Genomic DNA, 57,671 nt, shown 5'->3' on the forward strand with positions numbered 1-57,671 from the left:
TAAGGGATTTTTATGTGAGGCTGTTGACATTTTTAAGGATCTTCAATTTCTTGATTTTGTTTTTAAATGTTAAATGATCTTCATTTTTTATTCCTAATTTTTTTTACTAAAATAATTAACTCATTGTTTAACTTATTCTAAACCTGTTTGGTCAATCAGAATGATTTTACAGTTGGTTGTTGAATGACAACATGATTAATAAGAAGATACTGAAAAATACGTGACAATTCTAAAAAATGCTGAACTGCCTAAGCACACTTGATTTTCACTCATTGGTCGAACATGACTGTGATTATGGTTTTGTACGGTGATCCATTCAGGATGAGTCTGGACATCCCGATGAGCCAAGTGATTCTTCAGATTGTGGTTCTCATTATGGTAGGTCTATTCAGATAATCATTCTGATGGCAACATAAAATTAACGATATTCCAAATAATAAAGTGAAAAATCAGTAACATCTCCATATTAAGAATATAAGCACTGATGTAAGGTGGAGCATGCATGGCAGCCATAATCGCAAGACCAAATTGAATCAATAAAATGACACTACAGCCTGCGTAAGACCAAAACGGGGCATTTCTATTTTGGAGTTGCACCTGTTATGCGAAAAAACAACTGTGCAATAAAGTAAAAAGTAAACCATGTACAGGTCATGCTTACACCATCGGTTGGATAAGAGAAATGATCCGATACTCTTGCATAAGGATAAGTATTAGGTTGAAAACCTTGATAAATGATATGTAAACATCCGAGTATCCAGATCAGAATGAGAGTTGTGTTGCTGGGTGCATAAGAGGGTTGATTTGAGTCAGTCATAAAGATCACATTGTTATTGTAAAAGTATCAATTTCATTTTTTTTGAATGCACAGAAGTTTAAGCGCTTTACAAAGCTTTAATTTGTCATGTTGTGTATAAAAATGTGATGTACTTTGGATAGAAAGTATTGACTAAATTTGGATAATTATTTTGAATTATGATGGGCTTAAGTGATTTAAATGTGCATTGAGCTATATTCTTCTGCTTAGAATATTGTTGTTTAAGACATTAAATTTTGAATAAAATCTAAGTAAATTCAGATACTTTTATTAAAAAAGATAAAAACCAATGAAAAAGGGTGACTTTCTAAAACTTTCTGCTATAATCGCCGAACGCACTTCATTCCGTTCATTACCTGAACATTTCTCTTCTATTATTGTGTATGCGCGTTCGGTCCAATGAGAGGACAATACTTCGCGCCCCACCCAATCGCTTAAGCGATTCTTTCAGGTTGCGGCTATAAACATGTGTGCGTCACATACGCATCGTCGTTTTCGGATCGCCGCTGATTCTATATTTTCAGCGATTATTGCTGTGCCGCTTTTTGCCGATGTCCAATAGACTTTATTATTTGGAGCACCCAAATCAGGGTGAATCTCTCTATGAGCAAAACTTTTGCTGATTTTTCTTTACACGCATCTCTTCAACAAGCGTTAGAAGATTTAGGCTTCACAAGCCCTACACCTGTTCAAGAGCAAGCTGTTCCTGCTGCTTTGGAAGGTAAAGACTTGTTGGTTTCAAGCCAAACAGGTTCTGGTAAGACAGCTGCATTTTTATTGCCAACTTTGCATAAACTTGCAGAAAATGATGTTTTCGTTCCATTTAAAGAACGTATGCGTGCGATTACACAACCACGTATTTTAGTGTTATGCCCAACACGTGAATTGGCACAACAAGTAAGCCAAGACGCAATTGCATTTGTACGTCACATGAAAGGTGTTCGTATTGCTGCAATCATGGGTGGCATGCCTTTTGGTAAACAAATTCAACAGCTTAAAGGTGCACAAGTGGTTGTGGCGACTCCAGGTCGTTTACTTGACCTTGTGAACCGTCGTCAAATTAAACTCGACAAAGTTGAAGCGTTAATTGTTGACGAAGCTGACCGTATGCTTGACTTAGGTTTCTCTGAAGACCTAGAAGCAATCAGCGATTTGGCTGCAAACCGCGAACAAACATTGATGTTCTCTGCAACATTTGCAGATCGTATTATCAGCCTTGCTGAACGTATGATGAATGATCCTGAGCGTATTGCGATCGAAACTGGTCATTCAACCAATACAGACATTACTCAGACTTTACACTGGACTGATGGTTTCGAACACAAGAAAAAATTGCTTAGCCACTGGTTAGCAGATGAGTCTTTAGACCAAGCAGTTGTATTTGCTTCAACTCAAGAAGATACTGACATGTTGGCTGAAGAGCTAGCGGAAGCAGGTCTTTCTGTTGTTGCATTACACGGTGCGATGCCACAAACCGTGCGTAACCGTCGTTTACGTAGCATCCGTGAAGGTCGTGCAAAAATCTTGGTTGCAACTGACGTTGCAGCACGTGGTCTAGACGTTCCAACCATTTCTCACGTGATTAACTTTGGCTTGCCAATGAAACACGAAGATTATGTACACCGTATTGGTCGTACAGGTCGTGCGGGTCGTACAGGTCAAGCAATCACATTAGCGACTTACCGTGAACGCGGTAAAATCCGTGCGTTGGAAGACTATTTGGAAGCGCGTTTAGACGTATCTGAAATTGAAGGTCTAGAGCCATCTCCACCTCCTGCACGTACTGGTCGTCGTGATGGTGGTGGTCGCGGTGGTAATGGTCGTCGTGACGGTGGTCGCGGTGGTTTTGGTGGTGGTCGTCGTTTTGAAGGCGAAAGCAACTTCAAACGTCGTGAAGGCGGTCGTGGTGAAGATCGTCCACGTCGTAGCTTCGATGACAAACCACGTGGTGAACGCCCTGCATTCGGTGGTGAAGAGCGTCCACGTCGCGAGTTTAACGCTGACCGTCCACGCCGTAGCTTTGATGATAAACCACGTGGCGAGCGTCCAGCATTTGGTGGCGAAGATCGTCCACGTCGCGAGTTTAATTCAGATCGCCCACGTCGTGAAGGTGGCTTTGGTGATCGTCCAAAACGTGATTTCGGTGATCGTCCGCAACGTAGCTTTGGTGATAAACCGCGTTCTAACGATGACAACCGTGGTAACCGTGTAGATTATAAACCAGCTCGTGAAGGTGCTGATCGTCCACGTCGTGAGTTCAATTCAGACCGTCCACGTCGTGAGTTCAACTCAGACCGCCCACGTCGTGAAGGTGGCTTTGGTGATCGTCCACAACGTTCTTTCGATGATCGTCCAAAACGTTCGTTTGGTGGTGAAGACCGTCCACGCCGCGAGTTCAATTCAGACCGTCCACGTCGTGAAGATGGTGACCGTCGCCGTAAATTTAACGACTAATTCTCGTTAAACTTTACTGTAAAAAGCCAGTTTTTTAACTGGCTTTTTTTATCTATAGATATAAATATTTTAAATTCAAAAAAACTGAAGTCATCTTGCTTTATTTTTGATAAAAATATTTTTTATCATGTATTTATGTTTTTTTAAAATCTACATAAACACCACAAAGATATGCGTTTTGTACAAGTTTCATATATTTCGTTGATAAAATCTTCAACTTTTTTCGTCCTGAAAATGGTAAGCTACGTCACGTAAAATCTATAGGTAAATTTGTAAAATCTTCTATTCTAGGAAGAGTTCACTTGCTGCGAAAACCGAGCAGGAATTTGGTCTATTATGAAAAATACATTAGCTACGCCTGCGCAGTCATTGATTGAGATCAAGAATCTGAGCTTTAAGCGAGGCGAGCGTGTCATTTATGACAATGTGAGTCTTTGCATTCGCCGTGGGCAAATTACTGCCATTATGGGCCCTTCGGGCACAGGTAAAACCACCTTACTCCGTCTGATTGGTGGACAATTAACTCCAGATCAAGGGCATGTACTGCTTGATGGTAAAGATCTAGCAAACATGTCACGCCAAGAGTTATTTGCAGCACGTGCCCGTATGGGAATGCTGTTTCAAAGTGGTGCGTTGTTCACAGATATGACCGTGTATGAGAATGTGGCTTTTCCTATTCGTGCACATACCCGATTAGCAGAACATTTAATTGCAGAGCTAGTTGCACTGAAGCTTGAGTCTGTGGGGCTGCGTGGTACAGAAAAATTAATGCCATCTGAACTTTCGGGTGGGATGAATCGTCGTGTTGCTTTGGCACGTGCAATTGCATTAGACCCTGAACTCATCATGTATGACGAACCATTTGCTGGACAAGACCCAATTGTCATGGGGGTGTTGACGCGTTTGATTCGTTCGCTGCGTGAAGCATTGGATTTAACGACAATTATTGTGTCGCACGATGTGGATGAAACCATGTCGATTGCAGACTATATTTATATTGTTGCTGAAGGCAAAATTCAGGGTGAAGGTACGCCAGATGAGTTACGCCAGCATCCTTCTGCTTTTGTACAACAGTTCCTTAATGGACAGGCTGAAGGTCCTGTCGATTTTCAGTTTAGTCATCAGGCATATTTAAGCCAAGAGGTGGGTTCATGAATGCTATAGCCTTATTGGGTCGGCGCGTGATTGAACGTATACATGGCATTGGTGTTGCGACATTGATGCTATTGCAGATCATCATATCGATGCCAACATTGCTTGGCGTACGTTTGTTTATTTATCAAATGTATCGTGTTGGGGTGATGTCGCTGCTGATTATTTCTGTTTCAGGTTTATTTATTGGTTTAGTGCTTGGGCTGCAAGGCTATAACATTTTGGTCAATGTCGGCAGTGAAGCCATGTTGGGTACGATGGTTGCACTGACTTTATTACGTGAACTTGCCCCTGTTGTTGCGGCTCTGCTTTTTGCAGGTCGAGCAGGGTCTGCGTTGACGGCTGAAATTGGTCTCATGAAAGCCACAGAGCAACTTTCAAGTATGGAAATGATCGGGGTTGATCCACTAAAACGAATCGTTTCTCCACGCCTTTGGGCAGGTATCGTGAGTCTACCGATGTTGACTGTTATTTTTGCTGCCATCGGGATCTTTGGTGGCAAGATGGTTGGAGTCGATTTTTTAGGGGTAGATGAAGGTTCCTTTTGGAGTGGTATGCAAAGTTCTGTGCAATTTCAACACGATATTGTTAATGGCATCATCAAAAGTGTGGTCTTTGCTGTGATTTGTACATGGATTGCTGTCTATCAGGGTTATTTCTGTGCCCCGACATCGGAAGGTATTTCGACTGCGACCACGCGTACTGTGGTGTACTCATCTTTATGTATTTTAGGTTGTGACTTTGTGTTGACTGCGGTCATGTTTGGAGGAGTGTAATGAAGTCCCGTTCAAGTGAGCTGGCCGTAGGTGTATTTGTTATTCTGTTCGGCTTAGCATTATTCTTCTTGGCAATGAAAGTCAGTGGTTTATCTACAGGTAGCTTAGGTAATAGCTATGAAATGTCTGCAACTTTTGACAACGTGAATGGTTTGAAAACCCGTGCAAAAGTGACGATGAGTGGTGTCACGATTGGACGAGTTGAGCGGATTGAGCTTGATCCAGTGACACGTCTTGCTAAAGTCACTTTTGATCTAGAAGCAGATAAAACCACCTTTAATGCAGCACAATTGCAAACCGTTGAAAAAAATGCGCTTGAAGAGTTGCGTTATAGTGATGACTATCAACAAGCTAACCCTGCCAAACAAAAAGCAATGGAACAACAACTATTGGGTAACATGAAGTCCATCACCAATATTGATGAAGATGCTTATATTATGGTGGCAACCAATGGTCTACTCGGCGAGAAATATCTCAAAATTGTTCCAGGCGGTGGTTTGAACTATATCAAACGTGATGGTGTGATTGGTAATACACAAGGTACGATGGATCTTGAAGATCTGATTAGCAAATTTGTGACAGGCATGTCAGGTAAATCATCAGATACTGCTGACAGTAAAGAAAAAGCAGCTTCTGAGCCAAGTAAAACTGCCGATCCACAAACATCTTTTGCTGAATAATAGAATTTAGAGGAGTAAGACGTTGAATACTTTAATTAAACAAACCCTTACAGCAAGTATTTTATCAAGCATGATTGTCGGTACAGCCTTTGCAGCACCTGCTGAAGCACCGCCTGCATTTGTTAAACGTATTGCTGATAATTTAATTGGTCGTTTAAAAGCAGACCATGCAAAATTACAAGGTAATCCTGCAGCAGTAAATGCCCTTGTAAAACAGAACCTTGAACCGTATGTTGATGCTCAATCATTTACTCGTATTGTGATGGGTGCATATGCAACACCACAAAATAGTACTCCGCAGCAACGTGCAGCATTTGAGCATAACTTGCGTCAAAGCCTTATTCAGAATTATGGCTCAGCTTTGGCAAAATATAGCAATCAAAGCTATAGCCTTCGTCCTTACAAACCAACAAGTGGCGCTTTCCCTGTTGTAACCATTGACTTTATTAACCAAGGTCAGAAAACCCCTGTTTCTTTCCAGTTGACGGATAGCAACAATCAATGGAAAATCCGCAACATTAATGTGGCAGGGATTGACTTAGGTCTACAATTCCGTAATCAGTTTGCTGCGACAGTAAAACGTAATGGTGGCAATATCGATAAAGCGATTGCAACCTTTAAACCTGATGCTGACAATGCAGTGAAGAAATAACATAGGTGTACTGTGATTGAACTTAAAGATCAGCAATTGTGCTTATCAGGAACAATTAATTTTCAAAATGCAGAGCAAGTTTACCAACAAGGTTTAGCATTGATTCGACAGCAGCCTTTACCACTTGTGGTGAATTTGGCAGAGTTGCAACATGGTAATACCTTGGCACTTGCTGTTTTGGTACAGTGGTTACGTCAGACACCTGAGCAAAAAGGTCTGCACTTTCAGGCTGTTCCCGCTAAAATGCTGAAAATTATTGAAGCCTGCCATTTGCAAGATGACCTGATTTTTTTGAGTTAATTGCAGCATAAAGAAAGCATCCATAGGGATGCTTTTTTTATATCCATTTTTTCCAGCGGAAATAAGCAGTTGGAATAACAAATGATGCAACGATAATGATAGAGACGGCTGTGAAGCTGAAATCTCCATGCGCAAAAGGCAGCACTGTGGTGTTCATTCCATATAAGCTGGTCACGAGCATTGGGGGAGTGAGCATACTCGGTAAAATCGAGAATCGACGAATGGTATCGTTTTGTTCGGCGTTAATAAATCCAGAGGTGGTGTCGAGTAAGAAGCGAACTTTTTGAAACAAGAATGCATTATGTTCAACCAAGGAACGTACATCTTCACTCATTTCTCGAATTTCACCATCATAAATATGACTCCCTAGGGCGCGTGGGCGCGATAGAAAGGTCAAAATACGGCGTAAATCAATCAGACACAATTGTGCTTTTCCGAGCATATCTTCTTGCTGAGCCAAGCGCGTAATCATGTCATCTAAATCAAGGACTTGTTCTCGATGATGGTTATTGAGTACTTCGGTTGAGTATTTTTCCAAATCTTTATGAATATCTTCCAAAATATCGGCAAGCTCATCCAGTTTGGCTTCAAATAAACCCAATAAAATCCAGATTGGATCTTTATAGTCGACATCATAGTCATTACGACGGGCACGTGCCCGAAAGGCACGAAATGCCACCAGTTTTTCACCGCGCAGGGTCAGTAAGCGCTCTTTATTTAAAATGAATGCAACCGTTTGTACCGTTGTCAGCATATTGGCTGACTCGTCATTTTCATTATCGACCTGATAGTTTTTATTTTTCGTTAAAAAATAGGTGCTGATATGTAAAACGCCATCGTCATCGCGATAGAATCGGGCAGAGGATGAAATGTCTTCTAGTGATTTCAGTGTTGGTAGATTTTGCTCATAGGCATCAGTAACCCATTGTTGCTCCTCTTGTGAAGGCGCAATCAGATCAATCCACACTAATTCTGGGTGTAAGTCGAATCCACCATTAATGGTCGCATCTTCGAGACTACCACGCTCTGTGGCGTAAAAAGCTTCAAGCATAGGTGTCATTCTCCCTTGGGTTGGACTGGGGGTGAAATGGTGGGTGTATTTTAGACAAGGAGTTAGGGAAAAACACTGATCACTTTGTTATTTTGCTCAAAAAAAGTTGCTTTAGTTTATTTTTAATACATGACAGATCAATAACAGGCCAATTTTATGAATTCAATTGCAATCTTCTGTGGTTCTAAAGCAGGAAATGACACGATTTTTGTGCATACCGCGCAACAGGTGGGTGAGAAAATCGCACGACAGGGTAAGACCTTGGTTTATGGTGGTGGACGTTCAGGTCTGATGGGTGTGGTTGCCGATAGTGCATTGCAGGCAGGAGGAAAAGTGATAGGCGTGATTCCTGAGGCTTTGGTTGACCGTGAATTGGCACATCCGAATTTGACAGAATTATATGTTGTGAAAAATATGCATGAACGTAAAACCAAAATGTCTGAGCTGGCAGATGGTTTTATTGCTCTACCGGGTGGTGCGGGGACTTTAGAGGAAATTTTTGAACAGTGGACATGGGCACAATTGGGCATTCATTTAAAACCGTGTGCTTTTTTAAATGTTTCAGGTTTTTATGATGCCTTGCTCAGCATGATTGATATGACTGTACGTCAAGGATTTACGCATTCTCGTTTTGCCGATACGCTGCTTGTGTCTGATCAGATTGAGATCTTATTGGAACAGTTTGAACAGTATCAGCCACCACAGCCAAAATGGGGTGCAAGCGATATTACACCTTAAGCTTTCGGACTTGCTAAACAGGCAGCATAAATCTGCTGACAACCGAGCTGTTGTAATTTGAGTGAAAGCGCCTGAATGGAGCTGCCTGTTGTGACCACATCATCCACAATCAGCACGCGTCGATAACGCACTTTACTCGGTGCTTGCACCACAAATTGCTGTTCAATATGACTTAGCCGTTCTAGTCGATTCAGACCCTTTTGATGCTGTTGCTCTTGCCGAAGAATCGGCTGCCAAATCGGGACATTGAGCTGTTTGGCTAAATGTTCTGCCAACAGTAAAGCTTGGTTATAACCCCGTTCAATTAAACGCTGCTGTGAGATCGGCATTGGCACAATCGCCTGAACTTTGGGAAATTTTAACTGGTTCAGCATGTGAGAAAATAGCGGCAAATAATGCAGTTGCTGCTCATATTTAAACTGTTGAATCATCCGATCCAGAGGATATTGATAATAAGCCGCCACCTGAATCGGAATTTCCTGACGGTAAATGGTTTGCTTGAGCCACGGCAATTGCTGCCAGCAATCCTGACACACAGACGCTTGGGTTGCCCGATCACTTTGGCATAGGCTACAACTCAGTAAGGGCTGTAGCAGTTGCGAAAATCTAGACATAAGCATAGCGAGGTGCCTCAGGGAGCCAGCGTTTGAGTAGTGGTTCAACCAGTTGCGGATGCTTTTGCATGATTTGCTGTGCCACATAATGCGCTTGATTTAGCAAGTGATCGTCACGTTCCAGTTTAGCCACCCGAAAACCCAAATCCCCCGTTTGTTTGGTGCCGAGCAGCTCACCAGGACCACGCAGTTCCAAATCTTTTTCGGCAATCACAAAGCCATCATTACTTTCTCTTAAAATCGACAGGCGCTCATGTCCATTTTGCGATAGTGGGGTTTTATATAGCAACACGCAAAAACTGGCGAGAGCACCACGTCCAACTCGTCCGCGTAACTGGTGTAACTGCGATAAACCGAGCCGTTCAGCATTTTCAATAATCATCAGACTGGCATTGGGAACATCGACTCCGACCTCAATTACTGTAGTGGCAATCAGCAGTTGCAACTCATTGTCTTTAAACTGCTGCATGACACGTTGCTTGTCATCGGCTTTCATTTTGCCATGTACCAAGCCGATTTTTAGCTCAGGGAAACGCTGCTGAATTTCCTGATAAGTGGCTTCAGCGGCTTGAGCATCGAGGGTTTCGGATTGTTCGACCAGTGTGCAGACCCAGTAGGCTTGCTTGCCTTCGGTGCAGTTATTGACAATGCGTTGCAGCACTTCTTCACGGCGGTCAATCGGAATGGCAACGGTTTGAATCGGCGTACGCCCTGGGGGAAGTTCGTCAATAATTGAGGTATCCAAATCCCCATAGGCACTCATGGCGAGGGTACGAGGGATCGGGGTTGCGGTCATCACCAGTTGATGCGGTGTGTATTGGGCATCGCCTTTATTGCGTAACGCCAAACGCTGATCGACCCCGAAGCGGTGCTGTTCATCAATAATCACTAAACCGAGTTTGGCAAATTTTACATTGTCCTGAAATAAAGCATGTGTCCCAATCACCAGTTGTGCTGCGCCTGTCGCAATTAGGTTCTCGGCTGCGGCACGCGCTTTACCTTTTTGTTTGCCTGAGAGCCATGCCACGCTTAAACCTAAAGGCTCAAACCAGCGTTTAAAGTTGAGGTAATGCTGCTCCGCCAAAATTTCGGTCGGTGCCATCAGCGCGACTTGCCAGTCGGCTTCTAGGGCATGACAGGCTGCAACGCCTGCAACCAGTGTTTTTCCTGCACCGACATCACCCTGAACTAAGCGCAGCATAGGTTTGTTCTGTTTCAGGTCATCTGCGATTTCTTTGGACACCCGTTTTTGTGCGTTGGTCATTTTAAATGGTAGCCCTGCCAAAAGCTGTTTGGCAAGGACTTTGCTGCTTGACAGAACAGGCGCTTGGATTTGCTGAATATAGGCACGACGGGTGAGTAAACTGAGTTGATGGGCCACCAGTTCTTCAAAAATCAGGCGCTGCTGTGCAGGATGTGAACCTTGTGCCAGTTGTAGCATGTTGGCACTGAGCGGTGGCTCGTGAATATAAAATAGCGCATCTTTGAGGGCGTAGCCATTACAAAACTGGCTTGGTATCAGTTCAGGCAAGTCATCACTGTGTTGCTGTAAGGCTTGCTTGACATATTCACGCAGTTTGGTTTGGGTTAAGCCCTCGGTACTGGGGTAAATCGCGGTCAGCTGGGTTTTGGGTAAGGGCGTATGGGCATGAATTGCCTGAATTTCAGGGTGATATAACTCTAAACCACGCGCACCCACACGGATTTCCCCAAACACCCGCACCCGATGTCCGACCTGTAAGGTATTGGTCAGGTTTTTATAGATATGGTAAAAACGCAAGGTGACTTTGCCAAAATCATCTTGCAGCGCCACCGCCATAGACTTACGTTTGCCCGCAGGAAAATCGACCGATTGCACCACACCCTCAAGCAAATAACTGCGTCCAACTTGCAGTTGGTTCATGGCAATAATGCTGCTACGATCTTCATAGTCACGTGGTAAGTGAAATAGCAAATCATCGGTGGTGAAAAGGTTCAGTTTTTCTAAGAGCGCGGCAGTTGCTTGACCCACGCCTTGTAATTGATGAATTAAAGCCATGTCCCTCCAGCTTAGGTCATGTCATGCATATTGTATTTATTGGTTATGGTAAAACATCTCAACGTGTTGCAAAACAGCTATTTGCACAAGGACACCAGATTAGCACAATTAGTCGCAGCCTGAAAACAGACACCTTTGCTCAGCATTATACGCAAGATATTCATGCTTTGGATTTAAGCCAACTTGCCCCGATTGATTGGGTCTATGTGTTGCTCAGCCCAGATCAGAGCAGTGTCGAAGGTTATCAGCAGACTTATGTGGATTCGGTTGCACCGATTGTGGCGGCATTGCATTCGCATCCTGTGAAAAAGGTCGTCGTCGTGTCTTCAACGCGGGTGTATGGCGAAAATACAGGGCAGAAGATTGATGATGATAGCCTAATCCAACCGATTGATGCACAGGGGCATTTGTTGTGGGAAATGGAGCAACTTTGGCAACAGGCTTATCCTGAACAAAGTATTATCATTCGTCCAAGCGGGATTTATGGCGACAGTGTCGCGAGAATGTGCAAGCTGGCAAAAAACACCAGTATTTATCCCAATACACACTGGAGTAACCGTATTCATGTCGATGATCTGGCAGGTTTTCTGGCGTATTTAACAGCGTTACCACAACATCAGCCCAGTTATATTGTGACCAATGCTCAGCCAACTTTGCTGCATGAAGTGCTTGAGTGGTTTCAGCAGCAATTGGCTTTGCCACAGTTAACGGTGGCACATCCTGAACAGGTTTCGGGAAAACGTTTGTATGCGACGCATTTACAGCAAAGTGGTTTTCAGTTGCAGCATGCCGATTGCTTTCAAGATTATGCAGCGTTATTGGCGCAGCAGTCACGATGAATTAACTGATTTGAAAATATTTAAATAAAAAAACCGCATTCAAAGATGCGGCTTTTAAATTTAGATCACTTATTTTTTCTTACGTTTTGAACGGCGTTTGGCATTGTGCTCTGCCATTGCTGCCAAGGCTTGTTGTAATTCTTCATCACTGAACGTGGTGATATGACGTAGCATTTGACGCGTGGTATCGTCTAGAACCAAGTTGGCATATTGTGCAACACGGCTAAAGTTTTCATCGTATTCCAAGAAGCCTTGTTCATTGGTTTTGATGTAGTTTTGCTGTGTTAAGACTTTCAGGAAGCTTTGGAACAAGGCTTTGTCAAAGAATTCTGGTGAATTGAATTCATACAACACAGACAAACGCTGACCAAGTAAATGGCTCAAGTCTTCGACCTGTTTCGCTGAAATATTGCCAGAACCACGCTGAGTAATGAGCGCCAACGTGATGTAATAGCGTTCCAGACTTTGTTTGACAGGTGCCATCATCAGCACCAATTGATTATGTGCTTCTGAATTTGGCGTTGGGCTATGCAAATCACCTTGATTGTCGGCTGAAATCAGACCTGCTTGAATCATGGCATCGGTATAGGCTTGAATTGGCTGATTCAACTCAGACACATCCCATTTCATAAACAATTCTGCTTTTAAGAATGGGTACAGGGTACAAATCACATTGCCCAAGTCTTCTCGGCTAATTTTGCCATTTAACTCAACCAAAGATGCGATCAAAGATGGCAAAACAAACGCATGTAAAATGTTATTACGGAAGTAAGTGAGCAATACCGCTTGGTTGTCCTCAACCGTGATAATGTCGCCAAGTGCATGTTGTACACGTTTTAGCAGTTTAAGCTTCAAGCCATAGCTGATCATTTCCTTGCCTGAAAGTGCCGTCACTTCGCTACGGGTATCATATGGCAGGAAGGTCGCCAAATTACGATAGGTATCGAGCTGTTTAATAAACAGTTCTTCATCAAGCGTGTGTTTATCGGTTGCTAGTAAAATGAGCGACAACAGTGAAACAGGGTTGATCACCACCGCATTATTAATTTTTTCCAAGATGGCATGTGCCGAGCTGGTCACTGCATCTGAAACCACTGAAGGAATTGGATCATCATTCTTTTCAATGCGAATGTTGTCAGCATTGTGCGCTTTGAGCAGGTCATTTAAGAATACAGGCTCGCCAAAGTTGACGTGTACTTTGCCAAAAATACGCTCGATTTTACGCAAAGTTTTGGCAATGCCAAACAGTGACTCAGCTTCTTTGGGATTGCCTTGCATTTCACCAATATAGGTAGAACCTTCCATCAGACGTTCATAACCAATATAGGTTGGAATAAACACAATCGGCTTGTTGTTGGCGCTACGCAAATGACTATGTACAGTCATGGCAAGCATGCCTGTTTTCGGTGGTAACAAGCGTCCTGTACGTGAACGACCACCCTCAATGAAGTATTCTAATGGCGTGTTACGTGACACGATACTATATAAATATTCTTTAAAAACTGTTGTATATAAACCATTTCCACGGAATGAACGGCGAATAAAGAACGCACCGCCACCGCGTAATAATTGACCGACAAAAGGCAGGTTCAGGTTATCGCCTGCCGCAATGTACGGTACCATTAAACCACGACGGTGAATAATATAAGACAACAACAGATAGTCGATATGACTGCGGTGACACGGTGTGTACACCACTTCATAGTCTTTCGCCAATTCACGAACTGTATTGAAGTTATGCACTTCAACGCCGTCATATAGCTGTGTCCATAAACGGGTCAGTGCCATATCGGCAAAACGTACAGTCGAGTAAGAATAGTCCGATACGATTTCATTGACATAGCCAATGGCGCGGCGCTCAGCTTCGAACAGGCTGATTTTGCTACGGATACTTTCGCGGCGAATGGCTTCTTGCACATCGGGTGCTTTGATCAAAGACTGCATCACGTTACGGCGATCCGATAAATCGGGGCCTAAGACGGCTTCACGCTGACGATCCAGATATTGATTGAGCTGATTAATAATATAGGTGGCAGGCGATAAGTTTGGATGTTGCTCTTTGGCAAAATTCACCAACTCACGTAACGACTGTTCAGGATGGAATTCAATAAATGATTGACGACCATGTACCCCGATATTGATTAATTGTTTGAGTGTGCTTGGGGTTGCCCAAGTGTCTGTAAACAAGAGTTTAAATAAAGAATCTTCTTTGTCTGGTGAACGCCCCCACAAGATGGTGACAGGCACAAGCTGAATGTCGAGTTCGGGTTGTTGCTGTAAAATTTCGATTAGACGTAACAGACGCGGCGGCAAGGTTGGTGCACTGGCATTCAATAAATAGTTATGGTCGGGTTGTTGTAAAAAGAACACCGACGTTTTTTCACTGTGATTGCCGAGCTGTAAAGGCTCCAATGCTGGCGGCAATTTAAGACGGCGAGTTTCACCATCGACCACCAACGCATTACTGCGTGAATAATTTTGCAGTACATAGCAAATCATTTTTTTTGATGGATGCACCACTTCGCTGTTTTCTGTGCTTGGTGCAGAAGTAGGTGGAACATCGCCAAGAACGTGTGGAGTTACCACAAGGTCAAGAATTTTGCTTGATAGTCTACGGTACATTTGACCAAAACTATTCTTGGACATAAAAACTCCTACTTCAACACAATGGCAAAGTGATAAAAACAAACAGGATAAAGCTAGGTGAGAAATGATAGACCCAAGCCTTTGCCAATTTTAACCAAAATGGAGGGCTTTGCGCACAAATTGCGTTGAAAAAACGTAGTTTCAAGTCATTGAAATCAGAAAAAACCAGATCTTACAGGTTTTTAGCTGATCCATTTTGCATAAAAACCTTGAAATCACATCGGGTTTTTTGTCTAGATCAGATGTTGTGGCACAATAAAGCTTCTGTTTTATGGTCTTGAAAACCGTTTAGATTAGGGAATTGATGATGACACTCACCCAAGAATTAATCGACTTGCTCAGTTTGGAAAAACTGGAAGAAAATATTTACCGTGGACAAAGCCGCAATTTAGTGGGCAAGCGTGTTTTTGGTGGGCAAGTCTTAGGGCAAGCACTGCGTGCAGCATCGTATACCACAGATCGTCCTGCACATTCCTTACATGCTTACTTTTTATTTGGGGGAGATATTTCAGCCCCCATCATTTATGAAGTCGATCGTCTGCGAGATGGCAAAAGTTTTGTGAGCCGTCAAGTGCGTGCCATTCAACATGGGCGAACGATTTTCACAGCGATGGTATCTTTTGCAGCAGCAGAAGAAGGGCTAAATTATCAGCGTCATGCTCCAGATGTCCCAGCTCCTGAAAACCTCAAAAATGAAAAACAAATCAAAGAAGGTTTACTCGAATTTGTGCCTGAAAATGTCCGTACCAGTTTTATGCGTGACCGACATGTTGAACTGCGCCCTGTAGCTGAAATTCAAAATCCGTTTCGCCCGCAACCTGAGCCGCCTTATTATGCGCACTATGTTAGAACGCATGAGCAGATTCAGGCAGAGCAGGACAGTATTGCCTTGCATCAATCGATTGTGGCGTTTTATTCGGATTTTACGCTCATGACCACAGCATTACGCCCACATGGTCTGAACTATTTATCACCAAGTTTGCAATGTGCCAGCATTGACCATGCAATTTATTTCCATAAGCCGCTGCGTGCTGATGACTGGATGTTGTATGACATGGAAGCAACCGTAAGTGCAGGTTCACGTGGTTTAAACTATGGCTACATGTGGCAAAATGGCGAGTTGGTGTGTAGCACCGTGCAAGAAGGCTTAATGCGTTTACGCGAAATTGAAGCGCAATAAAACGGATTGGGCTAAGACAAATCAGGTCTTAGCCTTATTGCAATCAACTGAATTTGTATATTCAAAATAGCGCTCGATTCAGTTGGTTTACCATGCCATAGTATGCAAACTGCATAAAACAACAAATCGAGATCAGATGAGCTTAAATACCAAAATCTTTATTGCAGCACTGATTGGCATTGCCTATGGCTTATTGCTGCGACTTTATCCGAATACCTCTTTTTTTAATGACAGCCTGTATGTACTGAGTATTGTAAGTGGCATTTTTATTGGTTTTTTAAAGATGTTACTGGTGCCTTTGGTTTTTTCCTCGATTGTGATTGGGGTTGCCAGTCTGGAATCAGGTCATCAATTGGGTAAGGTTTGGAAAGTTACTTTGTTGTGTAGCCTAACCACCATGAGCCTGTCATTATTTTTAGGGCTGTTGGGTGCACATCTTTTTGAGGTGGGTAAAGGTCTAGATGTTGCGATGTTCCAAAGTGCCATGCAGCAACATCAACCCGCAGCACAAAATTTAGATGCCTCATCATTCCTGATGAACTTTGTGCAAAATACCCTGATCAATCCATTTAAAGCCTTTAGTGATGGCAATGTGCTGTCTGTGGTGATTTTCTCAATGCTGATTGGTCTGGCACTGGTTTATGGCGGAGAGCGCTTTTCGGGTATTCGCCGTCTTAGTCAGGAATTCTTTGAGTTGGTTATGCTGTTGGTGAATTGGGTCATGAAACTTGCACCCATCGGAATTTTAGCGCTGCTTGCCAAACTAATTGCTAAAGAAGATTTATCGGTTCTCAGTCGTTTGGCAGAGTTTGCCGCAGTGGTGACAGGAACGACTTTATTTCATGGAATTGTGGTTTTACCTTTGCTGTTGTGGATTTTTGGCAAAATGTCACCGTGGAAATTTTTTAAGGGCACACGTTTAGCCTTAGTAACCGCCTTTGCGACCAGTTCCAGTTCTGCCACCATGCCACTGAGTATGAAATGCGCGCAGGAAAATTTAGGGGTACGTCCACAAATCGCAGGTTTTGTCATTCCGCTTGGTTCGCATCTGAATATGGATGGTACAGCATTGTATGAAGCGGCGGCTGCCTTGTTTGTTGCCAATTTAATGGGTCTGGACTTGCATTTAGGGCAACAGATTATTGTCTGTCTAACCGCGATGATCGCATCTTTGGGTGCGCCTGGTATTCCAAGTGCGGGCATGGTGACTATGATTATGGTGTTACAGTCGGTGGGACTGCCTGCCGAAGCGATTGCGATTTTGCTCCCCATAGACCGTATTTTGGATACCGTCAGAACGGTGGTCAATGTGCAGGGTGATATGATGGTGAGTGTGGTGGTGGATCGTTATACTCGTATTCCACAAGACCCGAGCTAGTTAGAAAAATAAGATCGCAGATTGTCTGCTTGAGCAGACAATCTAGTTTGAAGATTGATGAGAAATCGAGCTCTTGTGTGACAGTTAAAAAGCAATGATCTTCAGCCTAACAGTCCTAAATAAGCTAAACTCACATTTTAAATCTATAAAACTCAGTTCACATGTCTTCATCTCTACAGCCCATCATTACGGTTGCCGCCGCGATTATTTTTAACGCTCAAGGACAGGCACTTTTAGCACGTAAACGTCAAACCGAATTTTTTATGCAGGTTGGTGGGAAGCTTGAAGCCAACGAATCGGCTGAGCAGGGCTTACTGCGTGAAATTCAGGAAGAAATTGGTGTAACTGCACGAATTATCAAAGATTTGGGTACAGTGGAAACCGTTGCAGCCAATGAAGCCAATCATCGCTTATTGGCGCATTTATTTCATGTTGAATTGCTAGGTAAAGCTCAGGTGTCTGCCGAGCTAGCAGAAATTCAATGGGTCAATGTCTTTGCACCAATTCACTTGGCTTTAGCACCGCTAACCGAGCACTATGTGCTGCCGTATATTCGACAGCAATGTGCTGTGAATGAAATGGTCTGAGGGTAAAAATGAGTCAGTGGGATGATGATTGTCCTGATCAAAAATAAAAAAGCACTCGGCTGAATAGATTTTGAGTCAGCCGAGCAAGTGTCTTAATTTGTAGCGATTGCAGCATTGCGCTGAGCCACCTTCTCTTGAAGCTGCTGTTTTTCCTGTGCCGATAAAAAGGCGATGCTTAAACCATTTTGTTGTGCTTGTCGGATTTGTGCTTCGGACAAGCCTGCCTGTGGTGCAGCCTGTAAATATTCATGTTGAATATCAATGCCTTCAACCGCAGGATCATCGCTGTTAATGGTGGCTAAAATGCCATGTTCCAGAAAGGTTTTCAGTGGATGTTGACGAATGTCAGCAACCGTACTGGTTTGCAGATTTGAGGTAATGCAAGACTCGATTCCGATCTGATGCTCAGCCAAATAATCCAGTAACTTCACATCTTCTACGGCTTTGACCCCATGCCCGATACGGGTTGCCCCAAGGGTTTGAATCGCTTGCCAAATACTGCTTGCACCCGCAGCTTCACCTGCATGGATGCTGATTTGCCAGCCCGCATCGCGGGCTTGCTTGAAGTGTTCGATAAACAGTTCTCCTGAAAAGCCCAGTTCATCACCTGCCAAATCTAGTGCGGTAATTTGGTCACGATGAGCCAGTAAGGCATCCAGTTCTTGCTGGCAACGTGCCTGACCAAAAGTACGACTCATAATGCCGATCAGTTTGGCAGGAAGGTCAAAGTCGCGGCTGCCTTGCCGAACACCATCAATCACGGCTTCGACCACGCCCGCCAGTGGGAGCTGATGGGTCATCGCCATATAAAACGGTGAAAAGCGCAATTCGACATAGTCCAAACCTTGCTGTGCTGCATCCTGCATATTTTCCCAAGCCACACGGCGGCAGGCTTCCAAATCACCCAAGACTTTCACGCCCCAGTCCAGTTTGCTTAAGAAACTGAGCAGGTCAGGTTGATTGTCCATGACCTGAACATGCGGCAGCAGTTCGGGTAGGGTATTGGCAGGCAATTCAATCTGAAATTGTTGCCCGAGTTCTAAAATGGTTTGTGGGCGGATGTTGCCATCGAGGTGGCGGTGTAAATCGGTGAGCGGGATATTTTTATCAATCATTATTATTCGCCTAGACAGAAAAAAGCGTGATGTCCTCACAGCATAATCGCAAGTGGATTCATCACGCTAGTTCAAAGGCGAAAGGCTTTAGTCAATTTTCTGTAAATGATCGCCAATTGCTGCAAATAAACGGCTTAAGTCTTCAGGTTTGCTGTTGAACATTGGCCCAAACTGTAAGCAGTCACCGCCAAAGCGCACATAGAAGCCCGCTTTCCACAGCACAGTACCGACTTCAAATGGACGAATGCTTGGGTCGCCATCACGGGCTGCCAACTGGATTGCGCCAATCAAACCGCAGTTACGGATATCAACCACGTGTTTTGCGGTTTTCAAATCATGAATCACACTTTGAAAATGTGGTGCAAGCGCAGCTGATTGCTCAAGCAGTTGCTCCTGTTTTAACAGTTCCAACGTTGCCAAACCTGCGGCACACGCCACTGGATGACCTGAATAGGTATAACCATGAGTAAATTCAACAAAATGATCTGGCGTACCTTGTTGCATAAACGTATTGAAAATTTCATCTGAAGCAATCACGCCACCCAAAGGTACAGCGCCGTTGGTGACTTGTTTAGCAAAGTTTAGAATGTCTGGGGTAACACCAAAGTATTCCGCCGCAGTCCATTTGCCCATACGCCCAAAACCTGTAATGACTTCATCAAAAATCAACAGGATATTGTGCTGGTCACAGATTTCACGCAGACGTTGTAAGTAGCCTTGCGGTGGAATAATTGCACCTGCTGAACCCGATACAGGTTCCACAATCACCGCTGCAATATTCGATGCATCATGCAGTTCAATCAGTTTCAGCATTTCATTGGCAAGCGCCACGCCGCCTGTTTCTGCCATGCCTTGGGTAAATGGCAGATCAGTTTGCAAAGTGTGCGGTAAATGGTCGACATCCATAAATTGCCCGTACATTTTACGGTTACCACCGATACCACCTAAGCTTGTACCTGCAATGTTTACCCCGTGATAGCCTTTGGCACGACCAATAAATTTGGTTTTGGCTGGCTGACCTTTAATGCGCCAGTAGGCTTTGGCCATTTTGACTGCTGTATCGGCAGACTCAGAACCTGAACCTGTAAAAAACACATGGTTGAGTGGATCTGGGGTTAATGCAGTAATTTGCTCAGCTAACTGAAATGATAGCGGATGCGCAAACTGGAATGCAGGCGCATAGTCCAGTGTGCCGAGCTGTTTGGCTACAGCATCTTGAATCTGGCTACGGGTATGCCCAGCACCACATGTCCATAGGCCTGATAATGAGTCGTAAATACGGCGACCCTGATCATCAATCAGGTAATTGCCTTCGGCTGCCACCACAAAACGCGGATCTTGTTTGAAATTACGGTTGGCACTGAAAGGCATCCAGTGCGCGTCGGAATATTGAGCTTGAGTGTGGTGAGCATCGGACATGTGAGCTTCCTTGAAAATTCGTGAGAAATACAGCTTACATTGAGTAAATAGATGAGATAAATTTAAGCTAACTCACGTTTAGATTTAAAAATACTCACCTAAATGAAAAGCAAAATTCTGAACCAAGTCACGGACTCCGACATCAAATTGTTAAAGGTTTTTCGGGCTGTTGCAGAAAGTGGCAGTTTTTCAGCAGCGGAGAGTGCTTTGGGCATTACCCGTTCAGCGATTAGCTTGCACATGAGTACCTTGGAAAACCGTTTGGGGATGCGTTTGTGCCAGCGTGGGCGTTCAGGTTTTGCCTTGACCGATGAAGGCAAACACATTTTGAGTTATAGCGAAGCCTTGCTCACCTCGATTGAAGATTTTCGCCAGCATGTCAATCGTTTGCATCATGAAATTAAAGGTGAGTTGAAAATCGGAATCATCGATAATCTGGTGACTTTACCACAAATGCAGATTACCCATGCCTTATCGCGATTGTATCAAAAAGGGCCGAATATCCAAATTCATCTGAGCATGAGTACTCCGATTGAGATTGAAAAAGGGCTGATGGATGGACAGTTGCATGTCGGTGCATTGCCGATGATCAGCCCGCTTTCAGGTCTGGAATATAACGATTTATACGAAGAAGCCAGTTATTTGTATTGTAGTCATGGGCATGCCCTGTTTCATCATGTGGGGCAGGTGACTAGTGCTGAGCAACTGAAAAATTGGGATGCAGTCGTGCCGAATTATCGGCTCTCTCAGAACGCAATCGAGATGCAGCAAGCCTTAAATGCCAAAGCCAATGCCAGTGACCGTGAAGGCATTGCCTTTCTGATTTTAACAGGCAAATTTATTGGGTTTTTGCCCGAACACTATGCCAAGCACTGGGTTGAACGAGGCATGATGCGCGCTGTCCTGCCTGAAGAAATGTATTATTTTTCCAAGATTTGTATTGCAACACGCAAGGGACGGCGTGCCAATTTTATTTTGGATCTGTTTTTGCAAGAGTTGAAATCACAAGGTGTGGCATGAGTTTAAATGCTCGCTTAACAACACGATCCGAAGCCGATTTGCATAGTAATGAACAATACTTTGCAGAGCAGGCGATTGTATCGATTCCCCGCTTTTTTACAGCAGGACATGTGGTCGACACCCATGTACATAGTCGTGCGCAACTGGTTTATGCCGATGTTGGGGTGATGGAACTGTATCTGCAAGGGCGTTACTGGCTGTTGCCACCCCTGAAAGGGCTGTGGATTTCTACCTGTTGTCAGCATCGGATATTTGCAGAAAAAGATGCTTGTTCAATGAGGATTTGAAATAAAAAAAATAGAGCCTTTGAGGCTCTATTTCTGATCATTAATTGACTTATTTAAAAAAATATGTTTAAAATTAAAAAATAAGTCAATATAATCAATATCTTACCAGTTTAGTGCGCCACCAGTCTGATAATCAGTGACACGTGTTTCAAAGAAGTTCTTCTCTTTACGCAAGTCCATCATTTCAGACATCCACTGGAATGGGTTAGTCACACCAACAAACTGTTCAGACAAGCCAAGCTGAGTTAAACGGCGGTTACAGATGAATTTCAAATATTCTTCCATCATCGCTGCGTTCATACCCAATACACCGCGTGGCATGGTGTCACGTGCATATTCGATTTCAAGCATCGTGCCTTCAAGCAACATTTGAGTCACTTCTTGCTGGAACTCGGCTGTCCACAATTGTGGGTTTTCGATCTTGATCTGGTTGATCATGTCGATACCGAAGTTCACGTGCATAGATTCATCACGCAAAATGTACTGGAACTGCTCAGCAACACCGTTCATTTTGTTACGGCGCCCCATACTCAAGATTTGAGTAAAGCCACAGTAGAAGAAAATTCCTTCAAGGACACAGTAGAATGCGATCAAGTTGCGTAGCAATTGCTGATCGGTTTCAGGTGTACCTGTTTGGAACGTTGGATCACTTAAAGACTGGGTATATTTCAAGCCCCAAGCAGCTTTACGCGCCACACTTGGAATCTCGTGATACATGTTGAAGATTTCGCCTTCATCCATACCCAAAGATTCAATACAGTATTGATACGCATGGGTATGAATCGCTTCTTCAAAGGCTTGACGCAAAATGTACTGGCGGCATTCAGGGTTGGTAATCAGACGGTAAATCGCCAAGACCAAGTTGTTTGCAACTAGAGAGTCCGCAGTCGAGAAGAAGCCAAGATTACGTTTGACAATAATACGCTCATCTTCAGTTAAGCCATTTTCAGACTTCCAAAGAGAAACGTCATGCGTCATGTTGATTTCTTGAGGCATCCAGTGGTTGGCACAACCATCTAGGTATTTTTGCCAAGCCCATTCGTATTTGAATGGAACAAGCTGATTCAAGTCAGCGCGACAGTTGATCATGGCTTTATCATCAACTTGAACGCGGCTTGCACCTGTTTCCAGTTCTTCTACGCCTGCTGATGCATCCAGATTTTTTAGGGATTCAGATGCTCGAGCCAACGAATCGGTTGAATCTGTTGCGGCGCTGGTACTGGTTCCAACGGGTTGAGCATTTGCCACATTCGGCGACGATGGCTGCGAATCAGATACCACTTGCGACTCAGGCGCTTCTTGCGGTTGGACGGGCGCAGACTTGGACTCTGGTGTAGTCGGTTTTTGCGAATCATCTTCAAAATCGTCCCAACTAAGGATAGACATAATCATTCTCTCTTCGTTGTTTATATCTTTTATGACACCTTACAGCGAAGATGCCTCTACTATACGCTTATTCTGTGTAAGCAAAACTAAGTTTTACCGATGGCTGTTTTGATTTTGCTCAAAAGGTCAATCGGCACTACTTGTTTTGATTACGCTGTTCTTTACGAACCTTGTAAATCACGTATGCAATTGGAATGCAAAACACCACGTAGGTTAAGACGTATGCGAGTAAACCTAATTCATAGTTTTTAGATAAATGTTCAAACATCGTCTCTACCTTTGTGGTTTAAATTCCTAATCTCCCTAAATCCCTCTTTTAAAAAAGAGGGACTTTCACACCTTTAATAGGTTGGGTGCCATTCCCCCTCCTTTGAGGAGGGGTTAGGGGAGGTAATTATTGACAAGCTTCACAATCTGGATTGTCGATTGAACAGGCTTGTGGCACTGGCGCTGCTTGAGAAAAACCTTCTTCTTCAGCAACTACTTGCGCTTTTTTCTCAGCCACAACAGGCGCTGCTACGGCAGCAGCAACCGTTGCAGGTTTTACTGCATTCAACGCACCTGTATTGATGGTTGATTTCTCAGCTGAAGTTGCACCTAAAGCACGGAGGTAATACGTCGTTTTTAAGCCACGTAACCAAGCCATTTTGTAAGTGATGTCCAGCTTCTTACCATTTGCACCTGCAATGTACAGGTTCAATGATTGTGCTTGGTCAATCCACTTCTGACGGCGTGATGCAGCATCTACAATCCAGCGTGGCTCAACTTCAAACGCTGTAGAGAACATCGCTTTCAAGTCTTCAGGAATACGTGCGATCTTTTGTACAGAACCTTCAAAATGTTTCAGGTCGTTCACCATCACGCTGTCCCATAAACCACGCGCTTTTAATGCACGGACAAGGTAAGGGTTGATCACGGTGAATTCGCCAGACAAGTTTGATTTCACATACAAGTTCTGGAAAGTCGGTTCAATTGACTGTGACACGCCACAAATGTTTGAAATAGTTGCGGTTGGTGCAATCGCCATCACATTTGAGTTACGCATACCGTCTTTTTGAACTTTGGCACGTAAGCTGTCCCAGTCCAGACGTTGAGTACGGTCGACTTCAAACATACGCTCAGGACGCGATTTCGCTACGATCTCTAAAGAGTCGATTGGCAAAATGCCTTGATCCCATAGCGAACCTTGAAAGGTTGAGTACACGCCACGTTCAACTGCAAGATCACTTGAGGTCTGAATCGCGTAGTAGCTGATCACTTCCATTGATTCATCGGCAAAATCAACCGCTTCTTGTGAACCGTAAGCCATGCCCATTTCATAAAGCGCGTCTTGGAAGCCCATGATTCCCATACCCACTGGGCGGTGTTTCATGTTTGAGTTTTTCGCTTGTGGTACTGCGTAGTAGTTGATGTCGATCACATTGTCGAGCATACGAACGGCAGTTTTGATGGTGCGAGCCAGTTTCTCGCGATTCAATACACCGCCTTGAACATGTTGTACAAGGTTGATTGAACCCAAGTTACAAACTGCAATTTCATCTTCGCTGGTGTTCAGCGTAATTTCGGTACACAAGTTTGATGAATGCACCACACCGACGTGTTGTTGTGGTGAACGCAAGTTACATACGTCTTTGAAGGTAATCCACGGATGACCTGTTTCAAACAACATTGACAACATTTTGCGCCACAAGTCTTTTGCACGGATTTTTTTGTGCAACAAGTTTTGTTCTTTGGCAATGTTTTCGTAGTGCGTGTAACGCTCAGCAAATGCTGTACCTGTTAAGTCATGCAAATCAGGGACATCAGATGGCGTGAACATAGTCCATTCAGCATCTTCAATCACACGTTGCATAAATAGGTCAGGAACCCAGTTTGCAGTGTTCATGTCGTGAGTACGGCGACGGTCATCACCTGTATTTTTACGAAGCTCTAGGAATTCTTCGATGTCCAAGTGCCAAGTTTCAAGGTAAGCACAGACTGCACCTTTACGTTTACCACCTTGGTTGACCGCAACCGCTGTATCGTTCGCGACTTTCAGGAACGGGACAACACCTTGTGATTTACCGTTTGTACCTTTGATGTATGAGTTCAAGGCACGTACAGGCGTCCAGTCATTTCCTAGACCGCCAGCCCATTTAGACAACATCGCATTGTCACGGATTGCACCGTAAATGCTGTATAGGTCATCAGAAATCGTGGTCAAGTAGCAGCTCGACAACTGTGGACGTAAAGTTCCTGCATTAAACAACGTCGGTGTTGACGCCATGTAATCGAAGCTCGACAACAGGTTATAGAATTCAATTGCACGATCTTCACGGTTGTCTTCATTGAGTGCTAGACCCATCGACACACGCATGAAGAACAACTGAGGAAGTTCGTAACGCACGCCGTCAGAGTGAATGAAGTAACGGTCGTATAAAGTTTGTAGACCTAAATACGTAAACTGGTTTGAACGCTCTGGTTTAATTGCCGCAGCCAATTTTGCCAAGTCAAAGTTCAACAGTTCAGGGTCAAGCAGTTCAAGCTCAATCCCTTTTTTCAGGAAAGTTTCAAGCGCATCATTTTCAAGCGTATCTGCCGCAAGACCGAGGAACTCTAAGCCCTTTGCAACCAGTTCATTACGCAACAAACGTGCAGTCACATAAGTATAGTTTGGTTCTTGTTCAATACGGGTACGCGTTGCCATCATCATGGTGGTCGCGATATCGCTTGCTTTGACGCCGTTATAGAGGTTTTTAACGGTTTCTTCAACAATCGCCTGAACGTCAATGCCTTCAAGACCTTCCGCCGCAGTGCTAATACTTGCAGTAAGTTCGGCTAAATCAAGAGGCTGTAACTGACCTTGAGCATCTGTGATTTGAAGTGTTGGATGGTGGTTCGCATTAGTTTGCTGACGTGCAGAAGCGCGCTGTTCACGATAAATAACATAAGCGCGAGCAACTTTTTGCTCACCCGTACGCATCAAGGCAAGTTCAACCTGATCTTGAATCTCTTCAATATGAATCGTACCGCCCGAAGGTAAACGGCGTTGAAAAGTATTCATCACCATTTCTGTTAACTGTTCGATACGGTCATGAATGCGGCTTGACGCTGCGCTTTGTTGACCCTCTACAGCTAAGAAGGCTTTCCCAATCGCAACAGAAATTTTTTCTGCATCAAAATGGACAACATCGCCAGTGCGTTTAATCACTTGCAGTTGACCTGGTGTTGATGAGATTACGCTCATGTCAGCTTAGCTCCATTTCTCATGTCATTGTTATGTCTATGGACCATTTGAATCGGGTAAATGAACCTCGATATTTGAGGGATAAACACAATATTTAGTGGTTTAAAAAGAATTAGGGCACAAGATACGGGAAAAATTTTTGAAGATCAATATTGACATTTTTTTAATTTTTTTTAAATCTTTTCACTGAGAATTGAGCTGTTTTAGATACAACAACATAGGTGATTTTGCTCAAGGCGCATAGCATAACAAAGTCCATTCCAAATTACTTATACAGAACGCAGTAAAACAATTAATTGATCAGAAAATAACGTCAGACACTCCCCCACATTAGCTGTGATCTGGCAAAGAGGGTTTACCTTTGCTACACGAATGTTGCAATTACGAAAAGAAAAACATTAATTTTTTCAATAATTAACCAATTTATTACAATTTAGCAGTTACATGTATCAGTTTGGTGAACGGCATCTTGTTTACAATGTAAACATGTGTATATTGCAGGATATGAATTAGCGTATCTGTTTGAATAACCAATAGCTAATATTGACGGAATTTTAAGGGGCAAGATGATGAGCCAAGAAGAAAAGTTACCAAAGATTTTGATTGTTGAAGATGATGAGCGTCTGGCGCGCTTAACTCAGGAATATTTGATTCGTAATGGGCTTGAAGTTGGGGTAGAACCAGATGGTAACCGTGCGATTCGCCGTATCATCAGTGAGCAACCAGATCTTGTGGTCTTAGATGTCATGCTCCCAGGTGCAGATGGTTTAACTGTATGTCGTGAAGTGCGTCCTCACTACCATCAACCGATTTTGATGCTGACCGCTCGTACTGAAGATATGGATCAAGTTTTGGGTCTTGAAATGGGTGCAGATGACTATGTCGCTAAACCTGTTCAACCACGTGTTCTATTGGCTCGTATCCGTGCTTTGTTGCGTCGTACTGACAAAACTGTTGAAGATGAAGTGGCACAGCGCATCGAATTTGATGATCTCGTCATCGACAATGGTGGTCGTTCAGTGACTTTAAATGGTGAATTGGTTGATTTCACCAGTGCGGAATATGACTTGCTTTGGTTGTTGGCTTCAAATGCTGGACGCATTTTGTCTCGTGAAGATATTTTTGAGCGTTTACGTGGTATCGAATACGATGGTCAAGATCGTTCAATCGATGTGCGTATCTCACGTATTCGTCCAAAAATCGGTGATGACCCTGAAAATCCGAAACGTATTAAAACCGTTCGTAGTAAAGGTTATTTATTCGTTAAAGAAACCAATGGATTATAAAATCCAATTTGAGCATTTCTTCATGGCAACCTCTTTCAGTGACTGAAAGAGGTTGTTTGCTTTATTCGACATCCTGAACAAAGGGTAATCATTCGTGTTTAAGCACAGTATATTTTTGCGAATTTACGCAGGTGTCATCATCCTTGTGGCGTTGGTGGCGGTGTTTTGTTATTTGTTGGTACAGATTATTAACTACCAGCGCGCGCAAGAATATCGTGAATCCTTAACCGATGGGATTTCCTATGTGATTAGTCAGGGCGTTGAGCGTCAACAGACTGCTCAGCAAAAGAAAGACTGGATTTCCGATGCAGCAGATTTGCTGGAATTACCGATTTCTTTGGTTGACCGTTCTAAAGTTGAGTTATCACGCTCTGAAAGTAAACGGATTGAAAATCAGCAAGCTGTAGTGCGCTATGATGCACAAAGCATGGTTGCGACCTTATTTTTGGGTTTGCCACACGATCAACAACATTATCTATATATTAAAGTGAATAAAATTGGTGAGCGACAAATGCGCGCCTTGCCAATATTTATTTTAGATTATCTGATTTATTATCCTGGACAAGAAAAAGAATATCTGGAAAAAATTCGTCAGCATTTTTCTTATCCGATTGAAATTGATTCTATTTTAAACTTAGGACTAGATTCGGAGCAGATTGGGCGCTTACGTCAGGATCAGAGCATTTTGTTATATCGTGATAGTGCCACGATTCGTGGAACGACGATCTCGATTGTCTCGCCAATGCCGAATAACCCTGCTGAAGTGTTGGTGATTGGCCCTGTACCCATGTTTAACTGGATGCCATTTCAACTTGCAGCAGGCATTACGCTGTTGAGTTTATTCCTGTTGAGCTTGGGCGTGTATGGATTAATTTTACCGTTACAGCGTAAAACCAAACAAACCATTAAAGCTTTGGATCAAATGAAAACAGGGAATCTGTCTACGCGACTCAATGTTGAAGGGACGGATGAAATGTCGAGTCTGGCAGCAAGCTATAACGATATGGCGAGCCATATCCAACGTTTGATTGAAGCTCAGCGTGAATTGATGCGTGCAGTTTCACATGAGCTGCGTACTCCTGTAGCACGAATTCGTTTTGGTATGGAAATGCTTGCCGAAGATGATGACTATGATTCACGGCTCAGTCAGGTCGATATGATCGATAAAGATATTGAAGCACTCAATACCTTGATTGATGAAATCATGACTTATGCCAAACTGGAGCAGGGCACACCATCTCTGGATATTCAAAGTATTCCGATTGCAGATGTTTTGGCACAGGTGGCAAAAGAAACCGAAGCCTTAAAAACTCAAAAAATTATTGAATTGAATGCCCCTGAAATTAATGTAGTCGCTGATGCCGAGCGTCGTTATTTGCATCGTGTGGTACAAAACTTGGTGGGTAATGCAGTACGTTATTGTAATGAACGTGTGCGAATTAGTGGTGGCATCCGTCCTGATGGTCAAGCCTATGTTTGTGTTGAAGATGATGGTCAGGGGATTCCTGAACAAGACCGTGAACGTGTCTTTGAAGCCTTTGCTCGTTTAGATGACAGCCGAACTCGTGCTTCAGGGGGGTATGGTTTGGGTCTTTCGATTGTCAGTCGTATCGCGTTTTGGTTTCGCGGGAAAGTTGAAGTTGACCGTAGCCCTGAGCTTGGCGGTGCGCGTTTTATCATGACATGGCCAGCCAAACAAAAATTACAGTCTAAAAATTAAAGGACAGAAGCAGAAAGAGGGGCATTTTGGTTTTGCCCTTCTGCAATCAGTTGATCTGCCATGGCTTTGGTTTTCTTATAGCGACACACACTGTCGTCCAAGCACACAAAATTCTAGCGTTCAGTGCAAGTTCTATTGGGAATCTAAAACCGAGATGACTATAATCATGCTCCAAGCATAGGAGGTCAACAGATGTCATCAGCAAGTCAACTCAATGACAAGCAACTTGAAGCCATGAAATACACTCAAGGACCCTTGTTAGTACTTGCAGGTGCAGGCTCAGGCAAAACATCGGTGATTACCCGAAAAATTGCCTACTTGGTACAGCAATGTCGCATTCCCGCGCATCGTATTACCGCCATGACCTTTACCAATAAAGCCGCTCGTGAAATGAAAGAGCGTGTCGGTAAATTGCTGAGCCGTGAAGAAGCCAAGGGCTTGTCAGTCTCGACTTTCCATACTTTCGGTTTGAATCTGCTGCGACTCGAACTTAAACATTTACCGCTTAAAGCCAATTTCTCAATCTTGGATGCCGATGATTGTAAACGCATTCTGATCGACTTGATGCATCAGGACAATTTGTCAGGAGCAGAAAGTAAAGAATTGGTGGCGAAAGCCATGAAGAAAATTTCCGACTGGAAAAATGACCTGATTTTGCCTGAACAAGCGCCAAGCACTTGTGAAACCGAAGACGATGTGCGCTTTGCCTATTTATATCAACTGTATGAGCGCAACTTGCGTGCCTACAATGCAGTGGATTTCGATGACCTGATTGTGTTGCCAACTCGTTTATTACAAGAAAATGCCGAAGTACGCGACAAATGGCAAAACCGCGTGCGTTATTTACTGGTCGATGAATATCAGGACACCAACACCGCACAGTATATTTTGGTGAAATTATTGGTTGGGGTGATGGGACAGTTCACTGCTGTAGGTGATGATGACCAGTCCATCTATGCATGGCGTGGGGCAAAGCCTGAGAATATGGCACTGCTCAAAGAGGATTTCCCGAATTTAAAAGTGATTAAACTGGAACAAAATTACCGTTCCACCAGTCGTATCTTAAAAGCGGCGAATGCCGTGATTGAAAATAATCCGCATATTTTTGACAAAAAATTGTGGAGTGACAAAGGGCATGGCGAAGTCATTCGGATTATTACCTGTCGTAATGACGATGATGAAGCTGAGCGCGTGGTCAAGGACATCATGACCCATAAGCTCATGAACGGTAAAAACTGGAAAGATTACGCGGTACTGTATCGTGGTAACTTTCAGGCGCGTGTATTGGAAACCCAGCTTCGCCAAATGCAGATTCCATATAAACTCTCAGGCGGGACTTCATTCTTTGCGCGCAGTGAAATCAAAGACATCATGAGCTATTTGCGCCTGATTATTAACCCTGAAGATGACAGCGCGTTCTTACGCATCATTAATACCCCGAAACGTGCGATTGGCCCTGTGACTTTGGAAAAGCTCGGTCTGTTTGCGCAAGAAAATCATTTGTCGCTATTGATGGCGGCGGCAGACCAGCGTTTGGGCATGGTGCTAAGTAAAAAAGTCTGTTCGCAATTGCATGAATTTGCCCAGTTTATGGCAGATTACACTCGTGAATTGCTCGATGATGATCAACCTGTACCAATTGTCCGTCAGATGATCACCGAAACAGGTTATATCGACTATATTCGCGAGCAATCGGCAACGCCTGCACAGGAAAAAACCAAGCTCGATAACATCGAAACTTTATATAGCAGTATTCAAAGTCTGATTAATCGTGCTGAAGATGTTGATGAAAAAAATATTGAAAGTGTGATTCGGAAAATGGTGTTGCTCGATATGCTCGAGCAACAACAGGAAGAAGAAGACACGGATAAGGTCAATCTGTTAACGCTACATGCTGCCAAAGGTCTAGAGTTCCCATTTGTGTATATGATGGGTCTAGAAGAAGAATTGTTGCCGCATAAAAACTCGATTGCGGCGGAAACGGTTGAAGAAGAACGCCGCTTAATGTATGTGGGCATTACCCGTGCGCGCCAAAGTTTAACGCTCACTTTGGCTGAGCAGCGTAAGGCAGGCGGGCAAATGAAGCAGATGACCCCGAGCCGTTTCTTGGATGAATTGCCACAAGATGAACTCGACTGGCTTGGGCGTAAGAAAAAAACGCAACAGGTGCATGTTGACCCGAAAGAACAGGCCAAGGTTTATTTGGAAAATTTACGTGCCATGCTCAAGCATAAGCACTAATGTTTTAATTGTTTAGGAAAGTGTATGAAAGTTCAGGTTAAAGTTTTAGACAAACGTTTAGGTCAACAGTGGGCAATGCCAAGCTATGCGACAGCGGGTTCAGCAGGTCTTGATTTACGTGCATGTCTAGATGAAGCCATTCAAATTGAACCAGGTCAAACCGTATTGGTAAAAACAGGTTTGGCGATTTATATTGAAGATACAAACTTTGCAGGTCTGATTTTGCCACGTTCAGGTTTAGGTCATAAGCACGGCATCGTTTTGGGTAATTTGGTGGGTTTAATTGACTCGGATTATCAAGGTGAGTTGATGATTTCAGTCTGGAACCGTGGTCAACAAACATTTACGCTTGAACCGGGCGAGCGTTTGGCACAGTACGTATTAGTGCCTGTGATTCAGGCAGAATTTGAACAGGTCGATGAGTTTGCTGCAACCGAACGTGGTGCAGGTGGCTTTGGTCATACGGGTCAACACTAAAATCGACTGATTTATGGTGACTAAAAAAAACTCCACACTGTTGGAGTTTTTTGATTTTTTAGTCTAAAACTGGGCTATTTCTTACAAAATAGCCTGAGTGTCGTATTTACAAAACATGAGGTTGTCCTACACAATTTATTCATGATTGATCTGAAAAAAGTATTTTATGCAGTTAAACAAAAATGATTTTCCTGCGCATATCTTCCGTGCCTACGATATTCGGGGCAAGTTGAATAATTTGACGCCAAACGTGATTCAAGCGATTGCTGAAGCGCTCTCTCAACAATTCTTACAACATCAGGTCGCTACGGTGGTTCTTGGTTATGATGCTCGCTTAACCAGTCCGAGCTATGCGACGATTTTGCAGCAAACTTTTAAAAAGAATGGCTTAAATGTAATCGAACTGGGCTGTTGTTCCACGCCGTGTTTATATTTCTTTGCCATGCAGCACGGTGGTAATGGCGTAATGGTGACAGCGAGCCATAACCCCAAAAGTGATAATGGCATTAAATGGATGTGTCAGGGTGAGCCATCATCTCCTGAGCAAATTCAGCAAGTCGCTGTAGCCGCACAACACTTTGCCGCGCAACATCCTGAACCGATTCAATCTACAGAGCAAAAACATCAATTTATTGAATCGTTTAAAGCTGAGTATTTACAGTACTTACAACAGGATATTCATTTGGCACGACCGCTCAAGGTGGTGGTGGATGGTTTATATGGCTCGGCAGGTCAATATGCCGTGGCGATTTTGCAGCGTTTAGGTTGTCAGGTGATTGCACTGCGCTGTGAAGCCAATGGTGAATTTCCTGAGCATGCGCCTGATCCTTCAACCGCACAGCATTTGCTCAAACTCTGCCAAACGGTACGTGAACAACAGGCAGATCTGGGTTTTGCCCTTGATGGAGATGGCGACCGTGTGGTGATGGTCGATGAAACGGGTGAGATTTTACGTGCCGACCGCTTACTGTGTTTATTTGCCAAAATGTGTCTTGAACAGCAACCACAGTGTGAAGTGGTCTTTGATGTGAAATGCTCCAATTTAGTCACTCAGCAGATCAAGCAGTATGCTGGCATACCTCACATGCTTCGCACAGGCAGTACTTTTTTACGTCAATATATTGCGCATTCCCAAGGGCAGGCGATTTTTGGTGGTGAATACGCAGGGCACTATGTCTTTAATGATGGGCGCGGTAAAGGCTATGACGATGGTTTATATGCTGCGCTGCGTGCCATTGAATATTTTTCGCAAAGTTCCGAAGCTCATTTTTCAGGATTAATGCGACAAATTCCTGAACGCTACGCGACAGAAGACACCTATATTCGAACCTATCAGCATCATCCTGCTCAGATATTGCAAGATATTGAGCAACAAAGTCATAAAATTGCAGCGCATTTAACCAAAATTGACGGGGTTAGGCTTGATTTTGATGACGGTTTTGGCATTATTCGAGCATCCAATACTGGCGAATATTTAACAGTACGCTTCGATGCCAGTAGTGCATTGCGTTTAAATGAAATTCGCCAAAACTTTGCATATCTGCTCAGCGAAAAATATCCAGAAATCGCACACGATATTTGTAACGCGCAATAAGGAGAGGCACATGCCACACCAACACACTGGCCTCGACAAAGCACAGGTTTTAACAGAAGCTTTGCCGTACATTCAACGTTTCTCAGGAAAAACCCTTGTGGTGAAATATGGTGGCAATGCCATGACCGATCCTGAGCTTGAAAGCTCTTTTGCGCGAGACATTGTGTTGCTTAAAACTGTTGGCTTAAACCCGATTGTTGTCCACGGTGGTGGGCCACAAGTGGATTCATTGCTCAAGCGTCTAGGGCAAGAGTCTGACCGTATTGACGGGATGCGCGTGACCGATGAAGCCACTATGGAAGTGGTAGAAATGGTACTCGGTGGTAGCGTCAACAAATCGATCGTCAATTTGATTAATAAACATGGTGGTCGTGCCATTGGTTTGACAGGTAAAGACGGTAACTTACTTCGCGCCCGCAAACTTTTGATGAAAAAACAGAATGAAGATGGTTCTGTCAAAGAAATTGATTTGGGTATGGTCGGTGAAGTGGTTGGTGTGAAAACTGACGTTTTGCAAATGTTTACCCAAAGCGATTTTATTCCTGTGATTGCACCACTCGGTGTCGACGAACAAGGCAATACCTACAACATCAATGCAGACTTGGTGGCAGGTAAAGTCGCTGAAGCATTGGGTGCAGAAAAACTGATTTTGTTGACCAACATTAGTGGTGTACTGGATGAAAATAAAAATCTGCTGACTGGTTTAACTACGCATGAAGTCGATCAACTGATCGAAACAGGCGTGATTTATGGTGGTATGATTCCGAAAGTGAGTTGCGCACTTGATGCGGTAAAAGGCGGTGTGGTGAGTGCACATATTGTTGATGGACGTGTGCCACATGCGACTTTGCTTGAAATCTTTACCGATCACGGGGTGGGGACACTGATTACCAACCGTGCTAAAGCTGCACATCTGTAAGCTTAGATTTAAGAAACCGCAGTAATGCGGTTTTTTTTGACTCAAAAAATTATTATTCGATAAATGTGGTTATTAGATTTATTTTAGCATTATTTTTCATAAAGACTGCGAAAAAACGCATTTGCAGATCTGCACGGCATCCGTTACATTCTTTAGAGATGTATTTGATTGTAAGAAGATTTCAGCATGTGCCAGCTACTCGGAATGAATTGTGCAACACCGACCGATATTACTTTCTCGTTCCGAGGGTTTTCACAACGTGCGGGAATTACCTCTGATCACTGCGATGGTTTCGGCATTGCTTTTTTTGAAGACAAAGCCTGCCGTTTATTTGTGGATAATCAGTCTGCGGTTGAATCCCCAATTGCTGACTTAATCCGCAATTATCCAATTAAATCCCGCAATGTGATTGCCCATATTCGCAAAGCCACACAAGGCAAAATTACTCTTGAAAACTCACATCCATTTTTACGGGAATTGTGGGGGCGTCACTGGATTTTTGCACATAATGGTGATCTGCATGGATTTCAGCCTGAACTGAGTGGGCGTTTTACGCCTGTGGGAAATACTGACAGCGAATATGCCTTTTGCTTTCTCCTCGATCAGTTGGTGGAACGTTTTGGTTATCAAGAGCCATCGATTCAAGATATTTTTCAGGTTTTACAAGAAATTGCGCCACAAATTGCAGAGCATGGTACATTCAACTTCTGTTTATCCAATGGGCAAGCCTTGTGGAGTTATGCGACAACCAAGCTGCATTGGATTGTACGTGAATATCCGTTTCAGCATGCACATCTGATTGATCTAGATGTTGAAGTGGATTTTAGTGAAGTCACCACGCCTGATGACCGTGTGGCAGTCATTACCACAGAGCCTTTGACTCAAAATGAACAGTGGACAGCTTTTCAGGCAGGGGAAATGATTTTATTTCAGCAGGGGCGCCCAATTTTACATGCCATGACTGAAGTTCAGCGCTTGATTCGTGAGGCTCAAGATCCCTCTTTACGCCGTGTCACCAAAGCAGATTTATATTAAAAACATAGACAATATTTTTATATTTGGTAAAGAATCAATATATAAGTAATTGAATTGATTAAAAAATACTTGACTCTTTTGGTTGGTTATAAAGTGTTTTCTTATTTTTATCAAATAATTAGTGAAAATTACTTTAATTCTGAGGGTTTTACTTGGTTTTTTATTGATCATTTTTTGTTTATTATGCCGCAAAAATGAAACATAGATGCATTAGGCAGCCCCCACTATGAAAATGAATTGGCGCTCTGAATACAATACGGGTATTGACGTGATTGACGATCAACATAAACGTATTCTCGATTATATCAATCAAATCGAAGATGTGCGTTTTACTCGTGATCGTAATCAAATCAAAGAAGTATTAGACAATATTATTGATTACACTCAGTCACACTTTACCTTTGAAGAAAGCCTTCAAGATGAAGCGGGTTATAAGTACCGTGTGCCTCATAAGCGTGTACATGACTTGTTTATTAAAAAAATCGAAGACTATCGTGATCGTTTTGTGATGGGACAAGCCATTGAAGATGAGTTACATCAAATTCTAACAAAATGGTTGATTAATCACATTCAACACGATGATGCGGACTATGTTGGTGCAGTCAAAGAAAACATGAAAGGCATTATTCGTGAACACGAAAAGAAAAAAGGCAAGAATTGGTTTGCTCGATTCTTCTCATAAAAATTGAAAATAATAAAAAAGAATAATCATAAAAAACTACAGCTTGAAACTTACGCCACAAATCATTGCTTCGGCAATGATTTCTTTTTTCTACAAACTTTGATTTTCAGCCATGACAAAGGCAAAATAGCTCATTATTTTTAAACTTCGGATGCAGGACAGACCTATGTCACGATGGTTATCGCCACTGATGGCGTTTTGTTTATCATTTTTGTTGATCACCACGCTTGCGCCAGTGGTGGGGATTCAAAAGGATCGCCAGCTCGATTTTTGGGCATTATGGCTCGTATTAATGGTGGTTTTGGCATTGCCATTTGCCTATTTGGAAGTGGCTTTGGTGAAGCGTGCCAAAACGACAGCTTTACAGGCTTTAATGAGTTTAACGCGTGAAGCTGATGTATCCGCACGTTGGCGTATTGCGGGTTGGCTGGCTGTGGTGTTTATGCCATTTTTGGCAGGTGCATTAGTTGCAAATGCAGGTTATACGGCTGCACATTATCTTGCCTTGCCGATGCCTGATAATATTTTAGTGGCTGCTGTGGCTGTTATTGCGGTTGCTGCTTCATTTTTACCGCGTTTGATTTTAGCTGTGGTTGCAGTTGTGATGGTATTGATCTCATTGGTCTGCAGTCATATCTTTCCGATCAGTTTATCCGCATGGCACATGACCGCATTTCAGTTCTCAGAATGGGGATATGCCGTTGTTTTAGCACTTGTTTCAACAGGTTTAGGGTTGGGTATTTATGCCCAAACGAGTTTATTGCAAATTAAAAATACAGAACAAGCGACCCCAAGCGCTGTGCCCGTATGGATAGCACAAGTGCTGGCGGTGGTTTTATTTGGATTTTTTGCGGTACAAGCACAGATCCCTGCGATAACCGTATTGCTAGGTAGTGTGGCTGCTGCTGCAAGTTTGTTGCAACTGGCACGTGAACAATTACAACAGCGCCAAATTGGCGTAGTGATGCAGTGGGTTATTTTACTATTACCACTCTTCACATGGGCATGTATGGCAATCGTACTGGTGCTCAACACAGTTTTGATGCTTTGGGGATTGTTGATCTGTTTGTTGTATGCCATTTTTGTCGGTTGGTTGATGAAAATCAGTCATTTACGTAAATCTTTAAACTTTGCTCAAGAAACAACATATAACCTGTGGCGGATTGCAGTACGCATTCTTTCGCCTCTTGCGATTGTTATTGCGATGGTGGCTGTTGTATTAGGAGCAATTTAATGCAGCAGGTTTGGGTGGCTTATGCAACTGCACAGCAGCAATATTATTTGGCTGTTGAATTTGAAGAAGGCATGACAGCACAAGATGCGATTGCAAAAAGTGGTTTGGCAGAGCGAGAACTATTTGAAACACCACTACAACTGGGAATTTTTGGGACTAAAATTAGTCAGGATCATTTATTACAGGTGGGTGATCGGGTTGAGATTTATCGGGCATTAACCATTAATCCCAAAGAGATTCGGCGAAATCGAGCTGCAAATCACCCAGTTGGGCGTTATGGCAAAGGAAATCGGTTTAAACGATCTTCATAATTAAAGAAAACCTCAATCATTTGATTGAGGTTTTCTTTTAAGCATGCCATAGATCGATTATAATGGCTGCGCTGAAAGGATTGCATCTTTAGAAGGGGGTAATCCTGGCTGAGCATCTGGCAAGCTGTCTAAACCTTCAATTTTGTTGACTACACCAGCCTTGTCAAAATAGATACTTAAATGCTGTCCATGTGCGGCAGGAATCTTGGCTTTTTTCGCATAAGTTCCTGGGATATAATTGTAAACATAATCCCAACGTTCTGGATTCAGTGGATCAGTAATGGTCGGACTGCCAAGCAAGAAACGAACCTGTTGGTAACTCATTCCAACGTGTACTTGTGAAGCTTGGGCTTTAGTTAAAGGTGTCCCTTGAGGAATATCTATTTTATAGACACAGCCGGCAAGCAATGAACTGACGAGTAAGGTCGTCAACATAATTTTTTGCATTTTTGCTACACTATCCAAATCAATTGTGATGCATTTAATCTAGGGATAGATCATACTGCATCTAAACTCTGTTGCATATTCCAACTTAAAAAATTGTTGAGAGACTTTTTCATGCCCATTTCGAATCAAGATTTACGTAAAGCAGGACTTAAAGTAACCCTTCCAAGAATTAAGATATTGGAATTACTTGAAAACTCAAAACAACATCATTTGAGCGCTGAAGACATTTATAAAACATTACTTGATCAAGGTGAAGATGTTGGCCTAGCAACCGTATATCGCGTGTTAACACAATTTGAAGCGGCAGGTATTATTCAGCGTCATCATTTTGAAAATAATCACTCAGTTTTTGAAATTATGCAAGAAGATCATCATGATCATCTTGTGTGCCAAAACTGCAACAAAGTGCTTGAATTTACAAATGAAGTGATTGAACACGAGCAACATGAAGTTGCAAAAAAATATGGGTTTACCTTAACAGGTCACTCGTTAAATTTATATGGTTATTGCGATGCGACAGAATGCCAAGAGGCTTCACGTAAGAAGTAATTCCTACATAAATATAACAAATAAAAAAGGCATTTCTTCAAGAAATGCCTTTTTTATTGATGGCTTACTGACCGTCAAAGGTGATTTTACTGGTTGCATTCATCAGTTCATCAGCACCATCTTCTGATAGTTTGATCTGTAAGCGTAGATCATTTGGTGAGTCAGCATGGCGAAGTGCATCTTTGTAAGTAATCTCTTTGGCTTTATAAAGGTCAAACAAGGCTTGGTCAAAGGTCTGCATTCCCAGTTCCCGTGAACGAGTCATTAGTGCTTTTAATTCGTGTGTTTCACCTTTACGAATGTAATCGGACATCAATGGACTATTGATCATGACTTCAATCGCTGCACGACGTGAATTACCATCAACAGTTGGTACTAGTTGCTGGGCAACCACAGCACGTAAGTTGAGCGATAAATCCAGATAAATCTGCTCATGACGTTCTGTTTCAAAGAAGTGAATAATCCGCTCTAAGGCTTGGTTGGCGTTGTTGGCATGCAGGGTTGCAAGAACCAAGTGACCTGTTTCAGCAAATGCAATCGCATAGTCCATCACTTCTTTGGTACGAATCTCACCAATCAAGATGACATCAGGTGCTTGACGTAAAGTATTTTTTAGTGCGACTTCAAATGAGTTGGTATCAATTCCGACTTCACGTTGAGTCATGATACAACCTGCATGCTGATGCACGAACTCAATTGGGTCTTCAATGGTAATAATATGCCCTTTTGAGTTGTGGTTTCGATAACCCAAAAGTGCAGCCAAAGAGGTCGATTTACCTGTACCTGTTGCCCCGACAAAGATAATAATACCGCGTTTAGACATCACGAGATCTTTGAGTACAGGCGGGAGTCGTAGATCATCTACCGTTGGGATGTGATGTTCAATACGACGTAATACCATGCCTGGTAAATCACGTTGGTAAAAGGCACTGACACGGTAACGGCGGCTTTGTTCGCGGTTGGTAATGGCAAAGTTGCATTCACGGGTTTCACGAAATTCCTGACGCTGTTTTTCACTCATGATCGAGTAAATGAGTTGATCAACAATTTCGCCTGTGAGTTTGGTCGATGAAATGGGCGTGAGTTGCCCATTAATTTTCATTGATGGTTCAACATCGGCAGTAATAAATAAGTCCGATGCTTTTTTCTCACTCATTAAGTTGAGTAAGTCATTAAAATCCATAGCCATGAAAAATTCTTATTCCTTAAACTACATAAATGTTTCTGGTTGTTTTGCAGCAGTCCGTGCGACATCTTTGGTAATCACACCTTTGCTCACCAATGTTTTTAAACTTTGATCGAGTGTGGTCATACCTTGGTTTGCACCTGTTTGAATGGCTGAGTACATTTGCGCGACTTTGTTTTCACGAATCAGGTTACGAATTGCAGGCACACCCAGCATGATTTCATGGGCTGCGACACGACCACCACCTGTCTTTTTCAGCAGGGTTTGTGAAATGACCGCTTGTAAAGATTCAGACAACATCGCACGAACCATGTCTTTTTCTTCAGCAGGGAATACGTCAATTACACGGTCAATGGTTTTTGCTGCTGAGGTGGTATGGAGTGTTCCAAAGACCAAGTGACCTGTTTCTGCCGCAGTCAGTGCCAAACGAATGGTTTCCAAGTCACGCATCTCACCCACCAAAATAATGTCAGGGTCTTCACGCAGTGCCGAACGCAGTGCTTCGTTAAAGCCATGCGTGTCACGGTGAACTTCACGCTGATTGATCAGACATTTTTTAGAAGGATGTACAAATTCGATTGGGTCTTCGACGGTTAAGATGTGGTCATAACGATTGTCATTAATATAATCGAGCATGGCTGCGAGCGTTGTAGATTTCCCCGAACCTGTTGGCCCTGTGACTAACACAATACCCCGGGGGAATTCGCAAATTTCTTTAAAAATATTGCCCAAACCCAAATCATCCATCGTCAAAATTTTAGATGGAATGGTACGAAATACAGCGCCTGCGCCACGGTTTTGGTTAAATGCGTTGACACGGAAACGTGCAACCCCAGGGACTTCAAAAGAAAAGTCAGTTTCGAGCTTTTCTTCATAATCGTGGCGTTGTTTATCGTTCATGATATCGTAAATGAGACGATGGACATCTTTATGCTCTAGTGCAGGAAGATTGATGCGACGTACTTCACCGTCGATACGAATCATGGGTGGGAGACCTGCTGAAAGGTGTAAATCTGACGCCCCATTTTTTGCAGAAAAAGCCAGTAATTCTGTAATATCCATTCTTGCCCCAAAGTGTTCGTTATTTTTGTAAAATAATAACGATTTTCAAAACATCTAACCAATACTTTCCACTGCAAATCATGAAAAATCTTGAGAGATGCCTGTTTATGAATCATTACCAAGAATCGCGTGATGCTGTATTGCATCAAATCCAGCATGCATGCACACAATCTGGTCGTTCTGCTGATCAAGTCCAGTTGCTTGCGGTGTCGAAAACCCATCCGAGTGAAGCTTTACGTGCCATGTATGCAACGGGGCAACGTGCATTTGGGGAAAATTATTTACAAGAAGCACTTGATAAAATTGAAGCATTACAAGACCTCGCAATTGAGTGGCATTTTATTGGGCATGTACAGCGCAATAAAACCAAGCATTTGGCTGAGAAATTTGACTGGGTCCATGGGGTTGACCGTTTAATTATTGCTGAGCGCTTGTCGAGCCAGCGAGCAGAGACGGCTCAGCCGCTTAATATCTGCTTACAGGTCAATATTGATGGACAGGATACGAAAGATGGCTGTGCGCCTGAAGAAGTCGCAAGTTTAGTCAAACAGATCAGCCAGCTTGCAAATTTACGTTTGCGTGGCCTGATGGTGATTCCTGCACCAAATAATCAGCAAGCTTTTAGCGATGCTCAAGCCTTGTTTGAAAAAGTTAAAGTACAACATACACATCCTGAAGATTGGGATACCTTAAGCATGGGCATGTCGGGAGATCTTGAAGCTGCCATTGCCGCAGGTTCAACTATGGTACGCATCGGTACGGCACTGTTTGGAGCGCGCGACTACCAAAAATAATTGGAGAGGGAGTTTTGAGTCAAACAAAAATAAAATGGACAGCGTTGTTGGTGGCTGTCATATTCTTTATGGAGAATCTGGATGCCACCATTATCACCGCAGTTTTACCCGCACTGGCTCAAAGTTTTCATGCCACAGCAATTGATCTAAATATCGGAATCAGTGCTTATTTACTGGCGGTAGCCATTTTTATTCCGATGAGTGGCTGGATGGTTGACCACTTTGGCGCCCGCACGATTTTTGTTTCAACGGCTCTTTTTCTTATCCCACAATTTCGATCTGACTAGCCCCTGAACCCAGTGGTTGTACCTGAATTTGCACAGGAATGCGTTCATGCATGTCTTGAATATGCGAGATTAGCACCACTTTACGTCCCTGATTTTGCAATTGGTCGAGGGCATTCATCACCATGTGCAGTGACGAAGCATCGAGCGTACCAAAGCCTTCATCAATAAATAGTGATTCAATTTTCATGGAACCCGATGCCATGTTGGCAATTGCCAGTGACAAGGAGAGGGCGGTCAGGAAAGATTCACCACCCGACAACGAAGCAACTGAACGCACTTCACCATCCATGTCATGGTCGATAATCGCAAGGCTCAACGAATTATCTAGGCGTTTCAGGGTATAGCGCTGCGAAAGCATAGCCAGTTGCTGATTGGCATATTCGAGCAGAATGTCCAGATTATATTGCTGGGCAAAGTCGCGGAATTTTTTACCAGTCGAGTCACCCATTAAGCCTGAAATTTTGCCCCAGCGATGTTCTTCCTGCTGGATGTTTTGAATCTGTTTGGCAAATTGCTGCTGCTTTTCCAGATTGCGCTGATGCAATTCCAGTTTGAGTCTGACCTCATCTCGTTGTACTTGAGTGCGTTGCAGTGTTTCAAGCAGAGCGGTGAGTTCAGTTTGGAGTTGTGCAAACTCGATGGCAGGTTGTTGGGTTAAATGTTGCTGTAATTGCTCCCGAATAGCTTTGAGTGCAGCAAATGCATCTGCTAACTCTCGTTCAGCCATGTGTACGTGTTGGCGCATCTGCTGAATCTGTTCAGGTGTAATGCTTTGCAGTTGCACAAGCTGTATCGTATCAAAATCAGCATGTTGTTTGAGCCACTGTTCGATTTCAAGGGTAGCATTTTGATGCTGTGCGGTGACTTGTTGCTGTTGTGTTTTGAGCTGATCGAGTAGACGCTGCTGTGCATCAAACTGATCGCGCACTTGTTCAAAGCGTTCACGCACTCGATTAAATTCAAGCTGTAATTTTTGACGCTGCTCATCATACTGCTTGAGCCATTTACACGGCTTTTCAATTTGTACTTGCGTGATCTCAAAAATCAGTTGAATGGCTTGACTTGTATTTTCTTTGCCTTGCTTTTCAAATTGTTCTTGCTCGTTTTTAGCCTGTTGGAGTTGTGTCTGTTGATGTTCGACTTGTAATGATTTTTGTTTTAAGTCCTGCATTTTCGCATTGAGCTGCTGCATCAGTGAGTCAATGTACTGTAAATGCTGATGACGCTGATGGAGCAGTTGCATAATGTTTTGAGCAGTATTTAAAGTGTGTTTTTGCCAAGTGACACGTTGTTCGGTACTGAGTAACTCAAGCAGATCATCAAGGGCTTGCTCGGACTGTTGAATGACAGACATCTGTTGCGAGAGCTGTTGAATGCTTTGGGCGAGGGTGCGTTGCTGTTTTTGAGTATCACCCAGTTGTTGAATCGTTTGCTCAATTTTTTGTTGGTCGAGCTGAAGATTTTGCATCGTTTGTGTAAGTTGTTGCTGATTTGACTTAGGTGATTGAGCAAGATCGAGTTGGATCTGCGCTTCGGTACAGGCATGCTGAATGGCTTGTTCTTGCTTTTCTCGTTCAGTTGTTAAGCGATTCAGTTGTGCTTGCTGTTGAGTGAGTGCCGCGCTGTTTTGGATATGCGTTTGCTGTGTCTGTTGCCACGTTTGAAAGAGTTCTTGCTCAAGTTGCAATGCGTGTTGTTCTTGCTGTTGCTGTAAATGAAACAGCTCATTGGAAAGTGCAGAATGATCCGTTTTAAAGGGATGCTCTGTACTGCCACAGACTAAACAGGCTTCACCATCGACCAATTGTTCACGTAGCTTTTCAATATGTTCAGTATGTAGCAAACGTTGTTGCTGCAACATCTGTTGCAACTGCTCACGCTGTTGTTTTTGCGTGTGATATTGCTGCTCACTTTTCTCCAGTTGTTGGATGCTGTGCTGAATCTTTTGCGTCAGTTCCTCGCAGGTTGCTTGAACCTTGTTGGTCTCTAAATCAAGCTGTAGATACTGTTGAAATTGGGTTGTGATGGTATTGAGTCGATAGTTTTTATCTATATTTTCCCCATGTTTTTCGCGGAGCTGTGTTAACTGCTGATCAATGCTTTGTTCATCACCAGCGTGCTGTTTTAGCAATGCGAGTTGTTGCTGTTTTTCACTTAACTGCATTTGCGCCGTGTTGAATTCACCGTACTGCTGTTCGAAGTTATGTAATTGCTGAATAAAGCGTTGTAGTGGTGAAAGATATGCTGCAATGCCTTGGTCTAAACGGGCGAATTGTCCAGTCTGTTCAAGCTGTTGCGTGATTTGTTCTTGTTGGTTATTGAGTTGATCGCATTCCGTTTGTAATTGGTTTTGCTGTTGTAAGAGTGGCTCCAAATCTTGTTTTAATTGATTAAACTTTGCTTCAGCCTTTTTAAATTGTTCACCTATCAGCTTACGATCTCGAATACAGTCGCGTACCTGATCCAGTTGTACTTTATACATTTGCTCAAAATGTAGTTGAGTTTTAAGCTGAGCATCAACGGTTTGAAACGTATTTTTTTCTTGGCTAAAACTTTTTTCAACCTCAGAAAATAACGATTCAGCAGATTGAATTTTGGGTTGTAACTGATTCAGTTCTGCCTGCGTTTTTTGCTGTTGAATCACGCTTGAGCGGATAGACGCAAAAGTTTCAAGTTGCTTGAGTTGCTCACGTTCAGTACTGAGTTGCTCGACTTTTTGTTGCTGCTCAAGCTGATGTTGCTGACGTTGCTGAACATCATTTTCCAATTTTTGCTGCTGGGTAAACCAGCGTTGATATTGCTCAAGTAAGGTTCTTTCAGTCTCCAGTGTTTTCAGCTTTTCATTGCGCTGTTGCAGTTGCTCGTTGAGTTCAGCTACAGCATCATCGGACAAAATTTCAATATGTCCGAGTACATTTTCCAGTTCTTTGCGCTGTTTGCTGATTTCACGGGTTTTTTCAAATGCCAGTTGCCCGATTTTGGCAAAAATTGCCGAGTTGGTCAGGTATTCCAGTAGTTCGCCCCGTTCACTGTCACGTGCTTTTAAAAATGCCGTGACTTCAGACTGTGCAAGGAGAACTGCACGAGTAAATTGTTCAAAGGATAACTGGGTAATGTTTTTAATATTTTCATCGACTGCTTTGGTTTTATCGGCAATCACCACGCTATCTGTCAGGCAAGTGAGAGAACGTTGCACACTTTGCAATTTTGCGTTTGGATTTTCACGGGCGCGTTTCAGTTCCCAACGTGCCAGATAACGCTTTTGGTCGGGTGCAATAAAACTGACTTCGGCAAAACCGTGTCCCGTCCCACGTCTTAATACGGTGAGCGGTGAGTTGGTGAGTAACTCTGAACCATCGACGTCTTGCAGTTTGCCATCGCTTTCTTTGAGACGCGGTATTTTATTAAATAGGGCAAGGCACATGGCATCTAAAATGGTAGATTTACCTGCGCCTGTTTTACCTGTAATCGCGATCAGCCCTGCATTGGCCAACGGTTGAGATTCAAAATCAATGCACTGTTCACCTGCAAGGGACGCCAAATTTTTTATACGAATAGATAAAATTTTCATGGTCAATCCTTAAGCAGAGGGTTCATCGTCGAGGGCATGTTGGGCTTGTTCAATGAGAAGCTGAAAATCTTTAAGCACGCTTGCATCGGCTTCGTAGCCCTGTTTTTGCCACAAAGTTTGAAATAGTTTTTCAGGCGTTGGCGGCTCTAAACTTAAATGTGCTGCCTGCTCAGGTTGCTGCTCATTGGGCAAATATTGGCGTGAAATCCGCACCAGTCGATAGCGATTTTTCGGTAAGGCATCTTCAAACTGTTGGCGTAAATTCAGGGCAGGCGGCTGAGTGGTATGGTATTCAATATCGACATATTCGCGCTGTTCGATCTCGTCAATTTCGCCGTGTGGCAGTGCCTGTAACTGGGCAAAGACATCTTCCAGACTGCCACGAATGGCGATCAGTTGAATGCTGCGCGGTACGGCAACGGCATCAAACTGATACGACTGCTCGGTATTTTGTGGGTCAAGCCGCACATCGACAATCTGGTGTTTATAGCGAATTTCACTAAAGGACAGGGGAATGGGTGAACCACTATAGCGGATATGCGCTTGCCCGACTTTTTGCGGTTTGTGCAAATGTCCCAGTGCGACATAATCAATCGCATCGTCAAATAAAGTAGTCGATAAGGCTTCTTCATTGCCAATAATAATCGGGCGTTCTGAGTCTGAAGTTTCTGCACCTTGCATATGGGCATGTGACATTAAAATCAGCGCTTGTTCAGGTGTTTTTTTACGTTTGGCTTCTTCAATTAAGGTGTGGTGCAGATATTCAATCGCGGATTGGCTGGTACTGGTCTGATCATTCAGCCCTGTAATTTCAGCAGAACGTAAAAACGGCAGTGCCACACACCATGCCACAATATTTTTTTGTACATCGTAAATTGGCAAAATTAGCCGTTCGGTATTCAGGCTTTTATCGTCATTCCATCGAATGACACCGACCGCTTTGGCATTGTATTTTTCGAGCAGTGGTTCAACCTGTTCAATCCGATAGCCTGAGTCATGGTTACCTGCAATCATCAGGGTTTGCATGTGTGGTGCAGCGTCATGTGCATCGGCAAGGAACTGATAAAGCTGCTTTTGTGCCTGAGAGCTGGGGTTGATGACATCGAAAATATCCCCTGCAATCAGGAGGGCGTGCGGTTGTTTGTCTTTGATCTGCTGAATGAGCCATGCCAGAAATTGTTCATGTTCATAGTGGCGCGAGTGGTTATAAAAAAACTGTCCCAAATGCCAGTCTGAGGTATGAAGAAAATGCACGCTCATAAAGTGAAAAGTCCTGCCGATGAATGTTCCTAAGGTAGCATAAAGCCTTACAGGAGAACGAAGAAATTGGCATCATAGGGTCTTAATTTGAAATTTTTTTTCCGCTAGATATGCTGAGTTAAAATCAGATCGGAGATATATTTTTTGAATGATGCTCTGTTCATTAAAGCATCAAATTTGTGTTTAAATCTTTATTGTAAGTATGTTTTAAAGGTTTATTTTAAAGAAGAATTTTCCTGATTTAAGCCATAAGAAATCAGATATTTTATATAATCACGTATATTGTTTTTTGTGCGACTGATCTCCATATACAATACATCAGAGATGGAATATGATGAAAAAAAGAGATCTAGAAAAAAATAAGACCAACGATTTGAGTGATGATAAATCGTTGGTCTAAAGTACTTCGTACAACGGGTTTTTGTTTTAATTTACCCGAGGAACAAATGTTGGAGTTTAAGGTCACCGAAGTTTAACTTTTGCGGATGCCGTGCAAAAAACTTCGGTTGCTACTGACCTTGTACCCTATATAACGTCATCAGTTTGGCAATGGTTGACAAGAAAAATGAAAAAAAGCAAAAAAAATTCAAAAAAATTAACTTCGCTGAAGAATTAAACAACTCATGTTATATTTAAATCATTCTAGAAAAATATAAATTGTATCGGGAGAAGAAGATATGCTCACTCCGACGGTTTTGGTTACAGGTGCATCTGGTTTTATTGGTAGCTATTTATTACCTGATTTGCTTGAACGTCAGTATCGTGTGATTGCTTTGAGTCGTCATCAACGGGTTTCACATCAAGCCAATCTGCATTGGATTCAAGATTTACAGCAAGCCAATGGTGAAGTGATTGATTATGTAATTAATTTGGCTGGAGAGAGTATTGGTAAGGGGCGTTGGACAGCTCGCCGTAAGCAGCAGTTGATTGATAGCCGAGTCCAGACCAGTAGGCAGCTCTTCTACTGGCTACAACAGCAACGACAACAACCTCAACTGATTATTTCAGGTTCAGCGATTGGCTATTATGGTATAGACGAATCTGAACGGTGGACAAAAATTTGTGATGAAACAGCTGCACCTCAAGCGATTTTTATGTCAGAGCTTTGTCAGCAATGGGAGCAGGCAGCATTGGCTTATAAAGAGCAGTATCCCATTAAGATCATTCGTTTAGGGGTTGTTTTTGCGAAGAAAGGGGGTATCTTGCCGCAGATGTTACAGCCAATCAAATGGCGACTGGCGGGAAAAATTGGACATGGTCGCCAGCCTGTGACGTGGGTGCATATTGCTGATGTGCTTGGAGCGATTGAGTTTTTGATGCGTCATCGACCTGCCGCACAGATTTTCAATGTCGTATCGCCTGAGCAGATCACACAACAGCAGTTTGTACAGTGTGCTGCACATTGCTTACAGGTTCGACCGCTACTCACTGCGCCAAGTATAGCTTTTAAATGCTTGATGGGTGAGCAATCACAACTGATTTTAAATGGTCAGTTTGTCCAGCCTAAAGCCCTACTGAATGCAGGCTATCATTTTCATTACCCAACGCTAGATCAGGCCTTGCATCAGATTTTAGGTTGAATTTAAGCCATTTCAGGATGCAGCAGGCGTTCAGGTGAGTAGGCAGTTGGATCGACCAAGGTAGTTTGCTTGAGCATCAGTTGACGCAGTAAACGCGCTGCCGCAGGGCCCATGCATAAACCATTACGGAAATGTCCAAAGTTGGCCCATAAGTTGTCCACTTCAGGGATTTGTCCGATATAGGGCACGCCATTTGGAGAGCTTGGACGTAGCCCTGCCCATTGATCGACCAGTGGAAATTGCGCCAGTGCAGGCACCATTTCCAATACAGCATCGACAATATTTTGCTGAATATCGGCTTTCGGCGTGTTGTCAAAACCAAAATCATTCATGCTTGAACCACAGACAATATGCCCGTCACGCCGTGGAATCAGGTACATGACTTTATTCATACACATGGTGGGTAGCCAGTTTTCAGGCGTTTTAAACAGTGCCATTTGCCCGTGCACAGGTTTGACAGGAATATTTAAATCCAGTGGTTCAGCCCATGCCTGACTCCAAGCTCCTGTGGCGAGCACTACCTGATCGGCAGCAAATTTTTCACCATTTTCCATGTGAACGGCAGTGACTTTTTGATTTTGAATGTGTAATTTACGAATCGCGCAATGTTCTACAAATTTGACTTGTGGTTGCTGTTTTAAATAGACAATCAAGGACTGCAACACACGTGGATTGCGTATATTGGACAAATGCGGAAAAAATAGCGCTTGCTGAAATTGTTCAGAAATCTGCGGATTAATGTGATGTAGTTGTTGCCCCTGAAGTAATTCGGCATATTGCATCGGTTCTTGATGACGCTGTGCATAGCTTTGACCAATCGCAAAATCTTCAGGGTCAAAAATCAGCATACCTGTATGCTGAATCTGAAAATCAATTTTGGTGACTGGAAACAGTCGTTCATTGTATTCCTGATAGAGCGCCTTACCATATTGGGCGAGCTGATTTACCGCAGTAGGGTAGCGCCACGGATACATGGGCGACAAAATGCCACCACCTGCCCATGATGCAGCCTTACCTGCGTGTTGCTGGTCAAAAATCGTGACTGAACAGCCCTGTTGAATCAGTTCTAGGGCTGAGAGTAAACCACTTACACCCGCCCCAATAATGGCAATCTGCATCGTGCGCTCGATCTATCTAGGGAAGATGAATTTATTGCATTTCTTTGAGTTTTTGGGCAGCGACATCGGCAAAGTATGTCCAGATCCCGTCTGCACCTGCACGGCGGCAGCACAGTAAAGATTCTAGGATCACACTTTCGCTCAGCCAACCATTTTGAATTGCACCTGCTAGCATCGCATATTCACCACTAACCTGATACACAAAGGTTGGCACGCCAAAGGTATCTTTGACTTCACGAACCACATCTAGATATGGCAGACCTGGTTTTACAATCACCATGTCTGCACCTTCTTGTAAGTCCAGTGCAATTTCATGCAAAGCTTCAGCGCGGTTGCCCACATCCATTTGATAGGTGTATTTGTTGCCACCTTTTAAGTTGCTTGATGAACCCACGGCATCACGGAATGGGCCATAAAAGCTTGATGCATATTTGGCTGAATACGCCATGATGCTGGTGTCGATAAATCCATTTTGCTCAAGGACTTGACGAATCGCACCAATACGACCATCCATCATGTCACTTGGTGCAATCACATCTGCACCCGCTTCAGCATGACTAAGTGCCTGTTTGATCAGACATTCAACCGTTTCATCATTCAGCACATAACCTGTGTCATCAATAATACCGTCTTGACCATGTGTAGTATAAGGGTCAAGTGCGCCGTCAGTGATCAGCACCATTTCTGGTAATTCTTTTTTCAATAAACGGCAGGTGTTTTGTACTAAGCCATCTTCACGCCATGCGGCTTCTGCGGTCAGACTTTTGTCTTCTTGTGGTGTCACAGGGAAAAGTGCAAGTTTCGAAACGCCAAGTTCAAGCAGGCTTTCCGCTTTTTTTAATAAGAGATCAGCCGACAAACGCTGAATATTTGGCATGCTTGCAATGTCTTCACGTTGATTTTGCCCAGGGAGAACAAAGACAGGATAAATCAGGTGATGTGCGGTCATTTGAGTCTCACTGACCATCGCGCGGAGTTGATCATTTTTACGGATTCGGCGCATACGGGTCGCAGGAAATGCAGGGCGATTGAACGTATAAGTCATAACAATCTCGATGTCCAGTATTTAACTTGGGGGCTATTGTAGACCTATAATGATGTGTTTGTACAAGAACATCTTATTCATCAAGGAAGAACTCGGCATGAGTCACATAAAAACAACATGGACAGGGCAGCTCAAGATTCAAGCTGAAACATCGCTGACCGATATTTTGCAGCAGTTGTGCGATGCCTTTAATCATTCCCCTTTTTTGCAACATAATGGCATTGAAATGCGCGTGGTCGATGATCAGATTCAGGGGCATCTCAATATGCACCCTAACCTGATTGGCAATGTCGCCTATGAAATTTTACATGGTGGGGTGGCGGCAACTTTGCTCGACAGTTTAGGGGGTGTTGTGGCAATGGCTGAACTGTATAAACGTGCCGATGAGCATCATCGGGAACAGGTTTTAAAACAGATTGAACGTCTGGCAACGCTTGATCTGAGAGTTGATTATTTGGCTGCTGGGCGCGGTCAGTATTTTATTGCACATGCAGAAGTCCTCAGAATGGGCAAAAAAAGTTGTACAATGAGAATGTCGATGCAAAATGACTGTGCAGTCAATATTGCAGTGGCGATTGCATCTTATGTGTATTAAATAGATGAATAGTAAATTTTTTAATTCTATTAAATAGACCATTAAACCTTAAAAAAATAGACTTTTTTACACTACTTTGTACACGTTTTTAAGAAAAAAACAATCTTGTATTTTTATGCTCAAAATGTGATTTTTAACCGATATAACGAAACAACTGATTCAAAAATCAAGACTGGGTACAGTTCAAATCCATTTTCTCAGGGGCGTAGCCCGTTGTTGTGAGATGTATTTGAGGTGTTCTGATCACAGTTTGAGTTAATTTAGGAATATGTGATGACTGATGTCTCCAATGATACACCCGCTCCACAACAGCCTGAGCTTAATTCTGACTCAGCCATGAAAGCGAAGCGTAAAAAACTGTTGAGTTTTTTGGCGCTGATCTTAATTATAGCCGCGATTTTATATGCAATTTGGGCGATCTTTTTTAACAATACCGTCAATACTGACAATGCTTATGTTGGTGCGGACACTGCCGAAGTCACCTCAATGGTCACAGGGCAAGTGGCTAAAGTACTGGTGCAAGATACGCAACAAGTCCATAAAGGCGATGTTTTGGTTGAAGTCGACCCGCGTGACGCCAAAATTGCCTTAGCGCAAGCCGAGGCAGCATTGGCAAAAGCTAAACGCCAGTACAAGCAGACTCAAGCTAACAGTAGTTCTTTAAACTCTCAGATCTTTGCCAGCAGTGACAGTATTACCAGTGCTCAAGCACAGGTGGTCAAAGCCCAAGCCGACTATGAAAAGGCACAGCAAGAGTTGGCGCGTCGTCAGGCATTGGCACAAACTGGGGCAATTTCTAAAGAAGAATTGACCTCGTCACAAAGTGCTGCGAAAACAGCACTGGCTGCGTTGAACGTTGCGAAAGCTGCCGTGTCACAAGCGGAATCGAACCGTAAAGCAGCGCAAAGCAACTTGGCTGCCAATGAAGCGCTGATTGCTGGTGCAAATGATTCGACAGCACCTGATGTGTTGTCAGCACAAGCACAGGTTCAACAAGCTTTACTGGATTTAGAGCGTACCGTGATTCGTGCCCCTGTAGATGGTGTGGTGACCAGTCGTAATATTCAGGTGGGTCAACGTGTTGCACCAGGTTCTGTGCTGATGAGTGTTGTGCCAATTTCACAACTTTATGTTGATGCCAACTTTAAAGAAAGCCAGTTAGCGAAAGTACGTGTAGGGCAGAGCGCAACATTAACCTCTGACTTGTATGGCAAAAGTGTAGTCTATCACGGCAAAGTCATAGGCTTCTCAGGTGGTACTGGTTCGGCATTTGCTTTGATTCCTGCGCAAAATGCCACAGGCAACTGGATTAAAGTGGTACAGCGTTTACCTGTGCGTATTGCTCTTGATCCAAAAGAATTGGCAGCGCATCCGCTTCGTGTTGGTTTGTCGATGGATGCTGATGTCGACCTCAGTGCGAAGTAACAGCCTATGAAAAATGCCACTCCTTTTGCTGAGTTGACAGGAGGGCGATTACTGCTGGCAGCATTTGTAATCGCGCTGTCCAACTTCATGGTGGTGCTTGACACCACCATTGCCAATGTATCCGTTACCCATATTAGTGGTGACTTGGCAATTTCTACCTCGCAAGGCACATGGGTGATTACCTCGTATGCCGTTGCAGAAGCGATTTGTGTCCCGCTCACAGGTTGGCTGGCTGGACGCTTTGGCTCAGTTCGTGTCTTTGTCACCTGCCTGTTTGGCTTTACTGTATTTTCACTGTTGTGTGGTTTATCAACCAGTCTTGAAATGCTGGTGTTTTGCCGAATAGGACAAGGGCTGTTTGGTGGCCCGTTGATGCCGATTAGCCAAGCCTTGCTGATGCGGATTTTCCCACCTGAAAAGCATGCTCAGGCGATGGGCTTATGGGCAATGACCACTGTTGTCGGGCCAATTTTAGGGCCAATTTTGGGTGGCTGGATCAGTGATAATCTGACATGGCACTGGATTTTCTTTATTAATATTCCAGTCGGAATTATTTGTGCCTTTGCTGCCTTACGTATTTTGATGCCTGCTGAAACGCCAACGACACAGTTAAAAATTGATGGTATGGGTTTAGGTCTTCTTGTACTTTGGATTGGTGCTTTGCAGTTGATGCTCGACCTTGGGCATGACCGTGACTGGTTCAATAACAGCATGATTGTTACGCTGGGATTGATTGCAGTGATTGGTTTAGTCGTATTCCTGATTTGGGAATATACCGAAAAGCATCCTGTGGTGGACATTCGGATTTTCAGGCATCGCGGATTCTCAATTTCGGTGCTGACACTGGCATTTGGCTTTGCTGCGTTCTTCGGCAGTATTGTGATTATTCCACAGTGGCTACAGACCAATATGAGTTACAACGCGACATGGGCAGGTTATCTGACTGCGATGATGGGCTTTGGTAGTTTGACCATGTCCCCAATTGTCGCAAAACTGGCCAGTAAGGTGGATGAGCGACTCTTGGCCTCCTTTGGTTTTGTGCTGATGAGTGGTGTGACCTTGTTACGTGCATTCTGGAACAATGAAGCAGACTTTATGGCGTTGGCATTACCTCAGATTATTCAAGGTTTTGCAGTACCATTCTTCTTTATTCCACTGTCCAATTTGGCTTTAGGTTCCGTTTTGCCACATGAAATTGCATCCGCTGCGGGTTTAATGAACTTTGTGCGAACCATGGCAGGGGCAATTGGAACATCGTTGGCAGTGACCTTGTGGGATGACCACAGTAAAGTGGCTCGTAGTGAAATGGTGTCGAATTTACATACCGATGCTACTGTTCGTGTGCTTGAAGCCAATGGCATGAGTCAGTCAACGATTCTTGGGATAATTTCTGATTTGGTCGATAAAGAAGCACTGACGATTTCAGTCAATCATGTATTTCTGATCTTTACCCTGATTTTCTTGGTGGGTGCGGTGTTGATTTGGTTTAGCCCACGCGCTAAAGGTGCTGTTGGTGGAGGACATGCTCACTAGCCCTTATGAAAAACAAAACAATAAAGCCAGTCATCTGACTGGCTTTATTGTTTGCAGATTTAGACTAAATCTGAGCGGGCACGTTTTAAGGCTTGATGCCATTGTGCAAGCTGACTTTGGCGTTGATCGGATGAAATGCGAGGTTCAAAGCAGCGGTCAAGTTGCCATGACTGGGCAATTTCATCGACATGCGAAAACACCCCGATTTTCATGCCTGCCATGGCTGCTGCCCCCCATGCCGTTGATTCGCGCATTTTGGGGCGCATCACAGGTACATTGAGAAGGTCGGCTTGAAATTGCATCAGCATGTCATTTTGACTGGCACCCCCATCGACTCGCAGTTCTTTGAGGGGTTGAGTCACATCGGATTGCATGGCGGTTAAGACATCTGAAACTTGAAAGGCAATTGCTTCTAAGGCTGCACGTGCAATATGTGCTTTGGTGGTACCGCGTGACATGCCACACAGCAAAGCCCGCGCATCGCTATCCCAATACGGTGCGCCTAAACCTGTAAAGGCGGGAACCAGTACCACGCCGTCAGTATCTTTGACCTGACAGGCCAGTTTTTCTACTTCTTGACTGCTTTTAATAATGCCCAAGCCATCTCGCAGCCATTGCACAATCGCACCCGCCATAAACACGCTGCCTTCGAGGGCGTAATGGCGATGATTTTGACAGTTCCATGCCAGAGTGGTGAGCAGTTTATTTTGGCTGTATTGCAGTTGTTCACCCGTATTGAACAGCATAAAGCAGCCTGTGCCATAGGTGTTTTTTGCCATGCCTGCTTCAAAACAGGACTGCCCAAACAGCGCGGCTTGTTGATCCCCCAAAATGCCTGCAATCGGAATATTGCTGCCCAGTAAACCTTGTGCAGTATCGGCAATATAGGCATCGGAATGGATGATTTTGGGCAAGACACTGGCAGGAATGTTAAACAGTTCGAGCAGTTCCTCATCCCATGTTTGGCTGCTCAGATTCATGAGCATGGTACGAGAGGCATTGCTGACTTCAATCACATGTTCAGCGCCTTGCGTCAGGTTCCACACTAGCCAACTGTCAATCGTGCCAAAAGCCACATGGCCTTGCTGTGCCAGTTCACGTAAACCTTCAACATTTTCAAATAACCAGACCAACTTGCCTGCACTGAAATAAGGGTCGACTAAAAGTCCTGTGCTTTTCTGAATTTTTTCCAGTAATTGTGGCTCTGAAAATTGATGACACCATGCGGCTGCACGACGGTCTTGCCAGACCAGCGCAGGGGCAAGCGGTTTGCCTGTGCGCTTGTCCCAAACCACAGTGGTTTCACGCTGATTGGTTACGCCTAAGGCTTTAATATCTCGAGCCAAAATACCTGCCGAAGCCAAAGCTTGCTGCACCACAGCAATTTGGGTTGACCAGATTTCATTGGCATCTTGTTCGACCCAACCTGAGTGGGGCGTTTGAATGGAAATTTCACGCTGTGCGATGGCGTGAATCTGTCCTTGTTCATTAAAAATAATCGCACGGCTCGATGTTGTTCCCTGATCGAGTGCCAGTAAATAACTCATAACAAAACCATCACAGTGGCAGACTGTCAAAAATACTAGCCCAATCAAGTTCAGAAAGATATGTGAATGATGTTTGCAAAAAGGCGAAGATCTATTAATCTCCAAGTTAAAACAACAGATCTATATCCATATTATATGCATTCAATTCGAACTTTAGCTTTTAATCAACGACTCAGTGAACTTGAGGTTTTAGAAATCGATAATCCGTCTTGTACAGCAAAAATTGCTTTGCAAGGTGCACAAATTTTACAGTTTCAGCCCAAACAGTCAGCACAGCCGCTGCTATGGTTGTCTTCTGCCAACTCAGGTAAAAAAGGCAAAGCTTTACGTGGTGGCATTCCACTGTGTTTTCCATGGTTTGGTTCACATCCACAAGGTCTGCAACCTGCACATGGCTTTGCCCGTAATCAGCTTTGGACGTTGCAAGAAGTTAGTTACGAGGCAGAGCAGGCAACCCATCATGTTGATTTTACTTTACAAGATTCTCCCGCAACACGACAAATTTGGGCACACGCTTTTCGTTTAAAACTACGGATTTCCTGCGGTGAAACCCTGAATTTATATTTGCAAGTGGAAAATACAGGGCAGAAAGCTTTTGATTTTAGTTTCGCATGGCACAGTTATTTTCAGGTCAAGCAAATTCAGCATACCCAAATTCAAGGCTTGCAACAGGCTGAATTTATGGATCAGCTCAATCATTATCAACGGGATGTTGAAGATCAGGCAGTGACTTTCCAACAGGAAACCGATCGTATTTATCCAAAAGCTTTGGGGCATTATCGGATTGAACAAGCAGATGCACAGACCATCAGCATTCGCGCACCTGAGTGTGACAGTGTGGTGGTGTGGAATCCTTGGCAAGCAAAAGCCGAGCGTCTGGGGGATATTGTTGCAGGCGACTGGCAGCGTTTTGTCTGTGTAGAAGTGGGGCAAATTGCGCCGCAACAGGTACGTCTGGCAGCAGGGGCAGCAAGTTATTATCAGCTACAGATCGCCCATGTCTAGATAGAGAAAAGCTCACTGTAAAAAGTGAGCTTTGGCATGAACTTTTTTGCGCTGGATTCATGTCGAGCAAGGTGTTAAAAAACACACAAGCGCAGTGATTATAGAAAGCTTGCACCATCAATAAAGCCATATTTTTATGACACACTATCCTATTTTTTGACCTATTCTCAATGTCTGGCTGACTGGGGCGCAAATATTTTAACTGCTTAAAATTGTGGGAAATAATAATCTATTGAATTAGAAAGTAAATAAGAAAAAAGTCGCACAATTTGACCCCAAGAAAAAAAGGAATGCTAAAGCAAATTTTCTTCGTTTGAGAAGCGACCTGTGCAGCGCTTAAATAAATTCATCAACCACAATTCTAACGAGATGCACAGTAAGTCAGAATCGAGGAGTTTCAAGCGCATTAGGGCTGATTCATCCTGTCATTTTAGACAAAGGATGTAATGCCGAAGTTTGGGATGAACACGGTCAGCGTTATATCGATTTTATTGGGGGCATTGGTGTGCTGAATTTGGGGCACTGCCATCCAAAAATTGTCGAGGCGATTCAGCAGCAGGCTGCGACCATGACCCATTATGCATTTAATGCGGCACAGCACCGTCCTTATCTCGAATTTATGCAGCAGTTACTGGACTTTATTCCTGTGGATTATCCATTGGCAGGCATGCTCACCAACAGCGGTGCCGAAGCTGCGGAAAATGCCTTGAAGGTGGCACGTATCGTGACAGGTCGTACAGGCGTGATTGCGTTTGATGGCGGCTTTCATGGACGCACGCTGGCCACTGTGAATCTGAACGGCAAAGTTGCACC

The 57,671-nt window shown here is 43.5% G+C and carries 49 protein-coding genes and 1 pseudogene (1 of these 50 running past the window's edge); 32 read left to right on the forward strand and 18 right to left on the reverse strand.

Annotated features, from left to right (window positions below; all coding sequences use genetic code 11):
* Nucleotides 1-580: 580 nt before the first annotated feature.
* Nucleotides 581-817, reverse strand: a complete 237-nt coding sequence (locus tag GBN19_RS03500; protein ID WP_151777194.1) for a hypothetical protein — start codon at nucleotides 815-817, stop codon at nucleotides 581-583.
* 603 nt (nucleotides 818-1,420) lie between these two features.
* Here GBN19_RS03500 and GBN19_RS03505 point away from each other — a divergent pair.
* The 6 genes from GBN19_RS03505 to GBN19_RS03530 all read left to right on the forward strand — a co-directional run bounded on the left by GBN19_RS03505 (nucleotide 1,421) and on the right by GBN19_RS03530 (nucleotide 6,831).
* The gene (locus GBN19_RS03505; RefSeq protein WP_151777195.1) at nucleotides 1,421-3,271 is read left to right on the forward strand and encodes a DEAD/DEAH box helicase; all 1,851 of its coding nucleotides are present in this window, start codon (nucleotides 1,421-1,423) and stop codon (nucleotides 3,269-3,271) included.
* 336 nt (nucleotides 3,272-3,607) lie between these two features.
* A complete protein-coding gene (locus GBN19_RS03510; RefSeq protein ID WP_151709384.1) occupies nucleotides 3,608-4,426 on the forward strand; it encodes an ABC transporter ATP-binding protein in 819 nt (272 codons plus the stop codon).
* A complete protein-coding gene (gene mlaE / locus GBN19_RS03515) occupies nucleotides 4,423-5,199 on the forward strand; it encodes a lipid asymmetry maintenance ABC transporter permease subunit MlaE (protein ID WP_151709385.1) in 777 nt (258 codons plus the stop codon). The genes GBN19_RS03510 and mlaE overlap by 4 nt, the downstream gene beginning before the upstream one ends.
* Nucleotides 5,199-5,879: an outer membrane lipid asymmetry maintenance protein MlaD gene (gene mlaD, locus GBN19_RS03520; protein WP_151777196.1), complete on the forward strand. Its 681-nt coding sequence runs from the start codon at nucleotides 5,199-5,201 to the stop codon at nucleotides 5,877-5,879. Before mlaE ends, mlaD begins: the two co-directional genes overlap by 1 nt.
* Before the next feature lie 22 nt (nucleotides 5,880-5,901).
* Nucleotides 5,902-6,531 carry an MlaC/ttg2D family ABC transporter substrate-binding protein gene (locus GBN19_RS03525; RefSeq protein ID WP_151777197.1) on the forward strand — a complete coding sequence of 210 codons (630 nt, stop codon included), beginning with the start codon at nucleotides 5,902-5,904 and terminating at the stop codon, nucleotides 6,529-6,531.
* A gap of 12 nt (nucleotides 6,532-6,543) precedes the next feature.
* On the forward strand, nucleotides 6,544-6,831 hold the full coding sequence (locus GBN19_RS03530) for an STAS domain-containing protein (protein ID WP_151777198.1): 288 nt from the start codon (nucleotides 6,544-6,546) through the stop codon (nucleotides 6,829-6,831).
* Nucleotides 6,832-6,868: 37 nt separating this feature from the next.
* Here the strand turns inward: GBN19_RS03530 and GBN19_RS03535 are convergent, their stop codons facing one another.
* Nucleotides 6,869-7,882, reverse strand: a complete 1,014-nt coding sequence (locus tag GBN19_RS03535) for a CorA family divalent cation transporter (protein ID WP_151777199.1) — start codon at nucleotides 7,880-7,882, stop codon at nucleotides 6,869-6,871.
* 156 nt (nucleotides 7,883-8,038) lie between these two features.
* Here GBN19_RS03535 and GBN19_RS03540 point away from each other — a divergent pair, with 156 nt between their 5' ends.
* On the forward strand, nucleotides 8,039-8,620 hold the full coding sequence (locus GBN19_RS03540) for an LOG family protein (protein WP_151709390.1): 582 nt from the start codon (nucleotides 8,039-8,041) through the stop codon (nucleotides 8,618-8,620).
* Here GBN19_RS03540 and GBN19_RS03545 read toward each other — a convergent pair.
* Together GBN19_RS03545 and recG are read right to left on the reverse strand one after the other, a co-directional pair.
* Nucleotides 8,617-9,240, reverse strand: coding sequence for a ComF family protein (locus GBN19_RS03545; protein WP_151777200.1), 624 nt, complete (start codon nucleotides 9,238-9,240; stop codon nucleotides 8,617-8,619). The genes GBN19_RS03540 and GBN19_RS03545 overlap by 4 nt on opposite strands.
* Complete coding sequence (recG, locus tag GBN19_RS03550) at nucleotides 9,227-11,272, reverse strand: ATP-dependent DNA helicase RecG (protein ID WP_151777201.1); 2,046 nt, start codon at nucleotides 11,270-11,272, stop codon at nucleotides 9,227-9,229. Before recG ends, GBN19_RS03545 begins: the two co-directional genes overlap by 14 nt.
* Nucleotides 11,273-11,295: 23 nt before the next feature.
* Between recG and GBN19_RS03555 the strand changes: the two genes are divergently transcribed.
* Entirely contained in the window at nucleotides 11,296-12,111 is an 816-nt protein-coding gene (locus GBN19_RS03555) for an NAD-dependent epimerase/dehydratase family protein (protein ID WP_151777202.1), read from the forward strand.
* 69 nt (nucleotides 12,112-12,180) lie between these two features.
* Here the strand turns inward: GBN19_RS03555 and plsB are convergent, their stop codons facing one another.
* Nucleotides 12,181-14,757 (reverse strand): glycerol-3-phosphate 1-O-acyltransferase PlsB, encoded by a 2,577-nt coding sequence (gene plsB / locus GBN19_RS03560; protein WP_151777203.1) that lies wholly within the window; start codon nucleotides 14,755-14,757, stop codon nucleotides 12,181-12,183.
* A gap of 304 nt (nucleotides 14,758-15,061) precedes the next feature.
* Here plsB and GBN19_RS03565 point away from each other — a divergent pair, with 304 nt between their 5' ends.
* The 3 genes from GBN19_RS03565 to GBN19_RS03575 all read left to right on the forward strand — a co-directional run bounded on the left by GBN19_RS03565 (nucleotide 15,062) and on the right by GBN19_RS03575 (nucleotide 17,902).
* Entirely contained in the window at nucleotides 15,062-15,937 is an 876-nt protein-coding gene (locus GBN19_RS03565; protein WP_151777204.1) for an acyl-CoA thioesterase, read from the forward strand.
* A 136-nt stretch (nucleotides 15,938-16,073) separates the two neighbouring features.
* Nucleotides 16,074-17,315: a dicarboxylate/amino acid:cation symporter gene (locus GBN19_RS03570; protein WP_151709396.1), complete on the forward strand. Its 1,242-nt coding sequence runs from the start codon at nucleotides 16,074-16,076 to the stop codon at nucleotides 17,313-17,315.
* 161 nt (nucleotides 17,316-17,476) lie between these two features.
* Entirely contained in the window at nucleotides 17,477-17,902 is a 426-nt protein-coding gene (locus tag GBN19_RS03575) for an NUDIX hydrolase (RefSeq protein WP_151777205.1), read from the forward strand.
* Between the two features lie 92 nt (nucleotides 17,903-17,994).
* Here GBN19_RS03575 and add read toward each other — a convergent pair whose 3' ends face one another.
* Both add and GBN19_RS03585 read right to left on the reverse strand, forming a co-directional pair.
* Nucleotides 17,995-19,017, reverse strand: a complete 1,023-nt coding sequence (gene add, locus GBN19_RS03580) for an adenosine deaminase (protein WP_151777206.1) — start codon at nucleotides 19,015-19,017, stop codon at nucleotides 17,995-17,997.
* A gap of 87 nt (nucleotides 19,018-19,104) precedes the next feature.
* Entirely contained in the window at nucleotides 19,105-20,436 is a 1,332-nt protein-coding gene (locus tag GBN19_RS03585) for an aspartate aminotransferase family protein (protein ID WP_151777207.1), read from the reverse strand.
* Nucleotides 20,437-20,538: 102 nt separating this feature from the next.
* Here GBN19_RS03585 and GBN19_RS03590 point away from each other — a divergent pair, with 102 nt between their 5' ends.
* Both GBN19_RS03590 and GBN19_RS03595 read left to right on the forward strand, forming a co-directional pair.
* On the forward strand, nucleotides 20,539-21,456 hold the full coding sequence (locus GBN19_RS03590) for a LysR family transcriptional regulator (protein ID WP_151777208.1): 918 nt from the start codon (nucleotides 20,539-20,541) through the stop codon (nucleotides 21,454-21,456).
* The gene (locus GBN19_RS03595; protein ID WP_151777209.1) at nucleotides 21,453-21,743 is read left to right on the forward strand and encodes an AraC family ligand binding domain-containing protein; all 291 of its coding nucleotides are present in this window, start codon (nucleotides 21,453-21,455) and stop codon (nucleotides 21,741-21,743) included. Before GBN19_RS03590 ends, GBN19_RS03595 begins: the two co-directional genes overlap by 4 nt.
* 102 nt (nucleotides 21,744-21,845) lie before the next feature.
* Here GBN19_RS03595 and GBN19_RS03600 read toward each other — a convergent pair whose 3' ends face one another.
* The 3 genes from GBN19_RS03600 to GBN19_RS03605 all read right to left on the reverse strand — a co-directional run bounded on the left by GBN19_RS03600 (nucleotide 21,846) and on the right by GBN19_RS03605 (nucleotide 26,355).
* Nucleotides 21,846-23,129, reverse strand: a complete 1,284-nt coding sequence (locus GBN19_RS03600; protein WP_151777210.1) for a ribonucleotide-diphosphate reductase subunit beta — start codon at nucleotides 23,127-23,129, stop codon at nucleotides 21,846-21,848.
* 136 nt (nucleotides 23,130-23,265) lie between these two features.
* Complete coding sequence (locus tag GBN19_RS15880) at nucleotides 23,266-23,397, reverse strand: preprotein translocase subunit YajC (protein WP_215899818.1); 132 nt, start codon at nucleotides 23,395-23,397, stop codon at nucleotides 23,266-23,268.
* A gap of 126 nt (nucleotides 23,398-23,523) precedes the next feature.
* Nucleotides 23,524-26,355, reverse strand: coding sequence for a ribonucleoside-diphosphate reductase subunit alpha (locus tag GBN19_RS03605; RefSeq protein ID WP_151777211.1), 2,832 nt, complete (start codon nucleotides 26,353-26,355; stop codon nucleotides 23,524-23,526).
* A gap of 569 nt (nucleotides 26,356-26,924) precedes the next feature.
* On the opposite strand from GBN19_RS03605, the gene bfmR reads away from it, so the two are divergent.
* The 10 genes from bfmR to GBN19_RS03655 all read left to right on the forward strand — a co-directional run bounded on the left by bfmR (nucleotide 26,925) and on the right by GBN19_RS03655 (nucleotide 37,854).
* Nucleotides 26,925-27,641 carry a response regulator transcription factor BfmR gene (gene bfmR / locus GBN19_RS03610; protein ID WP_034426050.1) on the forward strand — a complete coding sequence of 239 codons (717 nt, stop codon included), beginning with the start codon at nucleotides 26,925-26,927 and terminating at the stop codon, nucleotides 27,639-27,641.
* A gap of 94 nt (nucleotides 27,642-27,735) precedes the next feature.
* The gene (gene bfmS / locus GBN19_RS03615) at nucleotides 27,736-29,361 is read left to right on the forward strand and encodes a sensor histidine kinase BfmS (protein ID WP_151777212.1); all 1,626 of its coding nucleotides are present in this window, start codon (nucleotides 27,736-27,738) and stop codon (nucleotides 29,359-29,361) included.
* Between the two features lie 192 nt (nucleotides 29,362-29,553).
* Nucleotides 29,554-31,602 carry a UvrD-helicase domain-containing protein gene (locus GBN19_RS03620; RefSeq protein WP_151777213.1) on the forward strand — a complete coding sequence of 683 codons (2,049 nt, stop codon included), beginning with the start codon at nucleotides 29,554-29,556 and terminating at the stop codon, nucleotides 31,600-31,602.
* Between the two features lie 24 nt (nucleotides 31,603-31,626).
* A complete protein-coding gene (gene dut / locus GBN19_RS03625; RefSeq protein WP_004753970.1) occupies nucleotides 31,627-32,079 on the forward strand; it encodes a dUTP diphosphatase in 453 nt (150 codons plus the stop codon).
* Between the two features lie 166 nt (nucleotides 32,080-32,245).
* The gene (locus tag GBN19_RS03630) at nucleotides 32,246-33,673 is read left to right on the forward strand and encodes a phosphomannomutase/phosphoglucomutase (protein ID WP_151777214.1); all 1,428 of its coding nucleotides are present in this window, start codon (nucleotides 32,246-32,248) and stop codon (nucleotides 33,671-33,673) included.
* A gap of 10 nt (nucleotides 33,674-33,683) precedes the next feature.
* Nucleotides 33,684-34,592, forward strand: coding sequence for an acetylglutamate kinase (argB, locus tag GBN19_RS03635; RefSeq protein WP_151709406.1), 909 nt, complete (start codon nucleotides 33,684-33,686; stop codon nucleotides 34,590-34,592).
* Nucleotides 34,593-34,778: 186 nt separating this feature from the next.
* On the forward strand, nucleotides 34,779-35,627 hold the full coding sequence (locus GBN19_RS03640) for a class II glutamine amidotransferase (protein ID WP_151777215.1): 849 nt from the start codon (nucleotides 34,779-34,781) through the stop codon (nucleotides 35,625-35,627).
* Between the two features lie 226 nt (nucleotides 35,628-35,853).
* Complete coding sequence (locus GBN19_RS03645; protein ID WP_151709408.1) at nucleotides 35,854-36,309, forward strand: bacteriohemerythrin; 456 nt, start codon at nucleotides 35,854-35,856, stop codon at nucleotides 36,307-36,309.
* Between the two features lie 166 nt (nucleotides 36,310-36,475).
* Nucleotides 36,476-37,543, forward strand: a complete 1,068-nt coding sequence (locus GBN19_RS03650) for a hypothetical protein (RefSeq protein ID WP_151777216.1) — start codon at nucleotides 36,476-36,478, stop codon at nucleotides 37,541-37,543.
* Nucleotides 37,543-37,854 (forward strand): RnfH family protein, encoded by a 312-nt coding sequence (locus GBN19_RS03655; protein ID WP_151709410.1) that lies wholly within the window; start codon nucleotides 37,543-37,545, stop codon nucleotides 37,852-37,854. Before GBN19_RS03650 ends, GBN19_RS03655 begins: the two co-directional genes overlap by 1 nt.
* A gap of 57 nt (nucleotides 37,855-37,911) precedes the next feature.
* On the opposite strand, the gene GBN19_RS03660 is transcribed toward GBN19_RS03655, so the two are convergent.
* Nucleotides 37,912-38,301, reverse strand: coding sequence for an outer membrane protein assembly factor BamE (locus GBN19_RS03660; RefSeq protein WP_151777217.1), 390 nt, complete (start codon nucleotides 38,299-38,301; stop codon nucleotides 37,912-37,914).
* A gap of 111 nt (nucleotides 38,302-38,412) precedes the next feature.
* Here GBN19_RS03660 and fur point away from each other — a divergent pair, with 111 nt between their 5' ends.
* Nucleotides 38,413-38,850 (forward strand): ferric iron uptake transcriptional regulator, encoded by a 438-nt coding sequence (fur, locus tag GBN19_RS03665; RefSeq protein WP_151709412.1) that lies wholly within the window; start codon nucleotides 38,413-38,415, stop codon nucleotides 38,848-38,850.
* Nucleotides 38,851-38,914: 64 nt separating this feature from the next.
* On the opposite strand, the gene GBN19_RS03670 is transcribed toward fur, so the two are convergent.
* Nucleotides 38,915-40,033: a PilT/PilU family type 4a pilus ATPase gene (locus tag GBN19_RS03670; protein ID WP_151777235.1), complete on the reverse strand. Its 1,119-nt coding sequence runs from the start codon at nucleotides 40,031-40,033 to the stop codon at nucleotides 38,915-38,917.
* 27 nt (nucleotides 40,034-40,060) lie between these two features.
* Nucleotides 40,061-41,098 (reverse strand): type IV pilus twitching motility protein PilT, encoded by a 1,038-nt coding sequence (locus GBN19_RS03675; RefSeq protein ID WP_151777218.1) that lies wholly within the window; start codon nucleotides 41,096-41,098, stop codon nucleotides 40,061-40,063.
* Nucleotides 41,099-41,205: 107 nt separating this feature from the next.
* On the opposite strand from GBN19_RS03675, the gene GBN19_RS03680 reads away from it, so the two are divergent.
* Both GBN19_RS03680 and GBN19_RS03685 read left to right on the forward strand, forming a co-directional pair.
* Entirely contained in the window at nucleotides 41,206-41,892 is a 687-nt protein-coding gene (locus GBN19_RS03680) for a YggS family pyridoxal phosphate-dependent enzyme (protein ID WP_151777219.1), read from the forward strand.
* A 14-nt stretch (nucleotides 41,893-41,906) separates the two neighbouring features.
* Complete coding sequence (locus GBN19_RS03685) at nucleotides 41,907-42,179, forward strand: MFS transporter (protein ID WP_228271204.1); 273 nt, start codon at nucleotides 41,907-41,909, stop codon at nucleotides 42,177-42,179.
* Here GBN19_RS03685 and GBN19_RS03690 read toward each other — a convergent pair.
* Complete coding sequence (locus GBN19_RS03690) at nucleotides 42,154-45,750, reverse strand: AAA family ATPase (protein WP_151777220.1); 3,597 nt, start codon at nucleotides 45,748-45,750, stop codon at nucleotides 42,154-42,156. The two genes, GBN19_RS03685 and GBN19_RS03690, sit on opposite strands and share 26 nt — an antisense overlap.
* A gap of 9 nt (nucleotides 45,751-45,759) precedes the next feature.
* Nucleotides 45,760-47,010, reverse strand: coding sequence for an exonuclease SbcCD subunit D C-terminal domain-containing protein (locus tag GBN19_RS03695; RefSeq protein WP_151777221.1), 1,251 nt, complete (start codon nucleotides 47,008-47,010; stop codon nucleotides 45,760-45,762).
* A gap of 677 nt (nucleotides 47,011-47,687) precedes the next feature.
* Here GBN19_RS03695 and GBN19_RS03700 point away from each other — a divergent pair.
* Nucleotides 47,688-48,590: a TIGR01777 family oxidoreductase gene (locus GBN19_RS03700; RefSeq protein ID WP_151777222.1), complete on the forward strand. Its 903-nt coding sequence runs from the start codon at nucleotides 47,688-47,690 to the stop codon at nucleotides 48,588-48,590.
* A gap of 2 nt (nucleotides 48,591-48,592) precedes the next feature.
* On the opposite strand, the gene thiO is transcribed toward GBN19_RS03700, so the two are convergent.
* Together thiO and hemB are read right to left on the reverse strand one after the other, a co-directional pair.
* Nucleotides 48,593-49,708, reverse strand: coding sequence for a glycine oxidase ThiO (gene thiO, locus GBN19_RS03705; protein WP_151777223.1), 1,116 nt, complete (start codon nucleotides 49,706-49,708; stop codon nucleotides 48,593-48,595).
* Nucleotides 49,709-49,739: 31 nt separating this feature from the next.
* A complete protein-coding gene (hemB, locus tag GBN19_RS03710; protein WP_151709419.1) occupies nucleotides 49,740-50,753 on the reverse strand; it encodes a porphobilinogen synthase in 1,014 nt (337 codons plus the stop codon).
* Nucleotides 50,754-50,850: 97 nt separating this feature from the next.
* Here hemB and GBN19_RS03715 point away from each other — a divergent pair, with 97 nt between their 5' ends.
* From GBN19_RS03715 to GBN19_RS03725, 3 genes are all read left to right on the forward strand, one after another.
* The gene (locus GBN19_RS03715) at nucleotides 50,851-51,348 is read left to right on the forward strand and encodes a thioesterase family protein (protein ID WP_151777224.1); all 498 of its coding nucleotides are present in this window, start codon (nucleotides 50,851-50,853) and stop codon (nucleotides 51,346-51,348) included.
* A gap of 336 nt (nucleotides 51,349-51,684) precedes the next feature.
* Entirely contained in the window at nucleotides 51,685-52,773 is a 1,089-nt protein-coding gene (locus tag GBN19_RS03720) for an HlyD family efflux transporter periplasmic adaptor subunit (RefSeq protein ID WP_228271207.1), read from the forward strand.
* A 6-nt stretch (nucleotides 52,774-52,779) separates the two neighbouring features.
* Nucleotides 52,780-54,306 (forward strand): DHA2 family efflux MFS transporter permease subunit, encoded by a 1,527-nt coding sequence (locus GBN19_RS03725; protein WP_151709422.1) that lies wholly within the window; start codon nucleotides 52,780-52,782, stop codon nucleotides 54,304-54,306.
* Nucleotides 54,307-54,365: 59 nt separating this feature from the next.
* Here GBN19_RS03725 and glpK read toward each other — a convergent pair whose 3' ends face one another.
* The gene (gene glpK / locus GBN19_RS03730; RefSeq protein ID WP_151777226.1) at nucleotides 54,366-55,853 is read right to left on the reverse strand and encodes a glycerol kinase GlpK; all 1,488 of its coding nucleotides are present in this window, start codon (nucleotides 55,851-55,853) and stop codon (nucleotides 54,366-54,368) included.
* Between the two features lie 135 nt (nucleotides 55,854-55,988).
* On the opposite strand from glpK, the gene GBN19_RS03735 reads away from it, so the two are divergent.
* Together GBN19_RS03735 and GBN19_RS03740 are read left to right on the forward strand one after the other, a co-directional pair.
* Nucleotides 55,989-56,858 (forward strand): D-hexose-6-phosphate mutarotase, encoded by an 870-nt coding sequence (locus GBN19_RS03735; protein ID WP_151777227.1) that lies wholly within the window; start codon nucleotides 55,989-55,991, stop codon nucleotides 56,856-56,858.
* A gap of 481 nt (nucleotides 56,859-57,339) precedes the next feature.
* Nucleotides 57,340-57,671 (forward strand): annotated as a pseudogene (locus GBN19_RS03740) (aspartate aminotransferase family protein); it runs 388 nt beyond the window's last position.

Origin of the sequence: Acinetobacter brisouii (genome assembly GCF_008993995.1) — a bacterium.
GTDB lineage: Bacteria > Pseudomonadota > Gammaproteobacteria > Pseudomonadales > Moraxellaceae > Acinetobacter > Acinetobacter brisouii_A.

Bases quoted from the DNA above. Each gene is read 5' to 3' on its own strand.
- GBN19_RS03500 (WP_151777194.1), bottom strand. From the start codon at position 817: ATGACTGACTCAAATCAACCCTCTTATGCACCCAGCAACACAACTCTC.
- GBN19_RS03505 (WP_151777195.1), top strand. From the start codon at position 1,421: ATGAGCAAAACTTTTGCTGATTTTTCTTTACACGCATCTCTTCAACAA.
- GBN19_RS03510 (WP_151709384.1), top strand. From the start codon at position 3,608: ATGAAAAATACATTAGCTACGCCTGCGCAGTCATTGATTGAGATCAAG.
- mlaE (WP_151709385.1), top strand. From the start codon at position 4,423: ATGAATGCTATAGCCTTATTGGGTCGGCGCGTGATTGAACGTATACAT.
- mlaD (WP_151777196.1), top strand. From the start codon at position 5,199: ATGAAGTCCCGTTCAAGTGAGCTGGCCGTAGGTGTATTTGTTATTCTG.
- GBN19_RS03535 (WP_151777199.1), bottom strand. From the start codon at position 7,882: ATGCTTGAAGCTTTTTACGCCACAGAGCGTGGTAGTCTCGAAGATGCG.
- GBN19_RS03540 (WP_151709390.1), top strand. From the start codon at position 8,039: ATGAATTCAATTGCAATCTTCTGTGGTTCTAAAGCAGGAAATGACACG.
- GBN19_RS03545 (WP_151777200.1), bottom strand. From the start codon at position 9,240: ATGCTTATGTCTAGATTTTCGCAACTGCTACAGCCCTTACTGAGTTGT.
- recG (WP_151777201.1), bottom strand. From the start codon at position 11,272: ATGGCTTTAATTCATCAATTACAAGGCGTGGGTCAAGCAACTGCCGCG.
- GBN19_RS03555 (WP_151777202.1), top strand. From the start codon at position 11,296: ATGCATATTGTATTTATTGGTTATGGTAAAACATCTCAACGTGTTGCA.
- plsB (WP_151777203.1), bottom strand. From the start codon at position 14,757: ATGTCCAAGAATAGTTTTGGTCAAATGTACCGTAGACTATCAAGCAAA.
- GBN19_RS03565 (WP_151777204.1), top strand. From the start codon at position 15,062: ATGATGACACTCACCCAAGAATTAATCGACTTGCTCAGTTTGGAAAAA.
- GBN19_RS03570 (WP_151709396.1), top strand. From the start codon at position 16,074: ATGAGCTTAAATACCAAAATCTTTATTGCAGCACTGATTGGCATTGCC.
- GBN19_RS03575 (WP_151777205.1), top strand. From the start codon at position 17,477: ATGTCTTCATCTCTACAGCCCATCATTACGGTTGCCGCCGCGATTATT.
- add (WP_151777206.1), bottom strand. From the start codon at position 19,017: ATGATTGATAAAAATATCCCGCTCACCGATTTACACCGCCACCTCGAT.
- GBN19_RS03585 (WP_151777207.1), bottom strand. From the start codon at position 20,436: ATGTCCGATGCTCACCACACTCAAGCTCAATATTCCGACGCGCACTGG.
- GBN19_RS03590 (WP_151777208.1), top strand. From the start codon at position 20,539: ATGAAAAGCAAAATTCTGAACCAAGTCACGGACTCCGACATCAAATTG.
- GBN19_RS03595 (WP_151777209.1), top strand. From the start codon at position 21,453: ATGAGTTTAAATGCTCGCTTAACAACACGATCCGAAGCCGATTTGCAT.
- GBN19_RS03600 (WP_151777210.1), bottom strand. From the start codon at position 23,129: ATGTCTATCCTTAGTTGGGACGATTTTGAAGATGATTCGCAAAAACCG.
- GBN19_RS15880 (WP_215899818.1), bottom strand. From the start codon at position 23,397: ATGTTTGAACATTTATCTAAAAACTATGAATTAGGTTTACTCGCATAC.
- GBN19_RS03605 (WP_151777211.1), bottom strand. From the start codon at position 26,355: ATGAGCGTAATCTCATCAACACCAGGTCAACTGCAAGTGATTAAACGC.
- bfmR (WP_034426050.1), top strand. From the start codon at position 26,925: ATGAGCCAAGAAGAAAAGTTACCAAAGATTTTGATTGTTGAAGATGAT.
- GBN19_RS03620 (WP_151777213.1), top strand. From the start codon at position 29,554: ATGTCATCAGCAAGTCAACTCAATGACAAGCAACTTGAAGCCATGAAA.
- dut (WP_004753970.1), top strand. From the start codon at position 31,627: ATGAAAGTTCAGGTTAAAGTTTTAGACAAACGTTTAGGTCAACAGTGG.
- GBN19_RS03630 (WP_151777214.1), top strand. From the start codon at position 32,246: ATGCAGTTAAACAAAAATGATTTTCCTGCGCATATCTTCCGTGCCTAC.
- argB (WP_151709406.1), top strand. From the start codon at position 33,684: ATGCCACACCAACACACTGGCCTCGACAAAGCACAGGTTTTAACAGAA.
- GBN19_RS03640 (WP_151777215.1), top strand. From the start codon at position 34,779: ATGTGCCAGCTACTCGGAATGAATTGTGCAACACCGACCGATATTACT.
- GBN19_RS03645 (WP_151709408.1), top strand. From the start codon at position 35,854: ATGAAAATGAATTGGCGCTCTGAATACAATACGGGTATTGACGTGATT.
- GBN19_RS03650 (WP_151777216.1), top strand. From the start codon at position 36,476: ATGTCACGATGGTTATCGCCACTGATGGCGTTTTGTTTATCATTTTTG.
- GBN19_RS03655 (WP_151709410.1), top strand. From the start codon at position 37,543: ATGCAGCAGGTTTGGGTGGCTTATGCAACTGCACAGCAGCAATATTAT.
- GBN19_RS03660 (WP_151777217.1), bottom strand. From the start codon at position 38,301: ATGCAAAAAATTATGTTGACGACCTTACTCGTCAGTTCATTGCTTGCC.
- fur (WP_151709412.1), top strand. From the start codon at position 38,413: ATGCCCATTTCGAATCAAGATTTACGTAAAGCAGGACTTAAAGTAACC.
- GBN19_RS03670 (WP_151777235.1), bottom strand. From the start codon at position 40,033: ATGGATTTTAATGACTTACTCAACTTAATGAGTGAGAAAAAAGCATCG.
- GBN19_RS03675 (WP_151777218.1), bottom strand. From the start codon at position 41,098: ATGGATATTACAGAATTACTGGCTTTTTCTGCAAAAAATGGGGCGTCA.
- GBN19_RS03680 (WP_151777219.1), top strand. From the start codon at position 41,206: ATGAATCATTACCAAGAATCGCGTGATGCTGTATTGCATCAAATCCAG.
- GBN19_RS03690 (WP_151777220.1), bottom strand. From the start codon at position 45,750: ATGAAAATTTTATCTATTCGTATAAAAAATTTGGCGTCCCTTGCAGGT.
- GBN19_RS03695 (WP_151777221.1), bottom strand. From the start codon at position 47,010: ATGAGCGTGCATTTTCTTCATACCTCAGACTGGCATTTGGGACAGTTT.
- GBN19_RS03700 (WP_151777222.1), top strand. From the start codon at position 47,688: ATGCTCACTCCGACGGTTTTGGTTACAGGTGCATCTGGTTTTATTGGT.
- thiO (WP_151777223.1), bottom strand. From the start codon at position 49,708: ATGCAGATTGCCATTATTGGGGCGGGTGTAAGTGGTTTACTCTCAGCC.
- hemB (WP_151709419.1), bottom strand. From the start codon at position 50,753: ATGACTTATACGTTCAATCGCCCTGCATTTCCTGCGACCCGTATGCGC.
- GBN19_RS03715 (WP_151777224.1), top strand. From the start codon at position 50,851: ATGAGTCACATAAAAACAACATGGACAGGGCAGCTCAAGATTCAAGCT.
- GBN19_RS03720 (WP_228271207.1), top strand. From the start codon at position 51,685: ATGAAAGCGAAGCGTAAAAAACTGTTGAGTTTTTTGGCGCTGATCTTA.
- GBN19_RS03725 (WP_151709422.1), top strand. From the start codon at position 52,780: ATGAAAAATGCCACTCCTTTTGCTGAGTTGACAGGAGGGCGATTACTG.
- glpK (WP_151777226.1), bottom strand. From the start codon at position 55,853: ATGAGTTATTTACTGGCACTCGATCAGGGAACAACATCGAGCCGTGCG.
- GBN19_RS03735 (WP_151777227.1), top strand. From the start codon at position 55,989: ATGCATTCAATTCGAACTTTAGCTTTTAATCAACGACTCAGTGAACTT.